Raw genomic sequence first — 55,182 nt, forward strand, 5'->3', positions numbered from 1 at the left:
CGGCTAGACGGAAAGACCCCATGAACCTTTACTGTAGCTTTGCATTGGACTGTGAACAGATCTGTGTAGGATAGGTGGGAGGCTTTGAAGCGGCGCCGCTAGGTGTCGTGGAGCCAACGTTGAAATACCACCCTGGTGTGTTTGAGGTTCTAACCTTGGCCCGTGATCCGGGTTGGGGACAGTGTATGGTGGGCAGTTTGACTGGGGCGGTCTCCTCCCAAAGCGTAACGGAGGAGTTCGAAGGTACGCTAGGCACGGTCGGAAATCGTGCTGATAGTGCATTGGCATAAGCGTGCTTGACTGCGAGACTGACAAGTCGAGCAGGTACGAAAGTAGGACAAAGTGATCCGGTGGTTCTGTATGGAAGGGCCATCGCTCAACGGATAAAAGGTACTCTGGGGATAACAGGCTGATACCGCCCAAGAGTTCATATCGACGGCGGTGTTTGGCACCTCGATGTCGGCTCATCTCATCCTGGGGCTGTAGCCGGTCCCAAGGGTATGGCTGTTCGCCATTTAAAGAGGTACGTGAGCTGGGTTTAAAACGTCGTGAGACAGTTTGGTCCCTATCTTCCGTGGGCGCTGCAAGATTGAGAGAGCCTGCTCCTAGTACGAGAGGACCGGAGTGGACGCACCTCTGGTGTATCGGTTGTCACGCCAGTGGCATTGCCGAGTAGCTATGTGCGGAAGAGATAACCGCTGAAAGCATCTAAGCGGGAAACTCGTCTCAAGATGAGTCTTGCCGGGGCCTTGAGCCCCCTGAAGAGTCGTTCGAGACCAGGACGTTGATAGGCCGGGTGTGGAAGCTGGGTAACCAGTTAAGCTAACCGGTACTAATTGCTCGTGAGGCTTGACCCTATAACTTTGACCGGAGCGTCAAAGTTTGAGTGAGGCCGTTGTGCCGATCTTCAAGGAAGCTTCGGTGTGCAATCAAACTGATTCAGACTCTGCGAATTGGCTGTCTTGCTGAAAATGCAAGTTGGCAACAAGTTAAGCCTGATGACCATAGCGAGGTGGTCCCACTCCTTCCCATCCCGAACAGGACAGTGAAACGCCTCAGCGCCGATGATAGTGCGGATTCCCGTGTGAAAGTAGGACATTGTCAGGCTAATACAAGCAAAGAAGCCCTCGTCATTTGACGGGGGCTTTTTTCATTGATCTTTCGCGGCTCTCAATCCCTTGTCGGTATGCCGATGAGCGACGAAAGGACGTAGATGGACCAAGAGCAAATTAGCCCGAGCGACAATCTACCCCTACCCGCGCAATTCGCGGCGCAAGATCTTCCCCACGTTCGACTTCGGCAGGTCGTCGCGAAACTCGACATGCCGCGGACGCTTGTACGCCGTGAAGTTCTCCCTGCAGTAATCCATCACGTCGGTCTCGGACAGGGCAGGGTCACGTCGCACCACGTACAACTTGACGGCCTCACCCGATTTCTCATCGGGCACGCCCACCGCGGCACACTCCAGCACGCCTGGATGCAGGCTCACCTGCTGCTCAATCTCGTTCGGGTAGACGTTGAAGCCGGACACGAGAATCATGTCCTTCTTGCGGTCGACGATACGAATCGAACCGTCCGGATCCATCACGCCCACATCGCCGGATTTGAAAAAGCCGTCTTCGGTCATGACCTTCGCGGTCTCATCGGGCCGATTCCAGTAGCCTGCCATCACCTGCGGGCCCTTGATGCAGATCTCGCCTGGTAGGCCGACGGCTACATCCCTTCCGTCGTCGTCGCGTATCGCCACCAAGGTCGAAGGCACAGGCAGGCCGATGCTGCCGCTGAACTCGTCGATGTCAAACCGATTGATCGTTGCCACCGGCGAGGTTTCGGACAAGCCATAGCCCTCGACGATCGGACACCCCGTGACCTTCTTCCACTTCACCGCAGTGGCCCGTTGCACCGCCATGCCGCCCCCGTTGGAGATGACCAGGTCCGAGAAGTCCAACCGGGCAAAGTCGGGGTCGTTGGCCAGGGCGTTGAACAAGGTGTTCACAGCCGGGAACATGCTCACGCGGTGGCGCGCCAGGGTCTTCACGAAGCCAGGAATGTCGCGAGGATTGGGGATCAGCAGGCACTTCATGCCGAAGCGCGCACCGAGCATGAAGCAGGCCGTCAGGGCAAAGATGTGATACAGGGGCAGAGCGCAAACCACCGTCAACTGTCGATTCACAGGCAACGTGTCGAGCTTGGGCTGAAACCACGCTTCCGACTGCAGCACGTTCGCCACCACGTTGCGATGGAGCAAAGTCGCCCCCTTCGAAATACCAGTCGTCCCGCCCGTGTACTGCAGAAAGGCGATGTCGTCCGGGCCGATCTCAACACGACGAAGGCTCATCCGCGTCCCTTCAGCCAACGCCATGTTGAAGCGTGTCACCGTGCGCCCTCCATCTAGCGGGAGGTCGAATTCCGGCACCATCTTGCGCACATGGCGCACGGCCAGGTTGACCAACTGACCCTTCCAGAAGCCGAGCAGGTCGCCCATCGCCGCCAGCACGACATGCTTCACCGGTGTCCGGTCGATCACCTCCGCAAGCGTGTGCGCAAAGTTCTCCAACACGACGATGGCCTCGGCCCCGGAGTCCTTCAACTGGTGCCCGAGTTCGCGCGCGGTGTACAGCGGATTGACGTTGACCACCACATAGCCGGCGCGCAACACCGCCGCAATGGCGACCGGGTACTGCAACACGTTGGGCATCATGAGCGCCACGCGCGCGCCACGCGCCAATTGCCTGCTCTGCAACCAGGCACCCAGCGAAGCCGAGAGCTCGTCGAGCTGCGCGAAGCTCAGTTCGCTGTCCATGCACACCGCCGCGCAAGAGCGCGCGTGGTTACGGAAAGCCTCCTCGAGCAGCTGGGTCAGCGAGTTGTAGCGGGTGGGATCAATCTCGGCGGGGACGCCGGGCGGATAGCTCGCGAGCCAGGGGTGGGCGAGGTTGGTCACTGAGCGCTCTCGTGAGTAGGAGTCAAACTAGCGATGCTCGCGGCCGCGGCAAACGGCCGCTATGGTAATTGTCCTAACGGATCGAGCGCGGAGGGCGAGCGCGGAAGTGGCATCTGCGGCCTCGCCTCGAACAGGACCCTGGCCAATCGCCGCTCGCGCTCGCCCACCGTCGACAGGAAAGTGTCGGCTCCGCCCATGTCCTTGAAGGTGTCGAACCCCGTTTCCAAGAACTGCTGGAGAGCGGGCAGACCTGCGGCACGCGCAGGCCCGCGCATGAGGTGGAGCGTCCTGCGCAGGAGCGGCTTGCGCGTGAGCCGGTCGAGCTCGCGACCGATGGTGAGCGTCAGGGCGATCTGTCGCTCGCGAGACGCTTCATCGCCCGTGGCTTGCCAAGCCAGCAGGTAGGACCTGCGATCCACGGGGCGGTCGATCAGCTGCCTCGCCATCGTCGTATCCAGCGTTTCCGACAGCGCATGCAAGCGGGCAAGCACATCCACGGTCTCGACGATCTCCCGAGGAAAGAGTCGGACCAGGGCTGGCACCACGCGCGCAAACTGAGCGTCTCGCTCACTGAAATCCTTGGGCCCGTAGAGTTCGTCGAGGAAGAAGCGCGATGCCGCCGCGTAGCGGGGGCTGGCCAGCAGGTCCGCATAGGTCAGACAGAAGCGTCGCTGCTGATACTCCTTCAGCTTCACCACGGCCAGCGCCAGCAACGGATCAGCGGCCCGCAATTCGCGTTCGCGCGAGACGATGTCGAGTTGCGCAAGGATGGATCGGGCGTCTGCGGGCATCGTTGGCAAGGACTCCACGGTCGAATGTAGCGCCGCGGCCAAGGACTCCATCCACCCCGGTTAGTCGGGCCGCTCTAGCCCCGCCGTGCCGAATGATGCAACACTGCGCGCGGCCGAGAGACGCGTGCGGCCACACCAACCAGGACGATGCAACGACGAACCCTGCTCAAGTTCGGTCTCGGCGCGACAGTGGTTCTTGTCGTCGCCGGCGGCGGAATTGCCTTGCTCCAGCCCGGGGTGTCGAACGGCCGACTCGGCGAAGGAGCCCGTGCCGTCATGCGCGCCATCGCGATCACCGTGCTCGATGGCGCCTTGCCAGCACCCGGGACGGATCGGGAACGTGCACTCGACGAGCACCTCATCCGGCTCGAGGCCACGATCACCGCCTTCCCCGAGTCGACGCGGGGCGAGATCTCGCGATTGCTCGCGCTGCTCGCCAGCGCACCGGGACGAGTTGCGCTGGTCGGCCTGGGAACGCAATGGCCCGACGCCAGCGTCACTCAGGTACACACCGCCCTGCAGGGGTTGCGCCTCTCTTCGCTCGCTCTCAAGCAGCAGGCCTACCACGCGCTGCGTGACCTGACCAACGCGGCCTACTTCTCCGACCCATCAGCCTGGGCGCACATGGGCTACCCCGGCCCGATGGACATCTGAGCGAGGTAAGACACGTGAGCCGATTGCCCGATCCCGTGCGTGAAGGGCTGGCCCGAGGCTGGCGGGTGTTCGGCGGCCGCCAGGCTACGCTGCCCGAGAACATTGGCTGCGATGTCGTCATCGTCGGCAGCGGTGCCGGCGCGGGCATCACCGCCGAGTTGTTGACCCAGGCCGGCTTGTCGGTGGTGCTCGTCGAGGAAGGGCCGCTGCGCAGCAGCACCGACTTCCATCAGCGCGAAAGCGAAGCCTATCCGGCCTTGTATCAGGAGAGCGCGGCACGCAAGACGGCCGACAAGGCGATCAATATCTTGCAGGGCCGCTGTGTCGGAGGCTCGACGACAGTCAACTGGACCAGCTCCTTCCGCACACCGGCGCCGACGCTGGAACATTGGCGGACACACTTCGGCCTCACCGACTTCGGCGCCGAGGCGATGGCACCGTGGTTCCGGCAGGCCGAGCGCCGGCTGAACATCGGGCCCTGGCTGATGGCGCCCAACGACAACAACGAACTGCTGCGCCGGGGCGCCACCGCGCTGGGGATGACTGCGCCGATGATCCAGCGCAATGTCAAGGGCTGCTGGAACCTCGGCTCCTGCGGCATGGGCTGCCCGACCAACGCCAAGCAGTCGATGCTGGTGACGACGATTCCCGCCGCGCTGGAGCGTGGTGCGACATTGCTTGTGCAGACTCGCGCCGAAGCGCTGGAACTGAAGGGCGGCCGTGTCGAGGCGCTGCGCTGCGTGCCGGTGGACTTGGCCGGGCGTCCAGCAGGCGCAGGCGTCGTGCGCATCACGGCCAAGCACTACGTGGTCGCCGGCGGCGCGATCAACTCGCCGGCCCTGCTGCTGCGTTCGGGCGTGCCCGACCCGCATGGTCGGCTTGGACGACGCACCTTCCTGCATCCAGTGGTGATCTCGGCGGCTTTGTTCGACCGTGAGATCGCGGGTTGGGACGGCGCTCCGCAGACCATCTATTCCGACCACTTCCTCGAGACCCAGCCGCTCGACGGCCCGATCGGCTACAAGCTCGAGGCGCCACCCATCCACCCGGTGATCTTTGCCTCCACGCTGCCGGGCTTCGGCCGCGATCAGGCAGACCTGCTGGCTCAGTTTCCGAACACGCATGCCCTCCTCGCACTGATGCGCGATGGCTTTCACGAGCAGTCGCCGGGCGGTCGCGTGGCGCTGCGCTCCGACGGTTCGCCAGTGCTCGACTACCCGTTGAACGAGTTCGTGATGGACGGCGCCCGCCGTGCCTACCTGAGCATGGCCGAGATCCAGTTCGCCGCCGGCGCGCAGGTCGTGCTGCCGGTGCACGAGATGGCACAACGCTACACCTCCTGGAGCCAGGCCCGGCAGGCGATCGCCGAGCTGCCGATGAAGCCGCTGCTTGCCCGAGTGGTCAGCGCGCACGTGATGGGCGGTTGCGGCATGGCAGCCGACGAGCAGCGCGGCGTGGTCCGCTCCGACGGCACGCACTGGCAGGTCGCCAACCTGTCGGTGCACGATGGTTCGATCTTCCCGACCAGCATCGGCGCCAACCCGCAGCTCTCGATCTACGGCATCGTCAATCGCCTTGCCACCGACCTGGCGAAGCGCCTCGCCGGGCGCGACGTGGCGCTCGCGTAGCATCGTCGCATGCTCGCACGCCTGCAGCAGGCCATCACCCTCTCGCTGCTCGCGCTGGCTGCCGCCTGGGCACTGTGGTTTGCGCGCCAGCAGCGCTGGGGTTGGGCGCTGGTCGGTGCCATGCTCGTGCTGTTCGGCTATGCGCTCTTCCTCGGCCTCGAGTTCGTGCTGCTCGCCTGGACGCGCGACGACGACCCTGCGCCCCGCGCCAGCGCCGCCCAACTGCTGCGCGCTTGGTGGGGGGAGGCGCGGTCGGCGCCGCGTGTCTTCTGCTGGCGCCAGCCGTTCCGCTCGCAGGCCCAACCGGACTTCCTCGATGCCGGACATCGCGGCCGCCTCGGCGTGGTGCTGGTGCACGGCTTCGTCTGCAACCGCGGTTTCTGGAACCCGTGGCTCGCGCGCTTTCGCGCGGCCGGCGTGCCCTTCGTCGCCGTGAATCTCGAGCCGGTGTTCGGACGCATCGACGACTACGTGGGCACCGTGGACGATGCGGTTCGGCGCGTGCGCGAAGCCACGGGGCGCGCGCCCCTGGTCGTCGCGCACAGCATGGGCGGACTGGCCGTGCGCGCCTGGCTGTCACGCTGTGTGCAGCGTGACGCGGTCGAGCATGTGGTCACCATCGGGTCGCCGCATGCCGGCACCTGGCTGGCCCGCTTCGGCGTCACGCCCAACAGTTTGCAGATGAGAAGGCGCAACGCCTGGCTCGACGGGCTGCGCGCGGCCGAGCGTGCGCGGGCGGGCCAGTCCCCCTACGCGCAGTTCACCTGCTTCTACAGCCACTGCGACAACATCGTCTTTCCGCCGTCGACCGCAACCCTGCCAGGCGCTGACAACCGGCACGTCCCGGGCAGCGCGCATGTGCACCTGGCCGATCAGCCGGAAGTATTCGCCGAGGTCTGGGCGCGGCTGTCGGCATCGAACTCCGGCTCGCCGGCCACGCGCTTGTAGATCGGTGCGAAGTCCGGTGCGGTCGCCGCGAACAACTGCTCGAAGCTGTCGATGACGAAGTAGCTGGCCTGGTAGCTGTCGATCCTGTAGCGCGTGCGCATGATGCGCTCCAGTTCGAACGGCAGGCGCTGCGGCACGGGGCTGGTGACGCTGTAGCGCAGTTCGCCGGCGGACGACAGGATGCCGGCGCCGTAGGCGCGCAGGCCTGCCGGCGTGGCGATCAGGCCGAACTCCACCGTGTACCAGTACAGCCGCGCCAGGTACTCGCAGGCCTCGAGCCGGCTCGCCTTCAGGCCGCCGGCGCCGTAGGCCTGCATGTAGTCGGCGAACATCGGGTTGAACAGCAGCGGCACGTGGCCAAACAGGTCGTGGAACACGTCGGGTTCGACGACGTAGTCGAACTCCTCCGGCCGGCGGATCCAGCCGGTCACCGGGAAGCGCCGCTGGGCGAGCAGCGCGAAGAATGCCTCCTCGGGAATCAGTCCCGGCACGGCGACCACTTCCCAGCCGGTGGCGCGATGCAGCTTCTCGCTCAGTGCGTCGAAGCGCGGGATGCGATCGGGTGCGCCCAGGTGCCGCACGGCCTCGATGAACTCCTCGCAGGCCAGCCCCGGCAACTGCCTGGCCTGGCGCTCGTAGAGTCGGCGGTAGAGGTCGTGCTCGGTCGCGCTGTAGCGCTCCCAGTGCTGCTCGGAGGTGTAGTCGGCGCGGGCCTGGGCGTAGTCCCCGCGCGGCGGGCGGTCGCCCTGCCCGTAGGTGACCGGCGCGACGCCGAGGTTGACGCCCGAGTGGAAGTCCGGCTGCGTGTTCATGGCGGACCTCAGGCTGCCGTCTGGTCCTGCAACACGCCGCGGCGGATCTGGTCGAGTTCGATGCTCTCGAACAGGGCGCGGAAGTTGCCCTCGCCAAAACCCTCGTCGCCCTTGCGCTGGATGAGCTCGAAGAAGATCGGGCCGATCACCGTCTGCGTGAAGATCTGCAGCAGCAGCTCGTTCGGCGCCCCTTGGTGCGTCGCGCCGTCGATGAGGATGCGCAGGCGTTTAAGCTCGGCGAGGTTCTCGCCGTGATTCGGCAGCCGTTTGTCGACCAGGTCGTAGTAGGTCTCGATGGTGTCCTGGAACTGCACGCCGGCCTGCTTCATGCCGTCCACCGTGCGGTAGATGTCGTTCGTGCCCAGGGCGATGTGCTGGATGCCTTCGCCGTGGTAGAGGTCGAGGTACTCGGCGATCTGGCTCTTGTCGTCGCTGCTCTCGTTGATCGGAATGCGGATCTTGCCGCAGGGGCTGGTCATCGCCTTGCTCTTCAGGCCGGTCAGCTTGCCCTCGATGTCGAAATAGCGCACTTCCTTGAAGTTGAACAGCCGCTCGTAGAACTCTGCCCACTCCTTCATGCGACCACGGTGCACGTTGTGGGTGAGGTGGTCGATGTAGGTGAGGCCGTGGCCCAAGACGGCGGCCTGCGCGTCGCCCAGCGGCACGAAGTCGACGTCCCAGATGCTGATGTTGCCGATCGCGCCGGGCTTGGCGCCATCCTTGCCGTGCCAGCGGTCGACGAAGTAGATCAGGCTGTCGCCGATGCCCTTGATCGCCGGGATGTTCAGTTCCATCGGGCCGGTGCGGTTGTCGAAACCCCAGGCTCCGAGAGACAGCGCGCGTTCGTAGGCCTGCTTCGCGTCCTTGACGCGGAAGGCCATGGCGCAGACGCAGGGGCCGTGCAGACGCGCGAACCGCTGCGCGAACGAATCCGGCTCTGCGTTGACGACGAAATTCACCTCGCCCTGTCGGTACAGCAGCACGTTCTTCGTGCGGTGCCGGGCGATGGCGCGAAAGCCCAGCGTCTCGAACAGCCGACCCAGCGCCGCGGGGTCCGGCGCCGCGTACTCGATGAATTCGAAACCGTCGGTGCCCATCGGGTTGTCCCAGGGGGTGAATTGCATGCGGCGCTCCTGTGTTCGCGGCGTTTTGACCTGCCTCAACGCTGGATCGCACTGTAGAAGCGCCAGGGCGCAGGATTCTTGCAAGTTCACGCGTCGATCTGGCAGTTTGAGCATGAAAACTGCAAAATCTGGCGAATGGAAACCGCCATCCCGCTCGATGCCATCGATCGGCGCATTCTTCGCGCGCTGCAGACCGATGGCCGCGTCACCTACGACGTCTTGGCCGCGCAGGTGAGCCTGTCGCCCTCGGCCACGCTGCGCCGTGTCAAGCGCCTTGAGGAATCCGGCGTGATCGCCAGCTATGTGGCGCTGGTGTCGCCGGAGCGCGTCGGCCTCGGCCTCACCGCCTACCTGAACGTTCGGCTGGAAAAGCACGCCGAGGTGCACAAGCGCAACCCGATGGACCTGTTCCGCGCGGCGGTGCAGACCTGGCCGGAAGTGGTGGAATGCGCCGCGCTGACCGGCGAGATGGACTACCTGCTGCGCGTGGTCGTCGAGGACATGGCGCACTACTCGCGTTTCGTGATGGACACGCTGCTGCGCCACCCCAGCGTGGAGGACTGCAAGACAAGCTTCGTGCTCGACCGCGTGAAGAATACGACCGCGCTGCCGTTGTGAGCGCAGCGCCACACGATCGAGAAGCTTCAGGCCTCGACGCTGCGCACGAGCTGCGGCGCGGCGCCCTGCGACAGGTTGAGCAGCGCAGCAATGTCGGCCACGTCGTCGGGCAGGGCGGCGTTGTCCCACCCCTGCGCGGTGTGGCGTGCCAGGCGCACGGCAAGCAGTACGTTGCGTACCTTGGCCTGCTCGGCGTGGCGATCGTCGGTGATGCGGGCCAGCATCTCGGGCAGCCGCCATGCCCTCATGAGGGCCTGCTGCAGGTCGGCCAGTTCGACATTGAGCAACTGCTTCTGGATCGCCGCAGAGCGCAACGTCGGGTCGGCGCGCTGCGCCGAACGGATCTGCAGCGCCAGCGTCGGCGCGTGACACCACAACAGCATCTCCGCGAAGTCGTGCAGCAGCGCGGCCTCGTGCAGCAGCGGTGCGTCGGGATCCATGCGATGGACCGCGAAGGCCAGCGCGAAGGTGGCGCCGCGGTGGGCGCGTTCGATCACCTCGGCGAGCCCATGAAGGGCCTCGGGCTGTGCCGCCAACGCCTGGTCGACGGTGGGCTGCGGTCCGAAAGCGCGGAAGAACGGCGAGATGCCCATCATCACCAGCGTGGCGGTGACCGTCTCGATGTCGGTGACCATGCGCGCCGGACGGTGCGTCGCCGCGTAGGCCAGCACCTTCAGCGTCATCAGCGGGTCGTGGGACACCATCTCGCCGATGGCGTTGGCGTCGACCGCGTCTTCGTTCTCGCGCATCGCCTCGATGGCTTCGGCGGTCGGAGCGAGTACCGGGATCACGGCACCGCGGAAGTGTTCGGTCCAGGCGGCGAGATCGCGAAGCGGCTGTGTCAGTGAAGCGTTCAGGTCCGGCACGGCGAACCTCAGGGGCAGTGATCGTGCCTCGTTATCGGCTGCCTCCCGCGCGGCTTGAGGCCGGTCATCTGCCGCCGAGCTTCTCCTTCAGGTCCAGTCCGACCTTGCGATTGACGAACTGGAAGGTTGCCACTCTGGACAGATCCACCTCGCCGGTCCTGTACAGACCGGCCCTGACCATCTGCGCGTAGAAATCCCGGATGCGGCCTTCGTTCATGGCACCGATGCCATTCGCCAGCGACTCGCCCGAGTCGACGATGCCCTGCTGCTTCATCAGCGCGACCGAGGCCTCGAGCTCCGCCTCGGTCATCTCGGGGTTGTCCCTGATCATCAGCGCGTTGGCCGCTTCGCGCTTGCCGTACAGGTAGTTCACCCAGCCGAGAATCGACGCGTCCACGAAACGCTGCACCAGGTCGGGCTGGGTCTTCACCGTCTCCAGCCTCGCCTCGATCACCGTCGAATAGGTCGAGAAACCGTGGTCGGCGAGCAGGTGCACCACCGGCTTGAACCGGCCCTGGTTCTCGACGTAGATCGGTTCGGCCACCGAGTAGCCCTGCTGGATCGCCTTCTTGTTGGCCAGGAAGGGGCCGAGGTTGTAGTTGTAGGGCTTGAGCGCCTCGTCCTTGAAGCCGTGCGTCGCCTTCAGCCATTGCCACCAGCTGAACTGGCCGTCCTTGGCAATCAGCGCCACCGATGCGCTCTTCAGTGCCTCGAAGCGTTCGTAGCCCTGGCCGGGGTGCGCGATCAACGCCTGCGGGTCCTTCTGGAACATCGCCGCGACGACGACCGTCGGCACGCCGTTCTTCACGTTGTCGAAGTTGTGCAGCAGGTTGCCGGTCATCAGGAAATGGATGCGTCCGGCCGGCAGCAGTGGTCGGTTGTTGACCTGCGGGCCGCCGGGCCGGATGGTCACGTCCAGTCCGTACTTCCGGTAGGTGCCGTCCGCCAGCGCCTGGTAGAAGCCGCCGTGCGCGGCCTGCGCCTTCCAGTTGGTGGCGAAGATCACCTTGTCCTGCGCGAGGGCGGGGGCCGCGACGAGCGCGGCGGCGAGCAGCATCGAAGCGCGGAGCGGCATGCAGGACATCCTTCAGTCGGCTTGCTCGCTAGCATGCCACCGGCCGAGCAGTGCGCGCGACAGCGCTTCGAAAGACCAGAAGATCAGCACGCCGGTGAGCACGAGCAGCAGCAAGGCGGCGAACATCTTCGGCGTCTCGGTGCGGAAGCTCGCCTCGAGGATGCGCGAGGCCAGCCCGGTTTCGCGGCCGGCCGCGCCGGCGACCATCTCGGCCGTCACCGCGCCGATCAGGCTCAATCCGCCCGACACCTTCAGCCCGGCAACGAAGTAGGGCAGTGCGCTCGGCACCAGGAGCAGCCTCAGCCGCTGCCAGGGCGTGGCGCGATAGAGGCGGTAGAGGTCGCGCAGGTTGGCATCCGCTGAACGCAGGCCGATCACGGTGTTGGACAGGATGGGGAAGAAGGCCACGATCCATGCACACAGCAGCAGTGCGGCGGTGGTGCTCTCGACGTAGATCAGGATCAGCGGCGCGATGGCCACCACCGGCGTGACCTGCAGCACCACGGCGATCGGGAACAGGGCCAACTCGAGCGTGCGAGACAGCGCGAACACCGAGGCGATCAGCACGCCGCCGGCACAGGCCAGTGCGAGCGCGCCGACGGTGATCTTCAGCGTGAACCACCAGCTGCCGGCCAGCGAGCCGAAATTGGCAGAGAGGGTCTGCAGCACCAGCGAGGGCGCCGGCAGCGTGTAATGCGGGATCTGCGCCAGGCGCACCAGCGCCTCCCAGCCGATCAGCGCGGCGAGCAGCGTCAGCGCGGGCAGTGCTCGCTTCGTCATGCATGCGCCGCCTCGAGGGCGCCCGACAAAGCCGCACAGGCCTGCACGAAGGCCGGCGAGCTGCGGAACGCTGCATCGCGCGGGTAGGGCGCATCGATGGCGAGCTCGGCGATCACTCGGCCCGGCCTGGCGCTCATCACCAGCACGCGCTGGCTGAGGAACACCGCCTCGTAGACGCTGTGGGTGACGAACATCACCGCCATCGACTGCGCCAGCCAGGCGGCCAGCAGGTCGGCGTTGAGCTTCTGCCGCGTGATCTCGTCGAGGGCTGCGAACGGCTCGTCGAGCAGCAGCAGCCGCGGCCGCGTGACCAGGGCGCGGGCGATGGACACGCGCATCTTCATGCCGCCGGAGAGCTGGTTCGGGAAGGCCGTGGCGAAGTCCGACAGTCCCACGGTCGCGAGCGCCGATTCGACGCGCCCTCGCGCCGAGGCGCGGCCTTCGCCGACCAGCCGCAGCGGCAGCCAGACGTTGTCGAACACGCTGGCCCAAGGCATCAGCGTCGGCTCCTGGAACACGAAGGCGGTTTGTGCGGTGCCGCCGGCCAGCGCCGGTGCGGCGATGCGGCCGGCACTGACCGTGTCCAGCGCCGCCGCCAGGCGCAGCACCGTGCTCTTCCCGCAACCGGAGGGGCCGAGCAAGGTGACGAACTCGCCCGGTGACACCTGCAGGCCGAGCCCCGCGAGGGCCTGCACGCCGCTGGCGAAGCGCTTGTCGACGCCCTCCAGCACGACCAGCGGCTCGCTCATCGGGCGAGCGTCAACACATGTCCGTCCTGCGGCGCGGCCGTGCCGTCGAGCAGCGCGCGGTAGACCGCTTCCACCGCTTGCGTACCGGCGCCCTCGACGACCTTCAGCCAGGGTGGCTGCGCGCTCGTCACCGGCTTCATGAAAGCGTTCCAGGCCTCGGCCAGGCGCTGCTGCAGGCCGGCCGCGCCCCATTGTTCGATGCGCTTGCTCGCCTGCGCGGGGGCGAAGAACAGGGTCGGTCGCGGGCCGGGCAGGTCGCGGCCGGCGCCCTTGGCGCCGAGCTCGTCCCAGTGCGTGCCGCCCACCGAGCAACTGTAGGCGAGCCTGTCGCCGAAGCCCTCGTGCACGGTGCGGCGCACTCGCGCGCTGCCGCTGAAGTCGACGTAGACGGTCGGCACGGAGGTGTCCAGGCTGGCCATCTCGTCGTAGCTCAGCACGGCGTCGTAGCAGCCGAGCGAGCGCGTGAAGGCCAGGTTGTTCGACGAGGTGAGGCCGATGGTGCGCAGCGCGCCGGCGAGGCCGCGGCGCTGCGCGAGGCAGAAGGCGGTGCCGTAGGCGGTCTTGCTCGAGGCGCTGGACAGCAGCACCTGCTGCGCGCCGAAACCGCCGTTGTCGGCGAGGAAGTCGTCGATCAGGAACGAGGTGGTGAACAGCGGGCGCAGCAGCACCTGCTCCGCCTCGCGATCGGCGCGGTAGCCGGGGTCGGTGCTGCAGCGTGCGTAGTGGTTGTAGATGGTGTGCAGCGCGCGGCGATGCTCCGCGCCGTCGAGGAAGCCGGCCGCGTTGGCGCGCGCCGGCTGCACGATCAACTCGTCGGCGACCGGGAAGTAGCCGTAGAAGCGCTCGCCTTCCTGCACCGACGGATGGCGCGATTCCACCGCGGAGCCGAAGCCCCATACCGGCAGGCAGCCCGTCGACGCGTCACCGCTGGGGAAGAAGTCCCAGTAGCGCATCGCCTCGCCGAAGGCGGCATAGGTGATGTTGTTGGCGGTCAGTGCGAAGCGGTCGATGCGCAGACGCAGCTCGCCTTCGGCGAGAGCTCGCGAGGGGGTTTCGTCCCAGCGCGCCTCGTGAAGGTGCTGGCGGTCGATGAGCAAGCGCAAGGTCATGTCGGACTCCTTCGCGGCGGGCCCGGACGGGCGCCTACCATCGAGTATCGCGTCAGAGGACCGCGCCATGCAGCATGTCAGCTTTCCCGATGGAACCTCCTGCCCCGCGCTCGGGCTCGGCACCTGGCGCATGGGCGAGTCGGCCCGAGCGCGGGCGGCCGAGGTGGCCGCGGTGCGTCTCGCGCTGGAGATCGGATATCGCGTCATCGACACCGCCGAGATGTACGGCGAGGGCGGCGCGGAAGAGGTGGTCGGCGAAGCGCTCGCGCAGGCGCTTCGCGCCGGCACGGTGACGCGCGACGAGGTCTTCGTGGTCAGCAAGGTCTACCCGCACAACGCCAGCCGCGCGGGCGTGCGCGCGGCCTGCGAGCGCAGCCGCCGGCGGCTGGGGCTGGAGCGCATCGACCTCTACCTGCTGCACTGGCGCGGCCAGCACGCCCTTGGCGAGACGGTGGCCAGCTTCGAGGCGTTGCTCGCCGCGGGACACATCGCGCGCTGGGGCGTGAGCAACTTCGATGTCGACGACATGGCGGAGCTGATGCGCGTGCGCGGCGGGGCGGCCTGCGCGGCCAACCAGGTGTATTACTCGGTGGGCGAACGCGGCGCGGGCCACTCGCTGCTGCCCTGGCTGCAGCGGCACGGCATGCCGCTGATGGCCTACTGCCCGATCGACCAGGGCCGGCTGGCGGGCGACGGAGCGCTGGCCGATCTGGCGGCGCGCCACGGCGCCACTGCGTCGCAGCTGGCGCTGGCCTGGGCGATGCAGCAGCACGGCGTGATGGTGATCCCGAAGGCGGTGCGCGAGGCGCATCTGCGCGAGAACTTCGCAGCGGCCTCGCTGCGCCTCGGCGCGGAAGACCTGGGCGCGATAGACGCCCGATTCCCGCCGCCGCGGCACAAGACCTCGCTGGCCATGGTCTGAGAGGGAAGAGGGGCACGCCCCGCAGGACGAGATCTTGCGGGGCGTGCGTTCGGGCTCACAGGCGATTCACGCCGGACAGCCAGCCGACGAGCTGGCCGTCGAGGTAGAGCGCGCCTTCGGGTGCGCCGGCCTCGGCGTAGAACTCCAGCCGCGGGTCGGTGCGCTGCGGCGGCGCTGCCACCGACAGGCGCCGCGCCAGGCGGGCCAGCATGGCGCTGGTGCTGCGCAGGACGCCCGCTGCGGCGTGGCGGGCGAAGGTGGAGGCACTGGGGCGTTCGGCCAGCGGGCTCCAGCGGGTGACTTTCGGGCTCATGGTCGTCTCCAGGGCGCGGTGCGGGCCGCGCGTGATTCAGGGGCTGTGTTGCTGCATCTGCTTCAGTTCGCGCTGCACGGCGCGTTGTCCTTCCTGCCGCGCGAGGCGGCTGCCGGATCGGTGCATGCCGGCGCGGCGGAAGTGGGCGGGCACCACCAGCGGATTGCGGGGCTTGAGGGTCTTCACGGTGATCTTCATGATGGTCGTCTCCTGCGGTGGGCGGCCACGAAGGCCGGAAAGCGCGACGGCCCGGGTGCTTGCGCATCCCGGGCCGTCTGGGCTGGAGCTGGCAAAGGCTCTCAGCCCGGGGCGGTTCCGGTCGGCGCGATGCGCGCGGCGATGTTCCGAAGCAGCGTCGGCGAGGCGACGCGAAGGCGGCGCGTGCAGGCTGCGGCGAGGAACATCGAAGGGGTCATCGGGCGGTGCAACGGGTGCACGGACGGTGGATCGGAGGGTGTCGCCGCGGCCAGGTCCGGCCGCGACTTGCGCGCATGATAAACGATTGATTATCTTTGGCAAGATCCCTTGATCTAGGGATCAACGCTTGCGTTTCAGCGGCGCCACACCGGCCTGCGTGCGCGCCCACAGCTCGGCAGTCTCGTCGTGCGCACCGCCGGCCGGCTGGCCCGGTGCAGGGGTGCGCGGCGGCGCGGGTGGCGGCGACGGCGAAAGCACTTCGCCGAGCAGGTCGAGCAGCCGCGTGCGGGCACGCTGCGGGTGGCGGCGGTAGTAGGTGAGCACGAGACCGACGATGAAGCGCTCGTCGTCGTCCTGCGGCACGTTGTGCGGCGGCTCCTCGGGCGCAGCCGCCGATGCGGCGAGAGCGCCGTGCGGCTGCTCCATCCAGCCCGGCGGCTTGTGGCACAGCACCTCGAACTGGCGAGCCAGCCGCTCGCCGATCTGCCGCGAGCGGCCCTTGATTTGGCTCCAGTAGCTTGGCTGGATCTGCAGGCGCTCGGCGAAGCGGCGTTCGAGCCCGCGCAACGTGGCGGCGTCGGGATGCTTCACGGTCGCCTGCACGAACTCGTCGAAGAGCAGCAGGGTGTTGTCGAGGCGGATCTGGGCGACGTCGCGCGCAGCGGAGGTCATGCCCGAATGATAAAGGGCCGTTGAGCAGGGCCGCGCGAGACAATCCACGCCGACTCCGAAAGGCCCCACGATGACGACGCTCGGTACCCCGCTGTCTCCCACCGCCACCAAGGTCATGCTGCTCGGCAGCGGCGAACTCGGCAAGGAAGTGCTGATCGCGTTGCAGCGGCTCGGCGTCGAGACCATCGCCGTCGACCGCTACGAGAACGCGCCGGGCCAGCAGGTTGCCCATCACGCGCGCACCATCGCGATGAGCGACCCCGAGCAGCTCAGGACGCTGATCGAGGCCGAGCGGCCGATGCTCGTGGTACCCGAGATCGAGGCGATCGCCACGCCGATGCTCGAGCAACTCGAGGCTCAGGGGCGGGTGCGCGTGATCCCGACCGCCCGTGCCGCGCGGCTGACCATGGACCGCGAGGGCATCCGGCGCTTGGCCGCCGAGACGCTGCGCCTGCCGACCAGCCCCTACCGGTTCTGCGACTCGCTGGAGGAACTGCAAGCCGCCATCGACGGCGAGGGCGGTCAGGCCATCGGCTACCCGTGCATCGTCAAGCCGGTGATGAGCAGTTCGGGCAAGGGGCAGAGCAAGATCGACGGTCCGGCCGACGTGCGCAGGGCCTGGGATCACGCGATGGCCGGCGGCCGCGTCGCCAAGGGCCGCGTCATCGTCGAGGGTTTCATCGATTTCGACTACGAGATCACGCTGCTCACCGTGCGCGCGATGGACGAGCGAGGCGGCGTGCAGACGCACTTCTGCGATCCCATCGGGCATGTGCAGGTCAGCGGCGACTACGTCGAGAGCTGGCAACCGCACCCGATGAGCGAGGCCGCGCTGGACCGCGCACGCGGCATCGCCGAGGCGGTCACCGACGACCTCGGCGGCCTCGGCCTGTTCGGCGTGGAGCTGTTCGTGAAGGGCGACCGGGTCTGGTTCAGCGAGGTCTCGCCGCGCCCGCACGACACCGGCATGGTGACGATGGCCACGCAGTGGCAGAACGAGTTCGAACTGCACGCCCGCGCCATCCTCGGCCTGCCGGTGGACGCGTCGCTGAGGAGTCCGGGCGCGAGCGCGGTGATCTACGGCGGCGTCGATGCGAGAGGCATCGTCTTCGACGGTGTCGACGCCGCCCTGCGCATTCCTGGCACCGAGCTGCGCCTGTTCGGCAAGCCCGAGAGTTTCGCCAAGCGCCGCATGGGGGTGGCGCTGGCGCGCCACGAGGATGTGGAGATGGCACGGGTGCGCGCCAAGCAGGCGGCGGCCTGCGTGAAGCCGCGTGCAGCCTGAGGTTGCTCACGTGTCGTTTTCGCTGCAGCCGTGCGGCAATTCATCGCGCTGACGAAGATTGAGCTCGAATTCGCGCGACTGATTGGTTACGCTCCGGGGCACCGACAGAGGGGAGCTTTGATGGGCACGGCAGGTTCAGTGGGCGTCGCGGTGGTCGCACTGCTCGCCGGCGTGGTGATCGGCTGGCTGCTCGCGCGATCGCGCGGCCGGCCCGAACTGTCGGAGCGCCTGGAACGGGCAGAACGTGCCGTGAAGGAAGAATCGGCGCGCGCCCAGTCGGCCGCGGCGGCAGCGCAGGCGAACGCCAGACGGGATGTCGCTGCCCTGCAAGCCGAGATGGCCAGCCGCATCGAGCGGCTCAATGCCGAGCATCGCGCGGAGTCGGAGAAGTTGGCCCGCCATCTCACCGAGGCCTACGACGAGCTCGACAAGATGCGCGTGCGGGCCGATGCCGCGAAGGGCCGCAATCCTCCCGACACGGGCCAGGGCTTCCCGCCCACCATGCCCCTGGGCGACCTGTAGCCAGTCGCCCGCTGGCCCGGACGCGGCCGCTACTCGTCGTCCTTCAGCTTGAACTGGCTGGCGAGCTGCGTCTGCAGCGTCGGCGGCACCGCCTCGTAGTGGCTGAGCTCCAGCGTGTAGCGCCCCTGACCCCCCGTCAGGCCGTTCAGCCGCGCCTGGTAGGCGCTCAGCTCCGACAGCGGTGCCTGGCCATTCACCACCATCGTGCCGCCGGCCAGCGCGCGCGTGCCGCTGACCTGGCCGCGCCGGGCCGAGAGGTCGCCGGTGATGTCGCCCATGGCGCTCTCCGGCGCCGTGATCTCCACCTTGACGATCGGCTCGAGCACGATCGGCCTGGCCTTCAGCACCGCGTCGATGAAGGCCTTGCGGCCGGCCGTGGCGAAGGCGATGTCCTTCGAGTCCACGCTGTGCGACTTGCCGTCGTAGACGATGACGCGCACGTCCTTCACCGGGTAGCCGGCCACCACGCCGGCGTCGAGCGCCTGACGGATGCCCTTCTCCACCGCGGGGATGAACTGGGTCGGGATCGTCCCGCCCTTGACCTGGTCGACGAACTCGAAGCCGGCGCCGCGCGGCAGCGGCTCGATGCGCAGGTAGACCTCGCCGAACTGTCCGGCACCGCCGCTTTGCTTCTTGTGGCGGTGGTGGCCCTCGGCCGGTGTGGTGATGGTCTCGCGGTAGGCGATGCGCGGCGGCCGCGTCGTCACCTCGCACTTGTAGACCTCGGTCATGCGCTCGAGCAGCGTGCGAAGGTGCAGTTCGCCGAGGCCGTAGACGACGGTCTCGTTGGTCACCGCCACATGCTCGACCTTCAGGCAGGGATCCTCGTCCACCAGCTTGGTCAGGATCTCCCACATGCGCTGCTCGTCGCCGCGCCGCTTGGGCTCGATCGCCAGGCCGTGCACCGGCACCGGGAAGGGAAGCGGCTTGAGGTGCAGATGGTCGTCCTCGGCGGCGTCGTGCAGCACCGCATCGAAGTGCATCTCGTCGACCTTGGCCACCGCACAGATGTCGCCCGGCAGGCCGCAGGGCACCTCGACATGCTCCTTGCCCTGCAGCATGAACAGGTGACCCACCTTGAAGGGCTTGCGGCCATCGCCGATGTAGAGCTGGCTGTCCCGGGTCACGGTGCCCTGGTGGATGCGGAAGATGCCCATGCGGCCGACATACGGGTCCACCGTGACCTTGAAGACATGGGCGATGACGTGCCGTGCCGGGTCGGGGGCCGCATGAAGCTCTTTCGCGTCCGCGCCTTCGCCCTTGTAGAACTGCGGCGGGTTGCCCTCGCCCGGGTGCGGCAGCAGCAGCTCGATGACGTCGAGCAACTCGGCCACGCCTGCGCCGGTGCGTGCGGAGACGAAGCAGATCGGAATCAGGTGCCCTTCGCGAAGCGCCTGCTCCAGCGGCGCGTGCAGTTCGCGCGGATCGACGTCCCCGTCGTTGAGGTAGCGGTCGACGAAGGCGGCGTCCACCTCCACCACCTGCTCGACCAGCGCACGGTGCGCGTCGGCCACCGAGCCGAAGTCGCTCTCGCCCGCGGTGTTGAAGAAGCAGTCGACCACGCGGGTGCCGTCGGCCGCGGGAAGGTTCAGCGGCAGGCATTCCTTGCCGAAGGTGGCACGGATCGTCTCCACCAGCGCAGGCAGGTCGACGCCCTGCGCGTCGATCTTGTTGACGACGATGAGGCGATCCAGCCCGCGCTCCCGCGCCCACTCCATCATGCGCGCGCTCATCATCTCGATGCCGGTCGTGGCGTTGATCACCACGGCCGCAGTCTCCACCGCCTCCAGCGCGGTCATCGACTGGCCGACGAAGTCCGGATAGCCCGGCGTGTCGATCAGGTGGATGTGCGTACCATGGTGTTCGATGTGCATCACCGCCGAGTTCAGCGAGTGTTGCGCACGCCGCTCCATCGGATCGAAGTCGCTGACGGTGGTGCCGCGCTCCAGGCTGCCGGGCGCGCCGATGGCGCCGGCCTTGTGCAGCAACGCCTCGGCGAGGCTGGTCTTGCCCGCAGCCGACTGGCCGACCAGCGCCAGCGTGCGGATGCGCTCGATGGCGTGGGTATCGGCGGCGGCAGGGGAGTTGGTGCTGGGCATGACGCGCTCCTTGGTGAGGCGCGTCTCCTGCGCCCGTCCGGGTTGGCTGGAAGTTCGCGCCCAGCGTAAGGGATCGCCGCCCGTGCGGCAATACGGTGTGCCGCTTGGCCCACGGCCCGGGCCGGGCGGGATCAGCGACGTGCCGTCGTCGTCCGCAGCGCCGGAGCGGCCGCCTGCCAGGCGCGCCAGCCCAGCCAGGCCCAGCGCAGCCATGCGCGAGGGCGGCGGCGCGCCACGTAGCGCGCGACCAGCAGGCCGAGCAGCCCGGAGAGGAACAGCCCGGCAGGGTGGTGCAGCAGAGCCCGAGCCTGGGCCACGCGCCGCGCGACGGCGTCCGCGCGGCCGGCCAGCTGGTCGAAGGCGGTCACGGCCTCCCGACGCAGGGCGCGGGAGGCCAGCAAGAGATCCTGCTTGCGCTGCGCGCGCTGCTCGCCGGACGTTGCCGCGGAAGTCACGGCGGCTCGCGGCGGTGCAGGCCGGCCTCGTCGTCACGCAGTTCGCTCAGGCTGGCCGAAAAGGGCCCGTCCGGGTCCGACAGCAGCTGCCGCACGCGCAGCGCAGCGAACAAGCCGAGGCCGAGAAAGACGGCGCAACTCAACGCCAACGCCAGCAGGCGATGGGTATCCCAGAACGCCACCGTCATCCACAACGCCAGGAACACCAGCCCGAATCCGCTCAGCAGGGCCGCGAACACAGCCCAGAAGAGCAAGGCGGTGAGGCGCTCCTTCTCCTCGCGCAACTCGATCGAGAGCAGCTCCAGGCGGATGCGCCCGAGCGCAAACAACGATGCGCCGAGCCGCCGCAGCGAGCCGGTCACCGAATCCGCCGGCGCCATCGCCGCGCGGCGCTCAGCGCCGGCCGATCAGCACGCCGAGCGCCAGCCCCACGGCCGCGGCGGCGCCCACGGCCTGCCAGGGATGCGTGTGCACGTAGTCGTCGGTGGCGCGTGCGGCCTTGCTGGCGCGCTCCACGGCTTCGTGCTGCACGTCGCTGATGCGGTCCTTGGCGGAATCGAGCCGTTCACGAATGCGCGTGCGCAGGGCCTTGATCTCGCCTTCCGCCTTGTTCGTGGTGGCGTTCATCAGCGCGTCGATGTCGTCCATCACCATGCGGAAGTCGGCGTTCAGCTTTTCCTTCGAGACTGCGGTGTCGGTCATGAGCATGCTCCTAAGTGGCGGGAGCCACTTTAGGCTTCCCGCGCGTGGGACAAGGTTGACTTTGCTCAGTCAAGCCCGGATGGAGCCCGTCGCGCCGTCATAAGTTCCCGCCAATGTTCAGCGCTGCGGCACCACCTGCGGCGCGCCCGGCATCACCGGCAGCGTGCCGGCGGCGCGGCGGGCCTCCCATTCGGTCTGCAGTTCCTTGTCGGTCTTATAGTGCGGCACGCGGAAGATCAGACGCTTGATGCGCGTGTACAAGGCCCAGGAGCCGGCCACTTCCTCGTTCCAGTAGCGATGGGCACGCTGCAGATTGAGTTCGGTGTCCATCTCGAACTGGTCGCGCGAGGCCTGGCCGCCGAACACATAGAGCTTGCCGCGATAGATGCGCCAGGTGTTCGGCCCGCCGCCGGCGCCCCAGGGCACGGCGTAATTGATGCCGTTGGCGCAGAAGCCGCCGAATTGCGGCATGTATTTCTCTGGCGACCTGAGGAACTCTGCCTTGTTTGCCTGGCTCGCGAAGCGCCAGGTGACGCCCTTGTGCACCGCCTTGATGGCGGGGTCGCCAGCCAGGGCGGCATTCTGCGTGAAGTAGGCCACCGCGTCGTGGCCGAGCAGCATGAGTTCCTTGTCGGCGCCGTCGCTCAGCGTCCGCCAGGGCCCGTCGTTGGGCGATTCGTTGGCCTGTGCGCCAGCCAGCGGCAGGGCCGGCAGCAGCATGACAACGACAGCGCAGCGGCGCAGCGCGGCAAGCAAGCGTGACAAGGGGCACTCCTGAGTGAGGGTCGTGAAGTATGGCGCGGGTTGTCGATGGCGAGCGCCTTCGTGCCTGCGGGATGCGTTCACGCGGCGCGACCCCGTACAGGGGGCGTCGGGAGCTTGTCCTGCAGATGCGAAGGATGCCCAAGCGTCGCAGGGGCCGAGCACGTGCCATGCTGCCACGGCTATGCATCCGCCCATGTGCCCCACCCACCAGGGCATCAAGGACGGCGTCATGGAATCCTTCCGCACCGAGGCACAACCGGACAATGCGCGTGGCCCGTGCCTGGATCGTCATCGGATTTGCCGTCGTCGCAATCGCTGCGGTGATGGCCAACGCAAGCGCCATCACGCGCACTGCCGAGCAGTCGTCGTCGGGCGCGGGGATCGCGCTGCCGGCGCAACTCGCCGAACCCTCCGATCAGGCCGGCCGAGTCGGTCGGCGCCTGCGATCGATGATGTCCGTGCCGCGCGGCTGCGTCACTCGTGGCGCAGCGCGTCGATCGGATCGAGCCGCGCGGCTCGGCGTGCCGGGAAGTAGCCGAACACCACGCCGATCACCGCCGAGAAGGCGAAAGCGAGCAGGTTGATCGGCGCGTCGAAGGCGTAGGGGATCTGCATCAGGCGCGCCAGCACGATCGACGCGCCGGTGGCCAGCACGATGCCGATCAGGCCGCCCAGCGCGGCCAGTACCACCGCCTCGACGAGGAACTGCAGCAGCACCTCGCGCTCCAGCGCGCCGATGGCCAGCCGCACGCCGATCTCGCGCGTGCGTTCGGTGACGCTGACGAGCATGATGTTCATGATGCCGATGCCGCCGACGACGAGGCTGACCGCGGCCACGGCGCCGAGCAGCATGGTCATGATCTGCGTGGTGCCCGACATCGTGTCGGCGATCTGCCGCGTGTCGAGCACGCTGAAGTTGTCGTCCTCGTTGTCGGCCAGCTTGCGCCGCTCGCGCATCAGCTGGGCGAGGCTGGCCTTCGTGCGCGCGGCGTCGCTGCCCTCGCGCATCGACACCAGGATGGTGTTGACGCGCGTGTGACCGACGACGCGCCGCTGCATCGTCGCCAGCGGCAGCACCAGGAGGTTGTCCTGGTCGTTGCCCATCGCGCCCTGTCCCTTGGAGGCGAGCAGGCCGACGACGGTGCAGGAGAACTTCTTCACGCGGATCTGCTCGCCGAGCGGGTTGGCGCTGCCGAACAACTCGCGCCTCACGGTGGCGCCGATCACGCACACCGCGGCACCGACGCGTTCCTCGTCGGGCTCGAAACCGCGCCCGCCGGCCAGCGTCCAGCTGGCGACGCCGAACCAGTCCTGCGTCGAGCCGGTCAGGCTGGCGGACCAGTTGCGCCCGTTCGCCACCAGCGTCGCGCTGCTGCGCACCTCCGGCGCCACCGCGCGCACCCCGCCGATCTGCGCCGCGACGGCCTCCACGTCGGACACGCTGAACGCCGGGCCGCCGGGGCTGCCCGGGCCCATGCGCTGACCGGGCAGCACCATCAGCAGGTTGCTGCCCAGGCTGGCGATCTGCGCCTGCACGGCGCGCGTTGCACCGTTGCCGAGGGTGACCATGGTGATCACCGCGCCCACGCCGATGACAATGCCCAGCATGGTGAGGAACGAGCGCAGCAGGTTGCGGCGGATCTCCCGCAGCGCCAGCAGCAGCGTGTTGAACCACATCACGCGACTCCTTCGGTCGCGGCGCGCGTCTGACGGCTGTCGATCTCGACGCGGCCGTCGATGAAGCGCACCACGCGCTTCGCGTACGCTGCCATGTCGGGCTCGTGCGTGACCATGATCACCGTGATGCCCTGCTGATTCAGGCGCGTCAGCAGTTCCATGATTTCCCGGCCGCGCTGCGTGTCGAGGTTGCCGGTCGGCTCGTCGGCGAGCAGCACCTCGGGATTGGTCACGATCGCGCGCGCGATCGCCACGCGCTGCTGCTGGCCTCCGGAGAGCTCGGCCGGCGTGTGGTGTTCCCACCCCGTCAGTCCGACCGAGGCCAGCGCGGCGCGCGCCTGCGCGTGGCGTACCGCCGCCGCTTCGCCGCGGTAGAGCAGCGGCAGCTCGACGTTCTCCTGCGCCGAGGTGCGCGCCAGCAGGTTGAAGCCCTGGAAGACGAAGCCGAAGTACTTTCGGCGCAGCCGCGCGCGCTGATCGCGCGAGAGCTTCTGCACCGCCATGCCGCGGAACAAGTAGTCGCCCGAGGTCGGCACGTCGAGGCAGCCCAGCGTGTTCATCGCGGTGGACTTGCCCGATCCGCTCGGTCCCATGATGGCGACGAAGTCGCCGCGCGCGATGTCCAGGTCCACGCCCTTGAGCGCCTGGAAGGCGGCCTGGCCCTGGCCGTAGGTCTTGGTGATGCCGCGCAGCCGAATCAGCGGCGACGTGTCTTCCGTCACTTCGCGGCTCCGCTGCGCTGGTCGACGATCACCGCGTCGCCCTCGGCGAGTCCGGTACCGGACACTTCGGTGCGCCGCCCGTCGCTGGCGCCCACGGTCACCCTCACGGCCACCGGCCGGCCGTCGCGCAGCACCCACAGCTGCCGGCTGCCGCCGTTGCCGGCGACGGTGGCGCTGCGCCTTGTAAAGCTGCTCGGAGGCCGCGGCATCAGCTTCGCGACGATGCTGGTGCTGCCGGTCGCCGCCGGCGCTGAGGCCGTCGCGGCGGCGTCAGCGGGCGTGAAGCGCAGCGCCGTGTTCGGCACCAGCAGCGCGGGCTGGCGATCGCTGGTCTGGATCGTCGCGGTGGCGGTCATGCCCGGGCGCAGCGTGAGGTCCTGGTTGTCGACGTCCAGCCGCGTCGTGTAGGTGACCACGTTGTCGGTCTTCGTCGAGCCGTAGGCCACGCGCGTCACCGTGGCCGGGTAGCGGCGATTCAGGTAGGCGCCGACGGTGAAGCTCGCCTTCTGCCCGTTGGCGACCATGCCGACGTCGGTCTCGTCGACGTTGACTTCGAGCTGCAGCTTGCTCAGATCCTCGGCGAGGGTGAACAGCGTGACGGCCTGCAGAGAGGCGGCCACCGCGTTGCCGGGTTCGACGGTGCGCGTCAGCACGACGCCGTCGATCGGCGAGCGGATCGAGGCCTTCGACAGGTTGGTCTCGTCCGTCGAGAGCTGTGCCTGCGCGCTGGCCACGCTGGCGCGGGCGCTGGCCTGCTCGGCCTGCGCGCGTTCGACCGCGGCGCGCGCGGTGTCCAGCTCGCTCTGCGCCGGCACCTTGCCGCCGGAGAGCCTGGACACTTCCTGCAGCCGCGCGAGATTGCCCTGCGCTTCCTTCAGCGTCGCCGCGGATTGAGCGACTTGCGCCTGGGCCGAGGCCAGCGAAGCGCGCGAGCGCACGATCTGGTCGCGCAGCTTGGCGGTGTCGAGCTCGACCAGCACCTGGCCCTTCTTCACGCGATCGTTGACGTCGACGAGCACGCGCGACACCGTGCCGGAGAGCTCGCTGCCGATGTTCACCGAGCGCGTCGGCTGCAGCGTGCCGTCAGCGCTGACGGTCACGCTCAGCATGCCGCGCACGACCGCCTCGGTCACATAGCCCGGCGCGGCGCCAGCGCGCTGGCCCGACTGCCACCAGACCAGCGCGGCAATGGCGGCGAGCACCACGAGCACGCCGCCCCACAGCAGCGGACGCTTCCACATCGGGCGGGCGGAAGGCTCGTCGAGCAGGGTGGCGATCTCGGTGGCGCTCGGACCGGCGGCAGTGGTGGTGGCGTTCATGGGCGTTGCTCTTGGGAAGGGAGCGCGGGCTGCGGCTCGGCCGTGGGTGACCAGCCGCCGCCCAGCGCCTTGTACAGGCGCACGTGGTCGCTGGCCCAGTCGGCGTCGCTGCTGGCCACGCTGTCCTGCGCGGCGAGCTGCGAGCGCTGCGTCTCCAGCACGGTCTGGAAGTCGACCAGGCCGCTGGCATAACGCTGCCGTGCCAGCAGCGCGGCGTTGTCCGCCGCCTCGGCGGCGCTGCGCAGCCGTGCCCGCCGTTCGCGGTCGCCTTGAAGCGCAACGAGCGCGTCCTCCACCTCCTTCAGCGCCGCGAGCACGGCGCCACGGTGGGAGGCGCTCGCCTGGTCGAGGGCGGCCTGCTGGGCACTCACCTGCGCCTTCGCCGCGCCGCCGTCGAACAGGGGCACCGACACGCTGGCCAGCAGAGAGCTCGCCACCGCGCCGCCGGCGCTCAGACCGGACAGCGTCAGCGCCGACAGGCCCAGCGAGCCGCTCAGGCCGAAGCTCGGGTAGCGCGCCGCGTCGGCCTGCACCACGCGTTGCGCGGCGGCACTCACTTGCAGTTCGGCCGCGCGCACGTCGGGGCGCTGGCGCAGCGTTTCGGCGGGGAAGGCCAGCGCGAGATCGGCCGGCGGCTGCGGCAGGGCCCCACCGGCGTTCAGCTCGAGCTGCGCTGCGGTGCGGCCGGTGAGCAGCGCGAGCTGGTGGCGCGACTGGGCGATGGTCGTCTGCAGCACGGGCAACTGCGCGCGCGTCTGCTCGACCGCGGCGCGGGCCTGCTCGGCCTCCAGCGACGTGGCCAGGCCGGCCTGCACGCGCCACTGCGTGATCTGCAGCGTCTCCTGCTGGCTAGCGAGGTTGTCCTGCGCGATGGCCAGGCGCTGCTCCGCGCTGCGCAGCGTGATGTAGGCCTGTGCCACTTCGGCGGCCACCGAGACCTGCACGTCGCCCAGGCTCGCGGCGCTGGCCTGCGCATCGAATTCGGCGGCGTCGTTCGCACTGCGATTGGCGCCGAAGAGGTCGAGCTCCCAGCTGGCGTCGATGCCGGCGCGGAAGCTGTTGCCCGCCGGACTGGAACCCGAGCGGCTGCGCTGCGCGGCGGCCGAGGCATCGACGGCAGGGCCGAGCCGCGCCGATTGCACCCGCGCCAGCGCTCGCGACCGGCGCAGTGTGGCCTGTGCGGAGGCCACGCTGGTGTTGGCAGCGAGCGCCTGTTCGATCAGCGCGGTCAGCGCCGGGTCGTCGAAGCGCAGCCACCAGGCAGCCAGGGACGCGGCGTCACGCGCGGCGCTCGCGTTCGACCACGAGGCCGGCAACGCCACGCCGGCACTCTCGTCGGTGGGCGCGGCGGTCAGCGTCGCGCAACCGGCCAGGGCCAGCGCGGCGAGCAGGGTAGTCGTTCGGGGCAGGGCGCGGACAGCGGGCATGGGGGCAGTCTGGCGCGCTGCGATTGCCCGCGTGCTTGCGTGGCGTCAAATTGTGTAAAGCGCCCGTGGCGCTGCCGCCGTCTACTGGAACGCCACCTCGGCGAAGCTGCGCAGCTTGCGGCTGTGCAACTGGTCGACGCCCTGTTCGCGCAGCCTCTCGATGGCACGGATGCCAATGCGCAGATGCTGGTCGACGCGCTCGCGGTAGAAGGTGTTGGCCATGCCGGGCAGCTTGATCTCGCCGTGCAGCGGCTTGTCGCTGACGCACAGCAAGGTTCCGTAGGGCACGCGAAAGCGGAAGCCATTCGCCGCGATGGTGGCGCTCTCCATGTCCAGCGCGATGGCGCGGCTCTGGCTGAAGCGCCGCTCCGGCGTGGTCGACACATTGCGCGACGGCAGCAGCTCCCAGTTGCGGTTGTCGGTGCTGGCCACCGTGCCGGTGCGCATCAGCCGCTTCAGCTCGTAGCCCTTGAGCTGGGTGATCTCGGCCACCGCGGACTCGATCGCCACCTGCACCTCGGCCAGCGGTGGGATCGGCACCCACAGCGGCAGTTCCTCGTCCAGCACGTGGTCCTCGCGCACGTAGCCGTGGGCGAGCACGTAGTCGCCGAGCTGCTGCGTGTTGCGCAGGCCCGCGCAGTGGCCGAGCATGATCCAGGCGTGCGGACGCAGCACCGCGATGTGGTCGGTGATGGTCTTCGCGTTGGCCGGACCGACGCCGATGTTGACCATCGTGATGCCGGCGTTGTCCGGCCGCACCAGGTGGTAGGCCGGCATCTGCGGCAGGCGCGGCGGTGCGATGCCGAGTTCGTCGCCCGGTTGTGCACTCAGGCCGGCGCGGCGCGTCACCACGTTGCCCGGCTCGACGAAGGCCACGTAGTCCTGCGCGCGCGCGGCACTTGCCATGGTCTCGTGACCGAGGCGGACGAACTCGTCGATGTAGAACTGGTAGTTCGTGAACAGCACGAAGTTCTGGAAATGCTCGGGTGCGGTACCCGTGTAGTGGCGCAGGCGGTGCAGCGAGTAATCCACCCGCGGCGCGGTGAACAGCGACAGCGGATGCGGCTCGCCGCGGCGCGGCTCGTGCGTGCCGTTGGCGATGCCGTCGTCCATCGCGCCGAGGTCGGGCAGGTCGAACACGTCGCGCATCAGCTGCCGCCGCTCCGCGCTCAGCGTGCCTTCGACATGGTCGCCCTCGGCGAACGAGAAGTGCACGGGGATCGGCTGCGTGCCGGTGCCGACCTCCAGTGCCACGCCATGGTTGCGCAACAACAGGCGGAACTGCTCGAGGTAGTAGTTGGCGAACAGGTCGGGCCGCGTCAACGAGGTTTCGTAGGTGCCGGGGCCCGCGACGAAGCCGTAGGACAGGCGCGAGTCGGCGCGCGCCACCGTGTCGGTGTGCACGCGCACGAAGGGGTAGCAGGCCCGCACCTTCGCGCCCACGTCCTCGCCGGCGACGAAGCGATGCAGGGCCTCGCGCAGGTGGGCAATGCCGGCGTCGTAGATGGACTTCACCTGCGCGAGCGCACGATCCGGATCGTCGAAGCGGGCGGGAGCGACGAAGGCGGGCTGGAAGCTCATGGTCGGATTGTGGCGGCGATTGAGGGTGGCGGCGGCGATCTGGATGAACTGCGGTACGACCCATGTTTTGGGAACGAAAATTCCGAGATCCTGGCAATTACCTTCAATCTGCAGCGAAATACTCCAAGTCTGCCTCGATAAGCTCACGCATCGAATCAATTGCGGAGTGCGCTGTCATGAAGGTCATCGTTCTGGGCAGCGGCGTCATTGGCGTGACCAGCGCCTGGCATCTGGCGCTGGCCGGTCACGAGGTCACCGTGGTCGACCGCCAGGACAGCGCTGGCAAGGAGACCAGCTACGCCAATGCCGGCGAAGTGTCGCCCGGCTACTCGGCGCCCTGGGCCGGCCCGGGCGTGCCGGTGAAGGCGATCAAGTGGCTGCTGATGCAGCACCGGCCGCTGGTCATCCGCCCCCATCTCGACATGGGCCTGGTGCGCTGGGGCCTTTCGATGCTGCGCAACTGCACCTCCGCGCGCTACGAGCTGAACAAGAGCCGCATGGTGCGCCTGGCCGAGTACAGCCGCGACGTGCTGCGCGAGATGCGCAGCAGCATCGGCATCGGCTACGACGAGCGCTCTCAGGGCACGCTGCAACTGTTCCGCACGCAGAAGCAGTTCGACGGCACCGGCGCCGACATCGAGGTGCTCAAGCGCTACGGCGTGCGCTACGAACTGCTCGACCGCGCCGGCTGCATCCACCACGAGCCGGCGCTGGCGCGCGTGAAGGACAAGTTCGTCGGCGGCCTGCTGCTGCCCGGCGACGAGACCGGCGACTGCTTCAAGTTCACGCAGAACCTCGCCGCGCGTGCTGCGCAGCGCGGCGTGCAGTTCCGCTACGGCACCTCCATCGAGCGCCTCGACACCAGTGGCGGCCGCATCAGCGGCGTGGTCACCGGCGCGGGCACGCTGCAGGCCGACGCCTACCTCGTCGCCTTGGGCAGCTACTCGCCGATGCTGCTGTCGCCGCTGGGCATCCGCATCCCGGTCTATCCGGTGAAGGGCTACTCGATCACCGTGCCCATCACCGATGCGAGCGGCGCACCCGAGTCGACCGTGATGGACGAGACACACAAGGTCGCGGTGACTCGCCTGGGCGAGCGCATCCGCGTCGGCGGCACCGCCGAACTGGCCGGCTACACGTTGCAGTTGCACGAGCCGCGTCGGCGCACGCTGGAGCATGTCGTCACCGACCTGTTCCCGGCCGGCGGCGACGTCGCGCAAGCCGAATTCTGGTGCGGGCTGCGGCCGATGACGCCAGACGGCACGCCGGTGGTCGGCGGCACGCGGCTGCCCAACCTCTACCTTGCCACCGGCCACGGCACGCTGGGCTGGACCATGGCGGCGGGCACGGGGCGCGTGATGGCCGACCTGATCTCCGGCCGCGAACCGGCCATCGACATGGCCGGCCTGACGATCGACCGCTACGCGAACGCCTACGCCTGAGCGGCCTCGCTGATGGCGGCCGATTCGACGGCCGGCCGGCGCGGCAGCTTGGTGCTCACCACGCTGACGGCCGCGGCGCGAATGCGCACCTCGAAGCGGCGCAGCGGCGCCAGCGGCTCGCCGTCGGCGGCCAGCGGCAGTTCGTCGTCGCTCTCGATCTGCATGGCCTGGAAGGTCCAGGTGTGCACCTTGGGGTTCGCGAGGTGGGTGCCGTTGAGCAAGCGCGGCAGCATGGCCAGCGTGCCGAGCCGGCTGAAGCGGCCGGCCACCAGCAGGTCGAGCTTGCCGTCGCCGACGCGCGCGCTGGGCACCGCGGGCATGCCGCTGCCGTAGCTGCGCGTGTTCAGCACGGAGGCGAAGATCGCCTCGCCTTCGTGGCACGGCGCGCCATCCAGCGCGATGCGGATGCGGTGCGTGCGCAGCGAGGCCAGCTCGCCCAGCGTCGCCCACAGGTAGCGTGGCAGGCCGTCGATCCAGCGCGGTCCTGCCAACGCACGGCGCGCCACGGCGGCGTCGAAGCCGGCGGCGAGGCTGGAGAAGAAGGGCACGCGAAGCCGCGGCGTGATCAGCTCACCCACGTCCATGCGCCGCGTCGGCCCGCGCAGTGCCAGGTCCAGTGCCTTCTGCCAGGGCAGGCCGGCGACGCCGAGCGCGCGCGCGGTGTCGTTGCCGCCGCCCAGCGGCACCACGCCGAGCGCGAGGCGGTGCGTCAGCAGCACGGGCAGCATGTGGTGCAGCGTGCCGTCGCCGCCGACGAGCACGACACGGCTGCTGCGCGGCAGGCATTGCAGCGTGGCTCGCGAACGCTCGATGCTGTCGGACTCGACCAGCGCCACGCCCGGCGCGTGCGACGCGAGCCAGGCGCGCACCGGCTCGGCCAGCGCCGCTGCCTGTCCGCTGGCAGCGCGAGGGTTGAGCAGCACCATCGTCGGCCGCTCGGGGCGGTAGACGATGCGCTCCTCCTCGTCGTCGGGCTGGGTCGATGGTGGCGCGAGCATCGACCGAAGAGCCTAGCGCAATTTCCCGGGCCTGCCGCCGGCATGCCGGCGTGCCGCGCAAAATCGCACGCTTGCCCGAGTCCGAAGCCACCATGCTGATCGTCCACAACCCCGACCATGCCCGCCACGCCGGACGCCAGGAGATGTTCCGCGGTCGGCTGGTGCCCTGCCACGAGGTGCCGCAGCGGCTGGACCACGTGCTCGCCGAGCTGGCGCGCCGCGGCTTCGGGCCGCGGTTCACGCCCGCCGAACTGCACAATGGCACGGACGCCGCCTGCGACGACGTGCTGCAGCGCATCCACGCGCCGCGCTATCTGCGCTTCCTGGCACAGGCCTGGGACGAATGGCTCGCGCTCGACCCGGCGAACGCCGACCTCGACGCGCTGCCCTCGGTGTGGCCGGTGCGCGGCTTCCGCGCCGACATCGAGCCGGACAACTTCGCTGCGCGCCTGGGCCTGTACTCGTTCGACGCCGGCACGCCGCTGACCGCCGGCAGCTGGGTGGCCGCGCGCACCGGTGCGCATGGCGCCGTGCTCGCCGCGCGGGCCGTGGCGCAAGGTCGCGAGCGGGTCGCGTTCGCGCTGAGCCGCCCGCCGGGGCACCACGCGGGCGCCGACTTCTTCGGCGGCTACTGCTTCCTCAACAACGCGGCGCTGGCGGCGCAGACCTTGCGCGACCAGGGCGCCGCTCGCGTGGCGGTGCTCGACATCGACTACCACCACGGCAATGGCACGCAGAGCATCTTCTACGAGCGTGCCGACGTGCTGACGATCTCGATCCACGGTGACCCGCGCACCGAATATCCCTTCTACCTCGGCCACGCCGACGAGCGTGGCGTGCTCGCCGGCGAGGGCTTCAACCTCAACCTGCCGCTGCCGCGAGGCACCGGCTTCGCGCGCTGGCACGAGGCGCTGCGACAGGCGACTGCCGCGGTGCGGGCCTTCGGCGCGCAGGCGCTGGTGGTGCCGCTGGGCGTCGACACCTTCGAGGGCGACCCGATCTCCGGCTTCACGCTGAGAAGCGAGGATTACCTGCGTATTGGCGCGGGCCTGGCGGCACTGAATCTGCCCACCGTGTTCGTGTTCGAGGGCGGCTATGCCGTGGCCGAAGTCGGCATCAACGTGGTCAACGTGCTGCAGGGTTTCGAAGTATGACCCCCATGCCGACCCCGGCCGTCGCGCCCGGTGAGGACGGCAGACCTCACGCCGGAGCGGTGCGGGCGCTGCACCTGATCTGCCTCGTGCTCGTCACGCACGGCTCACTCTATCCCTGGGAGTTCGGCTGGCCAGTGGGCGGCTTCGCGTCCGCTTGGCGCAGCTTGTGGACGCCGGGGCCCTTGTGGAGCGGCCTGGGGGACGTGGTGGGCAACGTCGCGTTGTTTGTCCCGATAGGTGCATTGATGTTGCTCGATCTCAGGCAGTCGCGCGTCATGCCGCGCTGGCTCGTGCCGATCATGTTGCTCCTGGGCACGCTGTTCGCGATCCTGCTGCAGGTCCTCCAGATCGCTGTGCCGGCGCGCGACCCCCAGCTCTCGGATGTGGCCTGGAACGTACTCGGCCTGCTGATCGGTGCCGCGCTGTCGGGTGCGCTTCGGCGCCTTCGGCTCGCGACGACATCGGTCGACGGCCGCCGAGCCGTTCAACTCTGGCTCATCGGCGTCTGGCTGGTGACTGAGTGGTGGCCGCTGATTCCCACCATCGACTGGCAACACGTCAAGGATGCGCTCAAGCCGTTGTTGCTGGCGCCGCGCTGGAGTGTGCACAGCGTCGCCGAGTCGGCTTTGATGGTCGTCGTTGTGGCGCGCTTGTTGCGCGGGTTGCCGGCTGCCGGCTGGCTGCTGCTCGGTGTCGTGGGGTTCGCGCTGGGTGGGAAGCTGTTCATCGCGGAGCAGGCGATCTCGCTGGGCCGCGCCTGCGGCATGGCGGCCGGCCTGTTGCTCGGCGCAGCCAGCTTGCGCCTCGATGCGACACTCAGCGCGCGCTGGCTGGTCGCCTCTACGTGGGTATGGCTGAGCCTCGACGAACTGCGGCCGTTCGAGTTGGCTGGATCGGTTGGCGTCTTCCAGGCGATCCCCTTCGTCGCTTTGTTGCAGGGGTCGCTCAGCGCCAACACGCTCGGATTGCTGCTGCTGACGTTCTGGGTCGGCGTGATCCTGGTGTTCACGCTCGAGGTGGGCGCGCGGCCCGGTGTGATGGCAACAGGTCTCTGCATCTGGTTGCTGACGCTCGAAGTGGCGCAGATGTTCTTGCCTGGGCGCGTGGCCGACATCACGCCGATGCTTGTTCCCGCGCTGTGGGTTCTCGCTCTCCATGCGGCGGGAGCGGTGCCGCCAAGCGCATCTCGCGCGCCTCGCAAGCGACAGCACCGTCGAACCGACGCCTGAGCACGCAACCCTCGCCGGACGTCAGTCCACCACCTCGGCGCCACTCATGAGGGCCACGAAGCGGTCGATGCCGATGTTGCCGCCCGACAGCGTGACGCCGACCCGCCGTCCGCGAAAGCGCTCGCGGTGATGCATCAGCGCCGCCAGCGCACAGGCGCCCGAGGGCTCCAGCACCAGCTTCAGGCGCTCGAAGGCGAAGCGCATCGCCTCCACCACCACCGGGTCGGGCACGGCGAGCACGTCGGTCACCTGCGTGCGGATGACCTCCCAGGGGTGGCGGCCCACTGCCTGCGTCTGCTGGCCGTCGCAGATGGTGCGCGGCACGTCGATGTGCACGATCTCGCCGCGGCGCAGCGACTGCTGCATGTCGTTGCCGCGCTCGGGCTCGGCACCGAACACCTCGATCGCGGGCAGCAGGTGTTTCGCCGCGACCGTGCAGCCGGAGAGCAGGCCACCGCCGCCGGCGCAGACGATCAGCGCGTCGAGCGCGCCGGCATCCTCGATCAGTTCCAGCGCCGCCGTGCCCTGGCCGGCCATCACCGGCAGGTGATCGAAAGGCGGGATGAGCGCGGCGCCGCGCTCGCGCGTCAGGCGCGCGGCGATCTCGGCGCGGTCCTGCGTGTAGCGGTCGTAGACGATCACCTCCGCGCCGTAGCCGCGTGTGGCGGCGAGCTTGAGTGCCGGTGCGTCGTGCGGCATCACGATGGTGGCGGCGCAGCCGTGCAGCCGCGCGGCCAGCGCCACCGCCTGCGCGTGGTTGCCGGAGGAGAACGCGACCACGCCGCGCGCCCGTTCGGCCTCGCTGAGCACGTTCACTGCGTTGTAGCCGCCGCGGAACTTGAAGGCACCCATGCGTTGCAGGTTCTCGGCCTTCATCAGCACCTGCATGCCGAGCAGGCCGTCGAGCGTGCGCGAGGTGACCACGGGGGTGCGGTGCGCCACCCCCTTCAGGCGGGCGGCGGCGGATTCGATCGCGGCGAACTGGAGCATGGTGCGGGCTGGCGGTTGTCCCGGGCGCGACCACTGTAGCGCGCGGCCCGGCGCTACAGTGGTCGGACCGGGAGTGACGCGCATGACGCAAGAGATCCGTTCGCCGATGGCCGCCACGGTGGTCGAGTTCGCGGTGGCCGCGGGCCAGGCGGTTCGCGCCGGCGACTTGCTGGCCATCGTCGAGGCGATGAAGATGGAGCACGAGCTGCACGCGCCGCACGACGCGCGCGTGCTGGCGCTTCTGGCGCAGCCGGGTGAGCTGGTCGGCGAGGGCGACGGGCTGCTGCGCCTCGGGCCCGCCGAGCCGCGGGAGGCGGCCGAGGCGGTGGTGTCCCTGCCGCACGAGAGGCCGGAGTTGCGCGCCGACCTGAAGGAACTCTTCGAACGCGAGGCGCTGTTGCACGACGCGGCGCGGCCCGACGCGGTCGCGCGCCGCCACGGCAGCGGCCTGCGCACCGCGCGCGAGAACGTCGCCGACCTCTGCGACGACGACAGCTTCGTCGAGTACGGCGCCTTCGCCTACGCCGCGCAGACGAAGCGCCGCAGCGTCGACGAGCTGATCCGCCAGACGCCCGCCGACGGCATGGTCACCGGCATCGGCCGCGTCGACGGCATGCGTTGTGCCGTGCTCGCCTACGACGCCACCGTGCTCGCCGGCACGCAAGGCCTGCGCAACCATCAGAAGACCGACCGGCTGCTCGGCCTCGCGCTGGAGCACAGGCTGCCCGTGATCCTGTTCGCCGAAGGGGGCGGCGGTCGCCCGGGCGACACCGACATGCCGGTCGTCGCCGGCCTGCACGTGGGCACCTTCGCCAGCTTCGCGAAGCTTTCCGGACGGGTGCCGCTGATCGGCGTCGCCGCGGGGCGCTGCTTCGCCGGCAATGCCGCGCTGCTCGGCTGCTGCGACCTCATCGTCGCCACGCGCGGCAGCAACATCGGCATGGGCGGGCCGGCGATGGTCGAGGGTGGGGGCCTCGGCCTCTTCGCGCCCGAGGACATCGGGCCGGCCGCCACGCAGTCGGCCAACGGCGTGATCGACCTGCTGGTCGACGACGAAGCGGCGGCGGTGGCGGCGACCAAGCGGCTGCTCGGCCTGCTCACCGGCCGGCATGTCGCGGGCGAGGCGCCTGACGCGCTGGCGCTGCGCGATCTGCTGCCCGAGCAGCGCGTGCGCAGCCACGACATGCGCCGCGTCGTCGACGGCCTGTTCGACCGCGGCAGCACGATCGCGCTGCGCGGTGACTTCGGTGTCGGCATCCACACGCTGCTCGCGCACCTAGGCGGCCGGCCCGTGGGCGTGATGGCCAGCAACCCGCTGCACCTGGGCGGCGCCATCGACCCCGACGCCGCGGACAAGGCTGAGCGCTTCATGCAGCTGTGCAATGCGCATGGCCTGCCGATGATCTCGCTGATCGACACGCCGGGCTTCATGGTCGGACCGGAGGTCGAGGCGAGGGCGCAGGTGCGGCATGTCAGCCGCATGTTCGTCGCCGCGGCGCAGCTGCGCGTGCCTTTCCTCGCCGTCGTGCTGCGCAAGGCCTATGGCCTGGGGGCGATGGCCATGGCCGGCGGCGGCTTCCACGTGCCGCTGGCCACCGCCGCGTGGCCGAGCGGCGAGTTCGGTGCGATGGGCCTGGAGGGGGCGGTGCGCCTGGGATACCGCAAGGAGCTCGAGGCTCTGCCCGAGGGAGCGCCGCGCGAGGCGCGTTTTCGCGAGCTGCTCGATCGACAGGTTGGCGACGGGCGTGCGCTGAACATGGCGGCGACGCTCGAGATCGACACCGTCATCGACCCGGCGCGCACGCGCGACTGGCTGCTGCGCCAGCTCGATGGCACGGAGCTGCGCGAGCGCGGGTTGCCGGGCATCGACCCCTGGTAGGTGCGGCTACACAGCGCCTTGCCTGCGGCGTAGCATGCGCCGCTCTGCCCCCTCACCACGACAGGAGACACGCCATGGCATCGAACGACACCTGCTGCACCCTGGTCCCGTACTTCAAGGTCGCGACTGGCAAGATGGACGAGTTCCGCGCGCTGTGCGACACCTTCGTCGCCAAGACGCGCACCGAGCCCGGCTGCGTGCACTACGCGTTCTCGTTCAGCGGTGACGAGGCGCATTGCCGCGAGGGCTACGACGACGCAGCCGCCCTGTTGGCGCACCTCGACAACGTCGGCCCGACCCTGCAGGAGGCGCTGAAGATCGCCCAGATCACGCGCCTCGAGGTACACGCGCCGGCCGGCGAGATCGAGAAGCTGAAGGGCCCGCTGGCCGCGCTGAATCCGCAGTGGTTCAGCGTCGAAGTGGGATTCCGCCGCTGATGAGTTCGGACGAGAAGCCGCCGCGCCCTGCCGCCACCGTGGTGGTGGTGCGCGACGCAGCGCTGGGCATCGAGGTGCTGCTGCTGCGCCGCGCCGAGCGTGGCGACCTCAACAGCGGCGCCTGGGTGTTCCCCGGCGGTCTGGTCGATGCAGCAGACCGCGCCGCGCTGCCGCATTGCCGCGGGCTGGACGCCGCCGTGGCCGACGCGCGCCTCGGCGTCGGCGCGCATGCGCTCGACTACTGGGCGGCTGCCGTGCGCGAGTGCTTCGAGGAAGCCGGGCTGCTCTTTGCGCGCGAGCGCGACGGCCGGCCGCTCGTGCTCGATGCCCAGCGTGCCGCGCGGCTCGATGCCTGGCGCGGCCCATTGCAGCGCGGCGAGCAGTCGCTGGCGGCGCTGTGCCACGAGGAAAGGCTCACGCTGGCCATTGACGAGCTCGTCTACTTCAGCCACTGGGTCACGCCGATCGGGCGGCCCAAGCGCTTCGACACGCGCTTCTTCATCGCCCGTGCGCCCGCCGGGCAGGAATCCGCGCACGACGACGGCGAGCTCGTCGAGCAGCTCTGGCTGAGCCCGACCGCGGCGCTGACGCGCACCGAGCCGCTCAAGCTGATGACGCCAACGCAGAAGACGCTGGAGGCGATCGCGAGGTTCGACGATGTCGACGCGCTGCTTGCCTGGGCGCGGCAGCCGCGCGAGGTGCCGCTGATCCAGCCGCAGATCGGCACCGGCCGCCAGGGCACGCGGCCGGTCACGCCCGACGAGCCAGCCTTCGCCGAACTGCGTCGCATCGACCCCGAATGCCGTGGCGACGTCTCCTACGACATCAACCCCGGGGTGGCGGTGCGGCTGTCGGCGCGGGTGCTCCGCGTCACCGCGCACAACGGCAGCGTGATGACCGGGCCGGGGACGAACAGCTACCTGGTCGGCGGCGGCCCGCGCAACGAATGGGCCGTCGTCGATCCCGGACCGGCCGAGGCGTCGCATGTCGGCGCCATCCTGGCTGCGGCGCCGGGGCCGATCCGCTGGATCTTCGCCACGCACACCCACCTCGACCACTCGCCCGGCTGCGCGCTGTTGAAGGCGCACACCGGCGCGGCGGTGCACGGCCGCAAGGCCGACCACCCGGAGTGGCAGGATGCGAGCTTCGCGCCCGACCGCGAGCTCTGCGGAGGCGAGCGCTTCGCGATCGACGAGGGCGTCACGCTGACGGCGGTCCACACGCCTGGCCACGCCTCCAACCACCTCTGCTACCGGCTCGAGGAAGAGAGGACTCTCTTCACCGGTGACCACGTCATGCAGCTCAGCACGGTGGTCATCAACCCGCCGGACGGCGACATGGCGGCCTACCTCGCCTCGCTGCGCGCACTGTGCGCCGAGGAGCTGGACTGGCTGGCGCCTGGCCACGGCTTCCTCATGGCACAGCCGCGCGCCGCCTTCGAGCGGATCATCGCCCACCGGCTGCAACGCGAGGCCAAGGTGCTGGCGGGACTGCGCGAACTGGGCCAGCCCGACGAGTCCGCCCTCTTGGCGCATGTCTATGCCGACGTGCCGGAGCGCATGCACCCGATGGCACTGCGCTCGCTGCGGGCGCACCTGTACAAGCTGCGTTCAGAGCAAAGAGTTCACGAGCAGGCGGGTTCGTGGCGGCTGCTTTGACCGTCGCGCCCTTCCTGCGGTCAGAGCTGCAGGAAGGGCGGGGTCGGATCAGGCGCGTTCGAAGATCGCGGCAATGCCCTGGCCGCCGCCGATGCACATCGTCACCAGCGCGTAGCGGCCGTTCACGCGCTGCAGTTCGTAGAGCGCCTTGGTGGTGATGATCGCGCCGGTGGCGCCGATCGGGTGCCCGAGCGAGATGCCCGAGCCGTTCGGGTTCACCTTGGCCGGGTCGAGGGCCAGTTCCTTGACCACCGCGCAGGCCTGCGCGGCGAAGGCCTCGTTGGACTCGATCACGTCGAGATCCCCGACCTTCAGGCCGGCCCGGGCCAGCGCCAGCTTGGTCGCCGGCACCGGGCCGATGCCCATGATGGTCGGCTCCACCCCGGCGTGCGCATAGCTGACCAGGCGCGCGATCGGCTTGAGGCTGCCGGCCTTCACCGCCTCGGCGCTGGCCAGCACCACCGCGCCGGCACCGTCGTTGATGCCGCTGGCGTTGCCGGCGGTGACCGCGCCATCCTTCTTGAAGGCGGCGCGCATCTTCGCCAGCGCTTCCATCGTCGTGCCCGGCTTGACGTGCTCGTCGGTGTCGAAGGTGATGTCGCCCTTCTTGCTCGGGATGACGACCGGGACGATCTGGCTCTTGAAGCGACCTTCGGCAATGGCGGCAGCGGCACGCCGGTGGCTCTCCACCGCGAGCTCGTCCATCATCGAGCGGCTGATGCCGTACTGCTCGCCGACGTTCTCGGCGGTGATGCCCATGTGGATCTTGTGGAAGGGGTCATGCAGCGCCCCGACGACGAAGTCCAGCATCGGGCTGTCGCCCATGCGCGCGCCCCACCGCGCCTGCGGCAGCAGGTAGGCGCCGCGGCTCATCGATTCCGCGCCGGCGCCCACTGCGAGCTCGCAGTCGCCCAGGGTGATGGCCTGCGCGGCCGACACGATGGCCTGCAGTCCCGAGCCGCACAGACGGTTCACGTTGAAGGCCGGCGTCTCCTTGGGGCAGCCGGCACCGATGGCGGCGACGCGGCTGAGGTAGGCGTCGCGCGGCTCGGTGGGGATCACCGTGCCCATCGCGAGGTGGCCGACGCTGGCCGCGGCGGCGCCGCTGCGCTCCAGCGCGGTCTTCACCGCCAGCGTGGCCAGTTCGGCCAGGGGAACGTCCTTCAGCGAACCGCCGAAGGTGCCAATGGCGGTGCGGGCTGCGCCGACCACGTAGACGTCGCGGGGAAGGGCCATGTGGGGTCTCCTCGAGTTGGAATGCGTGGAAGTTACGCCCGAAGCGATACAAGCGGCTTACAGGACTCACCCACCCGACAAGGCCAGAGGGTTGTCCGACGGCCCGCCACCGAGGTGGGCCGTGCAGTCGACCCGCGTCGCACGCGGCGGCACGCCGTCCTCGATCACCGTCACCGAAGTGTTGGCGATGCGGGACGGAAGCGTGTTTCCCGCCGGCAAGGCCAGGCGCCGCGCCAGCAGGCTGTGGATGACGAGCCCGTGCGTGACGACGACGACGGTGCCGCTGCTGCCCCGCGCAGCCGCCAGCGCCTGAGCGAGGGCCTCGTCCACCCGCGCCTCGAAGGCGGCCACCGACTCGCCCTGCGGCGGTGCCGAAGCCAGGGCCAGTGGATCGAAGCCGAGGGCATCGTAGGGTTGGCCGCGCAGCACGCCGAAGTTGCGCTCCCGCAGCAGCGGCTGTGGCACGAGGGGGAGGCGGCAGGCGAGGGCGACGGACTCGGCCGTCTGCCATGCCCGCGACAGGTCGCTGGACCAGAGCAGGGAAACCGGTTCGTCGCTCAGCCGCTGCGCCAGCGCGGCGGCCTGTGCGCGGCCGCGCTCGCTCAGTGGCGTGTCCGGCGGTTGCAGGACGCGCGCCGCATTCAGCGCGGTTTCGCCATGGCGAACCAGCAGCAGCCGCATCGGCCGCGGCTGATCAGCGCGGATACCGGATGGGGGCGGGGCGGGGCTGCTTGCCGGCGAGCTGGCGGATCTGGTCGATGCCCACGAGTGCCAGCATCACCGGAACGACCAGCAAGGCCGCGATTCCGGCGGCGAGAAGCACCGGCACCACAAGCACCAGCAACAGCGCAGTGGCGACATGTCGCCAAGTCACCCCAGCCTGCGGGCGGCCTGCGCCGAGCCCCTGAGGGCGGGCGGACTGGCCACTGGCGACGACATCTTGGCGCATGGGCAGGCTTTCGATGATTGGCGTGAGGTGCACCTTAGCGGCTGAAGCCCCCCCTGAACAAGGGGTGCCATTCACTTCAAATGTTACGAAATGTCAGATGATGTCATTCGTGTCATACACCGCGCACCCGCCAGAAGCGTCGAACTGGGGCGGCGTGTCCGTGCTGTTGTGCCGATCGAGGATCCGCGTGCTTGGCGAGAATCCCTTCTCCGGACCGTGGCGGTGCTCGCGGCGGTCACGCACACACCACTGACTGCCCATCGACCTGCGCACCTTGCTGGTGGCCTTGATGATCAACCTGGTCACCATGGCCGTCGTGCTGCCGGCCGTGATGGGGCGTGTCAACGCGCTGGCGCGGCGCGCGCAGTGGTCGGCCGCGCTTCAGGCGATGGGCTGGGTGCTGATCCTGCTATCGGGGCTGGTCGAACGTGGCGCCTGGGCCGACCGGCTGCTGTCCTCCGCGGCGATGGCCGCCATGGCGTCCAGCCTTGCCCTGCTGGGCGAGGCATTCGACCGCTGGTGCGGCCGATCCACGACCGACCGCCTGCAGTGGCTGATCGCCGGACTCATGCCGATCGTCTATGCCATCGGCTTCCCGCACGACGCCTTCCGCGTCGGCTGGGCGAACGCCCTGCTCGCGCTGCAGATGGTGCTCGTCGCTGTTTGCGTCGGCCGTCCGGCGCGGTTCCCGGTCGGACGCTGGCGCTGGCTGGTGATGGCCAGCCTGCTCGCTCAGGCCACGGTGACGCTGTGGCGTGGCGTGGCGTGCTCGGCGCCTTCTTCACCGATGCCTACCCGCGCTTCCTCGCGCCGCACCCGGTCAACTACGCCTCGGCCATCGTCGCGCTGGCCGCCTCGCTGCTGACCCTCGTGGGCGTCCTGCTCGCGCACCGCGACGAAGCCGCCCGCGAACTCGAGCGGCTCGCCAGCGTGGACGGTCTGACCGGCGTGCTCAACCGCCGTGCCTGGATGGTTCTCGCACGCGCCCGGCTCGCCGACGCGGCGCGCCGTGCTCGGCCGATGGTCGTGCTGATGATCGACATCGACCGCTTCAAGCAGATCAACGACGGACAGGGTCACGATGCCGGCGATCGGGCTCTGCGTCTGGTGGCGCGCAACCTGGGCGCGTCGGCGCGCCCCGGCGACTTGGTGGGGCGCTACGGGGGCGAGGAGTTCTGCGTGCTGATGGAGGATGCCGACGAAGAGGCAGCGCAGCGCTTCGATCGAAAGCTGCGCGAGCGCCTGGCGCAGACCTCGCGCGAGGAACTGGGCCTGGCGGTCGATTTCAGCGCCGGCGTCTCGCGCTGCCACGGGCCGGCGGACACGCTGGAGGGCATGCTCAGGCGGGCCGACGCGGCGCTCTACCGGGCCAAGGACAGCGGCCGCGCCCGCACGCTGGACACCTCCTTCGGGCTGCTGCAAGCCGCGTGAGCGGCCGGCCCGCGCTCACATGCTGCGCCGGTACTGCCCGCCGACCTCGAACAGGGCATTGGTGATCTGGCCCAGCGAACAGCAGCGCACTGCGTCCATCAACACCTCGAAGACGTTGCCGTTGTCGATGACGGCCTGCTGAAGCCGCTGCAGCATCGGGGGCGCATCGTCGGCATGGCGCGCCTGGAAGTCCTGCAGCCGCGCGAGCTGACTCTGTTTCTCTTCCTCGGTGGAGCGCGCCAGCTCCAGGCTTTGCGGGACGGGGTCGCCGTGCGGATTGCGGAAGGTGTTCACGCCGATGATGGGGTACTCGCCGGTGTGCTTGAGCATCTCGTAGTGCATGCTCTCTTCCTGGATCTTGCTGCGCTGGTAGCCGGTCTCCATCGCTCCGAGCACGCCGCCGCGCTCGGCGATCTTCTCGAACTCGGCGAGCACTGCTTCCTCCACCAGCTCGGTCAGCTCGTCGATCACGAACGCGCCCTGGTTCGGGTTCTCGTTCTTCGCCAGGCCCCACTCGCGGTTGATGATCAGCTGGATGGCCATCGCTCGGCGCACGCTCTCCTCCGTCGGCGTGGTGATCGCCTCGTCGTAGGCGTTGGTGTGCAGCGAGTTGCAGTTGTCGTAGATGGCGATCAGCGCCTGCAGCGTGGTGCGGATGTCGTTGAAGGCGATCTCCTGCGCGTGCAGGCTGCGGCCGCTGGTCTGCACGTGGTACTTCAGCTTCTGGCTGCGCTCGTTGGCGCCGTAGCGTTCGCGCATCGCCACCGCCCAGATGCGCCGCGCCACCCGGCCCAGCACGGTGTACTCCGGGTCCATGCCGTTGCTGAAGAAGAAGCTCAGGTTGGGTGCGAAGTCGTCGATGTGCATGCCGCGCGCCAGGTAGGCCTCGACGAAGGTGAAGCCGTTGGACAACGTGAAGGCCAACTGCGAGATCGGGTTCGCGCCGGCCTCGGCGATGTGGTAGCCGGAGATCGAGACCGAGTAGAAATTGCGCACCTGGTGGTGCACGAAGTACTCGGCGATGTCGCCCATCACCTTCAGGCTGAACTCGGTCGAGAAGATGCAGGTGTTCTGGCCCTGGTCTTCCTTGAGGATGTCGGCCTGCACCGTGCCACGCACGTTCGCCAGCGTCCACGCGCGGATCTTCGCGGCCTCGTCGTCGGTGGGCTCGCGCCGGTTGTCGGCGCGGAACTTGTCGAGCTGCTGGTCGATCGCCGCGTTCATGAACATCGCCAGGATGCTCGGCGCCGGGCCGTTGATCGTCATGCTCACCGAGGTGGCCGGGTCACACAGGTCGAAACCCGAGTAGAGCACCTTCAGGTCGTCCAGCGTGGCGATGGACACGCCGGAGTTGCCCACCTTGCCGTAGATGTCCGGGCGCAGGTCGGGGTCGTTGCCGTACAGCGTGACCGAGTCGAAGGCGGTGGACAGGCGCTTGGCCGGCATGCCTTCGCTGACCAGCTTGAAGCGCCGGTTGGTGCGGAAGGCGTCGCCCTCTCCGGCGAACATGCGCGTGGGATCCTCGTTCTCGCGCTTGAAGGCGAAAGTGCCGGCCGTGTAGGGAAAGCTGCCGGGCACGTTGTCGAGCATCAGCCACTTGAGGATCTCGCCGTGGTCCTCGTAGGCTGGCAGGGCCACCTTGCGGATCTTGTTGCCCGACAGCGTGGTGTGCGTCAGCGCCGTGCGGATTTCCTTGTCGCGGATCTTCACCACGTACTCGTCGCCCGCGTACGCGCGCTGCATGTCGGGCCACATCGCGAGCAGCTTCTTCGCGCGCGGATCCAGCTTCGCCTCGCGCAGTCCGGCCTGCTCGGTGAGCGCGTCGCGTGCGCGGTGCTTCTCGGGGATGGCGTCGTACAGCATGCGCGCGCTCTCGCGCAGCTGCTGGATCTCGCGTGCCAGTCTGGCCTGCTCGCGCGCATGGCGCTTGTAGCCGCGCACGGTGTCGGCGATGTCGGCCAGGTAGCGCACGCGCGCGCCCGGGACGATGGGCACCTGGTGGGTGCTGTGGCGCGTCGCGGCCGGCGGCAGCCGGCCCGGCCGGACCGCCATGCCCAGCGACTTCAGCCGCGGCAGCAGCGCCTGGTAGAGCGCCGTCACGCCGTCGTCGTTGAAGCGGCTGGCCATGGTGCCGAACACCGGCATTGATTCCGGCTTCTGCTTCCACGCCTCCTTGTTGCGCTGCACCTGCTTGGCGACGTCGCGCAGCGCGTCCATCGCGCCCTTGCGGTCGAACTTGTTGATGGCCACGAACTCGGCGAAGTCGAGCATGTCGATCTTCTCGAGCTGGCTGGCGGCCCCGAACTCCGGCGTCATCACGTACATCGGCACATCGACGAGGGGCACGATGGCCGCGTCGCCCTGGCCGATGCCGGACGTCTCGACGACGATCAGATCGAAGCCGGCCACCTTGCAGGCGGCGATGACGTCGGGCAGCGCCTGGCTGATCTCGCTGCCGAAATCGCGTGTCGCCAGGCTGCGCATGAACACGCGCGGGCCCCGCTGCCAGGGGCCGATGGCGTTCATGCGGATGCGGTCGCCGAGCAGTGCGCCGCCGCTCTTGCGCCGGCTCGGGTCGATCGAGACCACCGCGACGCGCAGGTCATCCTCCTGGTCCAGCCGCAGGCGGCGGATCAGTTCGTCGGTGAGGCTGGACTTGCCCGCGCCGCCGGTGCCGGTGATGCCGAGCACGGGGACCTTCACGTCCTGCGCTGCCGCCTGCAACGATTGCCTGAGCGCGTCGCCCGCCTTGCCGTTGTCCAGCGCCGTGATGAGTTGCGCCAGCGCTCGCCAGGCCGACTCGGTGTGCCCGCGCACGGCAGCGACGTCGCTCGGCGCGTGTGGCGACAGGTCGAGGTCGCAGCGCATCACCATCTCGCCGATCATTCCCGCGAGGCCCATGCGCTGCCCGTCCTCCGGGCTGTAGATGCGCGCGACGCCGTAGGCCTGCAGCTCGGCGATCTCGCTGGGCACGATCACGCCGCCGCCGCCGCCGAACACCTGGATGTGCGCGCCGCCGCGCGCGCGCAGCAGGTCGACCATGTACTTGAAGTACTCCACGTGGCCGCCCTGATAGCTGCTCATGGCGATGCCTTGCGCGTCCTCCTGCAGCGCGGCGGTGACGACCTCGTCGACCGAGCGGTTGTGGCCGAGGTGAATCACCTCCGCGCCCATGCCCTGGAGGATGCGGCGCATGATGTTGATCGCCGCGTCGTGGCCGTCGAAGAGGCTCGCCGCGGTGACGAATCGCACCTTGTTCGTCGGGCGGTAGGCCGCCAGTGCCTGGTATTCGGCGGAAAGATCGGTCACGGGGTGTCTCCGTTGATGGTCATTCGACGCGCAGATTCGCGAGTTCGGCGCTGCCCGGCGGGTAGCGCAGCTTCAGGCCCTTCAGCGTCTCGACGACGGCGCGGGCGATCATCAGATTGCGGTGCGTCTTCGAGTCGGCCGGCACGATGGTCCAGGGTGCCCATGGCGTGCCGGTGGCGGTGATGGCGTTCTCGTAAGCCTGCTGGTAGGCGTCCCACTGCTTGCGCACGTCGAGGTCGCCGGCAGCGAATTTCCAGTGCTTGGTCGGGTCGTCGAGCCGCTCCTGCAGCCGGGCGCGCTGTTCGTCCTTCGAGAGGTGCAGCATGAACTTGCAGATCACCGTACCGGTCTCGACGAGCAGCTTCTCGAAGGCGTTGATCTGCGCGTAGCGCTGCTGCGTCTGCTCGGGCGTGATCCAGCCGTTGACCACGGGCACCAGCACGTCCTCGTAGTGGCTGCGGTTGAAAATGACGATCTCGCCGTCGGCCGGCACCTTCTGGTGAATGCGCCACAGGTAGTCGTGCGCGCGCTCGTCGGAGGTCGGCGCCTTCCATCCCACCGCGTGCACGCCGAGCGCACTGGTCTGGCCGAACACGCCGCGGATGGTGCCGTCCTTGCCGCTGGTGTCGGTGCCCTGGAGCACCACCAGCAGCTTGAAGCGCCGGTCGGCGTAGAAGAGATCCTGCAGGCGGTCGACCTCGAGCGCGAGTTCCGCCACGCGCAGCTTGTCGCGCGCCTTGCTGCCACTGGAGAACGGCTTCGCGCCTGCATCGAATCGACCCAGGTCGAAGCGTCGTCCGCCAGCCTTGCCGTTGCCGGCGCTGCGGTGCTGGAAGTCGGCGAGCTGGGGTGAACTGCGGGCCATGCGGCCTCCCGGGCTGGTGCGGCGTAATTGACGTATACGTCAATTGGCAGTGTAGCGCCTGCGACGCCGCGCCGGCCTGACGCCGGCCCTGTCGCGCCCCGGGGTTTACACGGTGCGCCCAACTTGATCGAAGCGGTCGGCACGCGTGGCGTTTGGCGGCACAATCGCGCCCGTTGGGAGATGGGGCGCACGACGCCGCCGCTGGAGAAGTCCTTGGGCACAGGCAACGCACCGATCAAGACGCCGGACGGCCTGGCCGAACTGGCGACTCGAGCGCGCCAGTTGAGCCAGCGCCACCGCACCTTGCTGCTGCTGGTCGACGGCCGTCGAACCGAAGAGCAGCTGAAGCGCCTGGCCGAACGGGCCGGCGTGCCGCCGAGCTGCTATGACGACCTGCTCGAGATGGGCCTCATCACGGTGCCCCAGCCGATGATGCCGCTGGAAGCCGCGCCCCACCCGACGCTGCCGCCGATGAACGTGGATCTGCCGCTGCCGGACCTCGATAAAGAGCCGCCGCTGCCGCCTTCGGGCGCACTGGCGCCGGCCTCGACGCTGAACGGCGACCTCGGCGCCTACGAACCCTGGGCGATGGTCGAGACCGACTACTCCGATCTCGGGGACCTCGACGGCGCGCTCGAGCAGGCGCGCGACATGCTGATCCGTGCCGTGCGCGCCGAAGCGCCGGTGGCCGGCTCGCTCACGCTGATGCGCCTGCGCCGCGCGCGCAACCGCGACGACCTGGAGGGCCTGCTCGACGAGGTCGAGCAGCGCCTCGCGCGACCACACCGCCAGTTGGAGACGTCACAATTGATCCGCCGGGTGCGCCGTTTGATCGACGTGCCGGCCGATTCCTCCCTGTCTGACTTCTGACGCCCGACGCCGCATGACCTTCCTCGCCATCGACGTGGGCAACACGCGCCTGAAGTGGGCGCAGTACGTCTCCCCGCAACCCGGCGCCGTGCTGATTGCGCACGGCGCGGTGTTCCTGGAGACCATCGACAACCTCGCCGACGCAGACTGGAAGTCGCTGAGCGCACCGTCCAGCATGCTCGGCTGCATCGTCGCCGGAGAGGCGGTGAAGCGCCGCGTCGAAGAACAGCTCGAGCTGTGGGACGTCGAGCCGCGCTGGGTCGTGTCGGCCCGCGAGGCCTGCGGCGTGAGCAACGGCTACGACCATCCGAACCGTCTCGGCGTCGACCGCTGGGTGGCGATGATCGGCGCCCGGCACCGCGTGCTGGCCCGGGGACGGCCGCGGCCGGTGCTGGTGGTGATGGTTGGTACGGCGGTGACGGTCGACGCGGTCGACACCGGCGGCAGGTTTCTCGGCGGGCTGATCCTGCCCGGATTCGGCCTGATGCTGCGTGCGTTGGAGATGGGCACGGCGGGGCTGAAGGCGCCGACCGGCGAAGCGGTTGACTTCCCCACCAACACGAGCGATGCGCTGATGAGCGGCGGGGCCGACGCGCTGGCCGGCGCGGTGGAGCGCATGTACCGCAAGCTGCGCGAGCGCACCGGCGAGGAGCCGGCGCTGATCATGAGCGGCGGTGCGGCGGTGAAGCTGGCGCCGATCACCGAGCTGCCCTTCGAGACGGTGGACACGCTGATCTTCGACGGCTTGCTGCAGTTGCAGTCGCACCGCCTGGCGCTCTGATCCCGGGGCGCGAGGCGTCGTGCGCCGTGCCGCCTGAAACCCGCTGGCGCCCCCGGGTCCGCGAGAACGGGCCTCTTCGTGGCCCGCGGCGCAGGAGCGCGGCGTCCGGGGGCCCGGGTCAGAGGATGTAGCGCGACAGGTCCTCGTTCTTGACGAGTTCGCCGAGCTTGGCATCGACCGTCGCCGCGTCGATCGTGACCGTCTGGCCGGCGCGGTTGGGCGCCTCGAAGCTGATCTCGTCGAGCAGGCGCTCCATCACCGTGGCCAGGCGCCGTGCGCCGATGTTCTCGGTGCGGTCGTTCACGTCGTAGGCGATCTGCGCGATGCGCCGGATCGCGTCGGGTGCAAGCTCCAGCGTCACGCCTTCCGTGGCCAGCAGCAACTGGTACTGCTTGACTAGGCTGGCGTGCGTCTGCGTCAGGATGGCCTCGAAGTCGTCGACGGTCAGTGCACCCAGTTCGACACGGATCGGGAAGCGGCCCTGCAGTTCCGGGATCAGGTCGCTGGGCTTACTGAGGTGGAAGGCGCCGGAAGCGATGAACAGGATGTGGTCGGTGCGCAGCATGCCGTACTTGGTGTTCACCGTCGTGCCCTCGACCAGCGGCAGCAGGTCTCGCTGCACGCCCTGGCGCGACACGTCCGTGCCCTGCGCGCTGCCGCGCGAGGCCACCTTGTCGATCTCGTCGATGAAGACGATGCCGTTCTGCTCGGCATTGGCCAGTGCCGCGGTCTTCACCTCCTCGTCGTTGACCAGCTTCGCCGCCTCTTCGTCGGCCAGCAACTTCATCGCCTCGGCGATCCTCAGCCGGCGTGTCTTGCGCGGCGGCGCGCCGAGGTTGGCGAACATGCCCTTGAGCTGCTCGGCCATCTCCTCCATGCCGGCCGGACCCATGATCTCCAGTGCCGGGCGTGCCTCGGCGAGTTCGACCTCGATCTCCTTGTCGTCGAGCGCGCCCTCGCGCAGCCGCTTGCGCATCACCTGGCGCGCGGTGTTGTCGGCGGCGGAGCCCGGCACCAGGATGTCGAGCACGCGTTCCTCGGCGGCGTCCTCGGCCCGCGTGCGCTGGCGCTTCATCGCCGACTCGCGCTCCTGCTTGACCGCCATGTCGGCCAGGTCGCGCACGATCGAATCGACGTCCTTGCCGACGTAGCCCACCTCGGTGAACTTGGTCGCCTCGACCTTGATGAAGGGCGCGTCGGCCAGCCTCGCCAGGCGCCGCGCGATCTCGGTCTTGCCCACGCCGGTCGGGCCGATCATGAGGATGTTCTTCGGCGTGATCTCGCCGCGCATCTTCTCGTCGACCTGCTGGCGGCGCCAGCGGTTGCGCAGCGCGATCGCCACCGAGCGCTTGGCGTCGCGCTGGCCGACGATGTGGCGGTCGAGCTCGGAGACGATCTCCTGCGGTGTCATGCTCGATTTCATGCGGATCCGCTCAGGCGAGCGTCTCGATGGTGTGGTGCTGGTTGGTGTAGATGCACAGGTCGCCGGCGATCTCGAGCGACTTCTTGACGATCTCCTGCGGTGCCATCTCGGTGTGTTCCAGCAGCGCGCGGGCCGCGGCGTTGGCGTAGGCGCCGCCCGAGCCGATGGCGATGATGCCCTGCTCGGGCTCGAGCACGTCGCCGTTGCCGGTGATGATCAGCGAGGCTTCGCGGTCGGCCACCGCGAGCATCGCCTCCAGACGGCGCAGCACGCGGTCGGTCCGCCAGTCCTTGGTCAGCTCGATCGCCGCGCGCACCAGGTGACCCTGGTGCTTGTCGAGCTGCGCCTCGAAGCGTTCGAACAGCGTGAAGGCGTCGGCGGTCGCGCCGGCGAAGCCGGCCAGCACCTTGTCGTGGTGCAGTTTGCGCACCTTGCGCGCCGAGGCCTTGACGACGATGTTGCCCAGCGTCACCTGGCCGTCGCCGCCGAGCGCGACGACGTGGCCGCGGCGCACGCTGACGATGGTCGTGCCGTGGTAGTTTTCCATGCGGATGAGATGGCGCCAGGCGGCACCGGTTCAAGTCTGAAGCTCAGACGCTGCGGACCTTGACGCGGGCATGCTCGTTGATGCCCATGGCGCCGAAGAACAGCGCCACCAGTCGGTGCGCCTCGACGAACACCACCGTGCGGTTCTCGTTGCGGCGCGTCAGCACCCAGTTCAGCAGATCGCCGGCGGCGATGAAATCGACGCGGATCAGCTTCGCGCAGGTGACATTCACGATGGTCGCCGAGCCGAGCTCGCCCTCGAGCTTCTTCAGTGTCGCACCGATGTCGCCGACCAGCTGACCGGACAGTTCGACACTGGCCACCTGCACGGTTGCGCTCGGGTCCTCGGTGAAGCGGGACTCGATGAAGCTGGTCGACACCTCGCTGACCATCGACAGCGGCGGCGAGGTCGTGCTGGAATGCGATCCGCTCACGCGAACCTCGCACTGCGCCGGTTCCCAGGACGGCGGCGACACCTCGTAGGTGACGCAGTAGTCGATCGCCGCCTCGTCGAACTGGTCGGGTCGGTTGGTCATGCGCAGCGCGTCCAGGCGCAGCAGCCAGTAGGCCGGATCGGCGTCGCGCACCCCGGTCGGCGCGGCCTCAGCCAGCACACCAAACAGACGCTCACCACCGAGCCAGCGCATGTCCAGCCTCTGGCGAATCCAGTTGCGGAACAGATCCGACATGCGCGAGGCGGCCTCCGGGTCGATGCCCTTGAGGGCACTCCAGTCGAACACCCAGGGCAGCGGCATCTGCAGACTCTGCGACGACAGGTGCGCCACCGCGTCCGCGTCGACGAACTCGGGGCAGACCCAGCCCACCTGGCCGTCGATGCGGCTGTTGCTCGGCGCGCGCTCCTCGCTGGCGGCTTCGGCCACCAGGCGGGGCAGCGAGAACCACTGTGGCGCCGACCAGCCGAACTGCCGCGCATAGTCGAGTGCCAGGCTCTCGAACTTGTGCTGCTGGCCGATGGCGCGGTAGAGGTCGAACAGCACCAGCCAGGTCTCGGCATGGGCATGGCGCTGGCCGCCCATGCTGGTGAGCGAGGCGAGCGACTGCTCGCACTGCTCGAAGTCGGCGTTGGCGAAGGCGATCACCGCCTCGTCGAGTTCGGGGTCGTGCGCGACCTCGCTGACCTCGACGGCGAAGGCGTTGCCGAAATCGCCGGCACTCGCTTCCAGCGACAGCGGCGACAACGGCGAGAGGCCGTTGCCCATCACCGCGGCCGCAGGGGCCGCGACCGGCGCGGCAGCCGCTGCGGGCCGGTCGACGGTAGCGCCGTTGAGCGGCGCGGGCCGGCTCGACGCGTTGCTGCCCATCGGCGCCGGCTGGGTCGGTGCGTTGTAGAACTCCGGCCCGCGCCGCGACGGGGTGCCGAAGCCGTCGCCGACCATCTGCTGCTCGATCTCGTCGATCTTCTCCTTGACACTGGCGTCCTGCTTGGCGCCGCTTTCGGCCACCGAGAGCTTGCCTTCGGAGTCGTCGATGCGCGAGGAGCCGCCCAGCGCTGCCAGCTGCTCGGGCGTCAGGCCCTCGCGGCGCACCTTGCGCAACATGTCGAACTCGCGCTTGCGGACGAAGTCATTGCGCCGCTTGCGCTCGATCATCGCCTTCAGCTCGGACTTGGCGAACTCCGTCTCGCGCGCCTCGTCCTGCGGCAGGCCGATCTCTGCCCATTCCGTGGTCGGATTGGCCACGAACTTGACGACCTTGCGAAAGAAGCTCGTGGTGTCTTTGGGTTCCGACATGACGGGTGAGGAGATTCGCGTCCGAGCCGGGCTCAGTCGCCGAACATCTTCTGCTTGAGCTCTCGCCGCTGCTGGGCTTCAAGGGACAGTGTAGCGGTCGGTCGCGCGATCAGGCGCCCGAGCCCGATCGGCTCGCCGGTTTCGTCACAGAAACCGTAGTCGCCGGCGTCGATGCGGGCAAGCGACTGTGAAATCTTCTTCAACAGCTTGCGCTCACGGTCACGCGTGCGCAGCTCCAGCGCATGCTCTTCCTCGATGGTGGCGCGGTCGGCCGGGTCCGGCACGATCGACGTGTCCTCGCGCAGGTGCTCGGTGGTCTCGCCGGCATTGGACAGCAGGTCGTCCTTGAGGGTCTGCAGCTTGTGGCGGAAGAACTCCAGCTGCTTGTCGTTCATGTACTCCGATTCCGGCATGGCCAGCAGCTCGGCCTCGGTCAGCTCGCGGCCGGCCTTGGCCTTCCAGGCGTTGGCCAGCCGGGGATCGGATTTCTGCGTCGGTTTCGGGATGTCGAGTCCGAGGTTGTTCATCTGTCGGGTGGGGGGCCGGGGCGGCGCGAACCGGTCGGCAAAACGGGACGTGGCCGGCGGCAGGGGCGCGCTCACCGGCGGGGGAGGGGCTGCTCTGGACGATCTGGACGTGGCCATCGGCTTGGTGGGTGCGGGCACCGCGGGTGGCGGTGTCACCGGTTTGGGGGCGGGCGCGGCAGCGGCCTTGGCGGCAGGTGCCGGCGCCTGGGGTGGCGCTTTCAGGGGCGCGGCCTTCGCCGAAGCGCTCTTCGCGGGCGCCTTGGCAGGGGCAGTCTTCTTGGCGGGTGTCGCCGCCTTGGCGTCCAGCTTGGCCTTCGCGGCCGGGGCGGCAGGCTTCTTCGTGCTTGCTTTGGTAGCCGGTGTCTTGCTCACGGGTGTCTCCTCGCATCGACGGTTATACCCCGTCCGCAAGGCGCGGGCGACGGCTGGGCCCGGTTTCAGGCGCGGCGGATTGTAGCCATGTGGATTCCGTCGGAAATTGACGATTCAGGCCAGGCACTGCTCAAGGCCCTGCACGAATACGTCGCGGGGTAGATCCAGGCCGATGAACACCATCTTGCTGGTCTTCTTCTCGCCCGGGGCCCATTTGGGCCCCAGGTCGCTGCCCATCAGCTGGTGCACGCCCTGAAAGATCACCTTGCGGTCGCTGCCCTTCATGTGGAGCACGCCCTTGTAGCGCAGCATCTTGGGCCCGTAGACCTGCACGATGGCGCCGAGGAAGTCTTCCAGCTTGGCTGGGTTGAAGGGCCGGTCGGAGCGGAACACGAAGGACTTCACGTCGTCGTCGTGATGATGGTGGTGCGGGTGGTCGCAATGCTCGCCGTGCTCATGGTCATGGTCGTGGTGCTCGTGAGCATGGCCGTCGCCGGAGAGGAACTCCGGGTCGATGTCGAGCTTGGCGTTCAGGTTGAAGCCGCGCAGGTCGAACACCTCCGCGATCGGCACCTCGCCGAAGTTCACCTTGCGCTGGGGGGCGCGCGGGTTCATGTGCTTGACGCGGTGGATCAGCGCGTCGACGGTGGCGTCGTCGACCAGGTCGGTCTTGCTGATGAAGATCTGGTCGGCGAAGCCGATCTGGCGCCGCGCCTCCTGACGGCTGTCGAGCTGGCCGTCGCCGTGCTTGGCGTCGACCAGCGTGAGGATGGAGTCGAGCAGGTAGCTCTCGGCGATCTCGTCATCCATGAAGAAGGTCTGCGCCACCGGACCAGGGTCGGCCAGGCCGGTGGTCTCGATGACCACGCGCTCGAAGTCGATCTCGCCCTTGCGCTTTCGGGTGGCCAGGTCGGACAGCGTGGTGCGCAGGTCCTCGCGGATGGTGCAGCAGACGCAGCCGTTGTTGAGCTGGATGATCTGTTCTTGGGTGTCGTGGACGAGGATCTCGTTGTCGATGTTCTCGTCACCGAATTCGTTCTCGATCACCGCGATCTTCTGTCCGTGCGCCTCGGTGAGCACGCGCTTGAGCAGGGTGGTCTTGCCCGAGCCCAGGAAGCCGGTCAGGATGGTGGCAGGAATGAGAGCCATGGAGCGGAAACCTCGGAAGCGTTGCGAAAGCGCCCCAGTTGGGGGGCCGTGACTGTGGTTCAAGCCTTCGGGCCTGTCAAGCGAGGGGCATGCCAGCTGTCACACGCCTTCGGTTAAGCTTGACCTCCCGGAACTCCCTCCTCGCGCCCGCGCGATGTCCGATCCTCATCCCGCGCGCCCGTCACGCTTCGGCGAGCGGTCAGCGCCCCCAGCCGCCGAGCGGCGGACGCTGTTTCGAAAGCTGGTCGAGTTCGTCTCGCCCGGCCCCGACTCGCGCGACGAGTTGATCTCCACCCTGGCCGACGCCGAGAACCGCGAGCTGATCTCGCCCGAATCGCGCGTGATGCTGGAGGGCGTGCTGCGCATGGCCGAGCTCACTGCCGGCGACGTGATGGTGGCTGCGCCGCGCATGGACCTGCTGGACATCGACGCGCCCTACGAGGCACTGCTGCACACCGTCATCGCCACCGCGCATTCGCGCTTCCCGGTCTACGAGGGGAAGCGCGAGAACGTCATCGGCATCCTGATGGCCAAGGACCTGCTGAAGCTGCAGCGTGCACCCGAGCTGAACCTGCGCACCCTGCTGCGCCCGGCGGTGTTCGTGCCGGAGTCCAAGGGGCTGAACGACCTGCTGCGCGACTTCCGCTCCAACCGCAACCACCTGGCCATCGTGATCGACGAGTTCGGCGCGACGGCCGGGCTCATCACCATTGAGGACGTGCTGGAGGAAATCGTCGGCGAGATCGAGGACGAGTTCGACGAGAAGGACGGCGAGTCGGGCGTCTACACCCTCGCCGACGGCAGCCAGCGCGTCGCCGGCGACGCCTCCATCGACGCGGTCAATGAGGTCTTCGGCACGCAACTCCCCGCCGAGGAGTTCGACACCATCGGCGGCCTGGTCGCCCACGAACTGGGGCGCGTGCCGCGGCGCGGCGAGTCGACGCAGGTCGGCCCGCTGGTGTTCACCGTGATGCTCACGCGCGGCGGCGCCGTACGCTGGTTCAAGGTGACGCGCGCGCCGGCAGAGGCGCCCGGCTCCGACGGCGCCTGATGCCCGCCCGCGCCTGGCCCTGGCCGCTGGAATTGCTGGCCGCGCTGGCGCTGGGCGCGCTGCAGACGCTGGCCTTTGTCCGCACCGAGATGTGGTGGCTGCAGATCGCCTGCATCGGTCTGCTGGCCTGGCGTGCCCGGCATGCATCGCCGGGACGGG

The 55,182-nt window shown here is 68.9% G+C and carries 54 protein-coding genes and 2 rRNA genes (1 of these 56 only partly in view); 21 read left to right on the plus strand and 35 right to left on the minus strand.

All coding sequences use genetic code 11. The annotated features are described in order from the left end of the window. A 23S ribosomal RNA gene (locus Q0599_RS23980) occupies positions 1–857 on the plus strand; the annotation flags it as partial. A gap of 137 nt (positions 858–994) precedes the next feature. Further along, positions 995–1,107, plus strand: a 5S ribosomal RNA gene (rrf, locus tag Q0599_RS23985). A 145-nt stretch (positions 1,108–1,252) separates the two neighbouring features. Here rrf and Q0599_RS23990 read toward each other — a convergent pair. Both Q0599_RS23990 and Q0599_RS23995 read right to left on the minus strand, forming a co-directional pair. Continuing rightward, positions 1,253–2,944 carry a long-chain-fatty-acid--CoA ligase gene (locus Q0599_RS23990; RefSeq protein ID WP_298835220.1) on the minus strand — a complete coding sequence of 564 codons (1,692 nt, stop codon included), beginning with the start codon at positions 2,942–2,944 and terminating at the stop codon, positions 1,253–1,255. Positions 2,945–3,003: 59 nt separating this feature from the next. Continuing rightward, positions 3,004–3,735: a hypothetical protein gene (locus tag Q0599_RS23995; protein ID WP_298835221.1), complete on the minus strand. Its 732-nt coding sequence runs from the start codon at positions 3,733–3,735 to the stop codon at positions 3,004–3,006. Between the two features lie 147 nt (positions 3,736–3,882). Between Q0599_RS23995 and Q0599_RS24000 the strand changes: the two genes are divergently transcribed. From Q0599_RS24000 to Q0599_RS24010, 3 genes are read left to right on the plus strand one after another with little or no spacing between them, the layout of a single operon-like run. Continuing rightward, positions 3,883–4,389 carry a hypothetical protein gene (locus Q0599_RS24000; RefSeq protein WP_298835222.1) on the plus strand — a complete coding sequence of 169 codons (507 nt, stop codon included), beginning with the start codon at positions 3,883–3,885 and terminating at the stop codon, positions 4,387–4,389. Positions 4,390–4,403: 14 nt separating this feature from the next. Beyond that, the gene (locus Q0599_RS24005; RefSeq protein WP_298835223.1) at positions 4,404–6,017 is read left to right on the plus strand and encodes a GMC family oxidoreductase; all 1,614 of its coding nucleotides are present in this window, start codon (positions 4,404–4,406) and stop codon (positions 6,015–6,017) included. Between the two features lie 9 nt (positions 6,018–6,026). Next, complete coding sequence (locus Q0599_RS24010; protein WP_298835224.1) at positions 6,027–6,965, plus strand: alpha/beta fold hydrolase; 939 nt, start codon at positions 6,027–6,029, stop codon at positions 6,963–6,965. On the opposite strand, the gene phhA is transcribed toward Q0599_RS24010, so the two are convergent. Together phhA and hppD are read right to left on the minus strand one after the other, a co-directional pair. Next, positions 6,890–7,777, minus strand: coding sequence for a phenylalanine 4-monooxygenase (gene phhA, locus Q0599_RS24015; protein WP_298835225.1), 888 nt, complete (start codon positions 7,775–7,777; stop codon positions 6,890–6,892). The genes Q0599_RS24010 and phhA overlap by 76 nt on opposite strands. Before the next feature lie 8 nt (positions 7,778–7,785). Further along, positions 7,786–8,901, minus strand: a complete 1,116-nt coding sequence (hppD, locus tag Q0599_RS24020; RefSeq protein WP_298835226.1) for a 4-hydroxyphenylpyruvate dioxygenase — start codon at positions 8,899–8,901, stop codon at positions 7,786–7,788. Positions 8,902–9,036: 135 nt separating this feature from the next. On the opposite strand from hppD, the gene Q0599_RS24025 reads away from it, so the two are divergent. Beyond that, positions 9,037–9,519 (plus strand): Lrp/AsnC family transcriptional regulator, encoded by a 483-nt coding sequence (locus tag Q0599_RS24025; RefSeq protein WP_298835227.1) that lies wholly within the window; start codon positions 9,037–9,039, stop codon positions 9,517–9,519. Between the two features lie 26 nt (positions 9,520–9,545). Here Q0599_RS24025 and Q0599_RS24030 read toward each other — a convergent pair whose 3' ends face one another. The 5 genes from Q0599_RS24030 to Q0599_RS24050 all read right to left on the minus strand — a co-directional run bounded on the left by Q0599_RS24030 (position 9,546) and on the right by Q0599_RS24050 (position 14,098). Next, on the minus strand, positions 9,546–10,385 hold the full coding sequence (locus tag Q0599_RS24030; protein ID WP_298835228.1) for an HDOD domain-containing protein: 840 nt from the start codon (positions 10,383–10,385) through the stop codon (positions 9,546–9,548). 64 nt (positions 10,386–10,449) lie between these two features. Continuing rightward, complete coding sequence (locus tag Q0599_RS24035; RefSeq protein WP_298835229.1) at positions 10,450–11,460, minus strand: ABC transporter substrate-binding protein; 1,011 nt, start codon at positions 11,458–11,460, stop codon at positions 10,450–10,452. A 12-nt stretch (positions 11,461–11,472) separates the two neighbouring features. After that, positions 11,473–12,240, minus strand: a complete 768-nt coding sequence (locus tag Q0599_RS24040) for an ABC transporter permease (protein WP_298835230.1) — start codon at positions 12,238–12,240, stop codon at positions 11,473–11,475. Beyond that, entirely contained in the window at positions 12,237–12,989 is a 753-nt protein-coding gene (locus Q0599_RS24045; protein ID WP_298835231.1) for an ABC transporter ATP-binding protein, read from the minus strand. Before Q0599_RS24045 ends, Q0599_RS24040 begins: the two co-directional genes overlap by 4 nt. Further along, the gene (locus tag Q0599_RS24050) at positions 12,986–14,098 is read right to left on the minus strand and encodes a DUF2855 family protein (protein WP_298835232.1); all 1,113 of its coding nucleotides are present in this window, start codon (positions 14,096–14,098) and stop codon (positions 12,986–12,988) included. Before Q0599_RS24050 ends, Q0599_RS24045 begins: the two co-directional genes overlap by 4 nt. A 67-nt stretch (positions 14,099–14,165) precedes the next feature. Here Q0599_RS24050 and Q0599_RS24055 point away from each other — a divergent pair, with 67 nt between their 5' ends. Next, the gene (locus tag Q0599_RS24055) at positions 14,166–15,020 is read left to right on the plus strand and encodes an aldo/keto reductase (RefSeq protein WP_298835233.1); all 855 of its coding nucleotides are present in this window, start codon (positions 14,166–14,168) and stop codon (positions 15,018–15,020) included. Positions 15,021–15,075: 55 nt separating this feature from the next. Here Q0599_RS24055 and Q0599_RS24060 read toward each other — a convergent pair whose 3' ends face one another. The 3 genes from Q0599_RS24060 to Q0599_RS24070 form a co-directional block, all read right to left on the minus strand. Then, positions 15,076–15,333, minus strand: coding sequence for a hypothetical protein (locus Q0599_RS24060; RefSeq protein ID WP_298835234.1), 258 nt, complete (start codon positions 15,331–15,333; stop codon positions 15,076–15,078). Positions 15,334–15,369: 36 nt separating this feature from the next. Then, positions 15,370–15,531: a hypothetical protein gene (locus tag Q0599_RS24065; RefSeq protein WP_298835235.1), complete on the minus strand. Its 162-nt coding sequence runs from the start codon at positions 15,529–15,531 to the stop codon at positions 15,370–15,372. A gap of 339 nt (positions 15,532–15,870) precedes the next feature. Beyond that, positions 15,871–16,422, minus strand: a complete 552-nt coding sequence (locus Q0599_RS24070; protein ID WP_298835236.1) for a hypothetical protein — start codon at positions 16,420–16,422, stop codon at positions 15,871–15,873. Between the two features lie 70 nt (positions 16,423–16,492). Between Q0599_RS24070 and purT the strand changes: the two genes are divergently transcribed. Both purT and Q0599_RS24080 read left to right on the plus strand, forming a co-directional pair. Continuing rightward, positions 16,493–17,707, plus strand: coding sequence for a formate-dependent phosphoribosylglycinamide formyltransferase (purT, locus tag Q0599_RS24075; protein WP_298835237.1), 1,215 nt, complete (start codon positions 16,493–16,495; stop codon positions 17,705–17,707). 30 nt (positions 17,708–17,737) lie between these two features. Continuing rightward, positions 17,738–18,229, plus strand: a complete 492-nt coding sequence (locus tag Q0599_RS24080; protein ID WP_298835238.1) for a hypothetical protein — start codon at positions 17,738–17,740, stop codon at positions 18,227–18,229. A 29-nt stretch (positions 18,230–18,258) separates the two neighbouring features. On the opposite strand, the gene fusA is transcribed toward Q0599_RS24080, so the two are convergent. The 10 genes from fusA to Q0599_RS24130 all read right to left on the minus strand — a co-directional run bounded on the left by fusA (position 18,259) and on the right by Q0599_RS24130 (position 28,976). Next, positions 18,259–20,328 (minus strand): elongation factor G, encoded by a 2,070-nt coding sequence (gene fusA, locus Q0599_RS24085; RefSeq protein WP_298835239.1) that lies wholly within the window; start codon positions 20,326–20,328, stop codon positions 18,259–18,261. 131 nt (positions 20,329–20,459) lie between these two features. After that, positions 20,460–20,783: a hypothetical protein gene (locus Q0599_RS24090; protein ID WP_298835240.1), complete on the minus strand. Its 324-nt coding sequence runs from the start codon at positions 20,781–20,783 to the stop codon at positions 20,460–20,462. Beyond that, positions 20,780–21,163 carry a phage holin family protein gene (locus Q0599_RS24095; RefSeq protein WP_298835241.1) on the minus strand — a complete coding sequence of 128 codons (384 nt, stop codon included), beginning with the start codon at positions 21,161–21,163 and terminating at the stop codon, positions 20,780–20,782. The genes Q0599_RS24090 and Q0599_RS24095 overlap by 4 nt, the downstream gene beginning before the upstream one ends. 13 nt (positions 21,164–21,176) lie before the next feature. Continuing rightward, entirely contained in the window at positions 21,177–21,485 is a 309-nt protein-coding gene (locus Q0599_RS24100) for a YqjD family protein (RefSeq protein ID WP_298835242.1), read from the minus strand. Between the two features lie 117 nt (positions 21,486–21,602). Further along, a complete protein-coding gene (locus tag Q0599_RS24105) occupies positions 21,603–22,250 on the minus strand; it encodes a YHS domain-containing (seleno)protein (protein WP_298835243.1) in 648 nt (215 codons plus the stop codon). A gap of 474 nt (positions 22,251–22,724) precedes the next feature. Beyond that, a complete protein-coding gene (locus tag Q0599_RS24110) occupies positions 22,725–23,927 on the minus strand; it encodes an ABC transporter permease (protein WP_298835244.1) in 1,203 nt (400 codons plus the stop codon). Next, positions 23,927–24,649: an ABC transporter ATP-binding protein gene (locus Q0599_RS24115; protein ID WP_298835245.1), complete on the minus strand. Its 723-nt coding sequence runs from the start codon at positions 24,647–24,649 to the stop codon at positions 23,927–23,929. The genes Q0599_RS24110 and Q0599_RS24115 overlap by 1 nt, the downstream gene beginning before the upstream one ends. Beyond that, positions 24,646–25,968 carry an efflux RND transporter periplasmic adaptor subunit gene (locus tag Q0599_RS24120; protein ID WP_298835246.1) on the minus strand — a complete coding sequence of 441 codons (1,323 nt, stop codon included), beginning with the start codon at positions 25,966–25,968 and terminating at the stop codon, positions 24,646–24,648. Before Q0599_RS24120 ends, Q0599_RS24115 begins: the two co-directional genes overlap by 4 nt. After that, on the minus strand, positions 25,965–27,395 hold the full coding sequence (locus Q0599_RS24125; protein WP_298835247.1) for an efflux transporter outer membrane subunit: 1,431 nt from the start codon (positions 27,393–27,395) through the stop codon (positions 25,965–25,967). Before Q0599_RS24125 ends, Q0599_RS24120 begins: the two co-directional genes overlap by 4 nt. Positions 27,396–27,476: 81 nt before the next feature. Then, complete coding sequence (locus Q0599_RS24130) at positions 27,477–28,976, minus strand: AMP nucleosidase (RefSeq protein WP_298835248.1); 1,500 nt, start codon at positions 28,974–28,976, stop codon at positions 27,477–27,479. Positions 28,977–29,152: 176 nt separating this feature from the next. Here Q0599_RS24130 and Q0599_RS24135 point away from each other — a divergent pair, with 176 nt between their 5' ends. Next, positions 29,153–30,418, plus strand: a complete 1,266-nt coding sequence (locus tag Q0599_RS24135; protein WP_298835249.1) for a D-amino acid dehydrogenase — start codon at positions 29,153–29,155, stop codon at positions 30,416–30,418. Here Q0599_RS24135 and Q0599_RS24140 read toward each other — a convergent pair. Beyond that, positions 30,409–31,416 (minus strand): diacylglycerol kinase family protein, encoded by a 1,008-nt coding sequence (locus tag Q0599_RS24140; RefSeq protein WP_298835250.1) that lies wholly within the window; start codon positions 31,414–31,416, stop codon positions 30,409–30,411. The genes Q0599_RS24135 and Q0599_RS24140 overlap by 10 nt on opposite strands. A gap of 92 nt (positions 31,417–31,508) precedes the next feature. Between Q0599_RS24140 and Q0599_RS24145 the strand changes: the two genes are divergently transcribed. Together Q0599_RS24145 and Q0599_RS24150 are read left to right on the plus strand one after the other, a co-directional pair. Continuing rightward, entirely contained in the window at positions 31,509–32,570 is a 1,062-nt protein-coding gene (locus Q0599_RS24145; protein ID WP_298835498.1) for a histone deacetylase family protein, read from the plus strand. 5 nt (positions 32,571–32,575) lie between these two features. Continuing rightward, positions 32,576–33,799, plus strand: a complete 1,224-nt coding sequence (locus Q0599_RS24150) for a VanZ family protein (RefSeq protein WP_298835251.1) — start codon at positions 32,576–32,578, stop codon at positions 33,797–33,799. 21 nt (positions 33,800–33,820) lie between these two features. Here the strand turns inward: Q0599_RS24150 and Q0599_RS24155 are convergent, their stop codons facing one another. Beyond that, a complete protein-coding gene (locus Q0599_RS24155; protein WP_298835252.1) occupies positions 33,821–34,789 on the minus strand; it encodes a threo-3-hydroxy-L-aspartate ammonia-lyase in 969 nt (322 codons plus the stop codon). 73 nt (positions 34,790–34,862) lie between these two features. Between Q0599_RS24155 and Q0599_RS24160 the strand changes: the two genes are divergently transcribed. The 3 genes from Q0599_RS24160 (at position 34,863) to Q0599_RS24170 (ending at position 38,763) form a co-directional block, all read left to right on the plus strand. Further along, positions 34,863–36,668 carry a carboxyl transferase domain-containing protein gene (locus tag Q0599_RS24160; RefSeq protein WP_367180989.1) on the plus strand — a complete coding sequence of 602 codons (1,806 nt, stop codon included), beginning with the start codon at positions 34,863–34,865 and terminating at the stop codon, positions 36,666–36,668. Between the two features lie 74 nt (positions 36,669–36,742). Next, on the plus strand, positions 36,743–37,105 hold the full coding sequence (locus tag Q0599_RS24165) for an antibiotic biosynthesis monooxygenase (RefSeq protein ID WP_298835254.1): 363 nt from the start codon (positions 36,743–36,745) through the stop codon (positions 37,103–37,105). Beyond that, positions 37,105–38,763, plus strand: coding sequence for an MBL fold metallo-hydrolase (locus Q0599_RS24170; RefSeq protein ID WP_298835255.1), 1,659 nt, complete (start codon positions 37,105–37,107; stop codon positions 38,761–38,763). Before Q0599_RS24165 ends, Q0599_RS24170 begins: the two co-directional genes overlap by 1 nt. A 48-nt stretch (positions 38,764–38,811) precedes the next feature. Here Q0599_RS24170 and Q0599_RS24175 read toward each other — a convergent pair whose 3' ends face one another. From Q0599_RS24175 to Q0599_RS24190, 4 genes are all read right to left on the minus strand, one after another. Beyond that, entirely contained in the window at positions 38,812–39,999 is a 1,188-nt protein-coding gene (locus Q0599_RS24175) for an acetyl-CoA C-acyltransferase family protein (protein ID WP_298835256.1), read from the minus strand. 66 nt (positions 40,000–40,065) lie between these two features. Beyond that, the gene (locus Q0599_RS24180; RefSeq protein WP_298835257.1) at positions 40,066–40,680 is read right to left on the minus strand and encodes a histidine phosphatase family protein; all 615 of its coding nucleotides are present in this window, start codon (positions 40,678–40,680) and stop codon (positions 40,066–40,068) included. A 13-nt stretch (positions 40,681–40,693) separates the two neighbouring features. Beyond that, positions 40,694–40,948 carry a hypothetical protein gene (locus Q0599_RS24185; RefSeq protein ID WP_298835258.1) on the minus strand — a complete coding sequence of 85 codons (255 nt, stop codon included), beginning with the start codon at positions 40,946–40,948 and terminating at the stop codon, positions 40,694–40,696. Positions 40,949–41,041: 93 nt separating this feature from the next. Next, on the minus strand, positions 41,042–41,245 hold the full coding sequence (locus Q0599_RS24190) for a hypothetical protein (protein WP_298835259.1): 204 nt from the start codon (positions 41,243–41,245) through the stop codon (positions 41,042–41,044). Here Q0599_RS24190 and Q0599_RS24195 point away from each other — a divergent pair. Together Q0599_RS24195 and Q0599_RS24200 are read left to right on the plus strand one after the other, a co-directional pair. Beyond that, positions 41,238–41,813: a hypothetical protein gene (locus Q0599_RS24195; RefSeq protein WP_298835260.1), complete on the plus strand. Its 576-nt coding sequence runs from the start codon at positions 41,238–41,240 to the stop codon at positions 41,811–41,813. The two genes, Q0599_RS24190 and Q0599_RS24195, sit on opposite strands and share 8 nt — an antisense overlap. Beyond that, positions 41,714–42,379 (plus strand): GGDEF domain-containing protein, encoded by a 666-nt coding sequence (locus Q0599_RS24200; RefSeq protein ID WP_298835261.1) that lies wholly within the window; start codon positions 41,714–41,716, stop codon positions 42,377–42,379. The genes Q0599_RS24195 and Q0599_RS24200 overlap by 100 nt, the downstream gene beginning before the upstream one ends. Positions 42,380–42,394: 15 nt before the next feature. On the opposite strand, the gene icmF is transcribed toward Q0599_RS24200, so the two are convergent. Next, positions 42,395–45,688, minus strand: coding sequence for a fused isobutyryl-CoA mutase/GTPase IcmF (gene icmF, locus Q0599_RS24205; protein ID WP_298835262.1), 3,294 nt, complete (start codon positions 45,686–45,688; stop codon positions 42,395–42,397). A 19-nt stretch (positions 45,689–45,707) separates the two neighbouring features. After that, positions 45,708–46,553, minus strand: coding sequence for a PPK2 family polyphosphate kinase (locus Q0599_RS24210; RefSeq protein WP_298835263.1), 846 nt, complete (start codon positions 46,551–46,553; stop codon positions 45,708–45,710). Positions 46,554–46,856: 303 nt separating this feature from the next. On the opposite strand from Q0599_RS24210, the gene Q0599_RS24215 reads away from it, so the two are divergent. Both Q0599_RS24215 and Q0599_RS24220 read left to right on the plus strand, forming a co-directional pair. Further along, positions 46,857–47,423: a hypothetical protein gene (locus tag Q0599_RS24215; protein ID WP_298835264.1), complete on the plus strand. Its 567-nt coding sequence runs from the start codon at positions 46,857–46,859 to the stop codon at positions 47,421–47,423. 13 nt (positions 47,424–47,436) lie between these two features. Continuing rightward, positions 47,437–48,204 (plus strand): type III pantothenate kinase, encoded by a 768-nt coding sequence (locus tag Q0599_RS24220; protein WP_298835265.1) that lies wholly within the window; start codon positions 47,437–47,439, stop codon positions 48,202–48,204. 118 nt (positions 48,205–48,322) lie between these two features. Here the strand turns inward: Q0599_RS24220 and hslU are convergent, their stop codons facing one another. From hslU to Q0599_RS24245, 5 genes are all read right to left on the minus strand, one after another. Continuing rightward, positions 48,323–49,627: an ATP-dependent protease ATPase subunit HslU gene (gene hslU / locus Q0599_RS24225; protein ID WP_298835266.1), complete on the minus strand. Its 1,305-nt coding sequence runs from the start codon at positions 49,625–49,627 to the stop codon at positions 48,323–48,325. Between the two features lie 10 nt (positions 49,628–49,637). Next, positions 49,638–50,174: an ATP-dependent protease subunit HslV gene (gene hslV, locus Q0599_RS24230; RefSeq protein WP_298835267.1), complete on the minus strand. Its 537-nt coding sequence runs from the start codon at positions 50,172–50,174 to the stop codon at positions 49,638–49,640. 43 nt (positions 50,175–50,217) lie between these two features. Next, on the minus strand, positions 50,218–51,924 hold the full coding sequence (locus Q0599_RS24235) for an STAS domain-containing protein (RefSeq protein WP_298835268.1): 1,707 nt from the start codon (positions 51,922–51,924) through the stop codon (positions 50,218–50,220). 32 nt (positions 51,925–51,956) lie between these two features. After that, positions 51,957–52,823 carry an RNA polymerase-binding protein DksA gene (gene dksA / locus Q0599_RS24240; protein ID WP_367180990.1) on the minus strand — a complete coding sequence of 289 codons (867 nt, stop codon included), beginning with the start codon at positions 52,821–52,823 and terminating at the stop codon, positions 51,957–51,959. Between the two features lie 114 nt (positions 52,824–52,937). Beyond that, positions 52,938–53,972 (minus strand): GTP-binding protein, encoded by a 1,035-nt coding sequence (locus Q0599_RS24245; protein WP_298835269.1) that lies wholly within the window; start codon positions 53,970–53,972, stop codon positions 52,938–52,940. Between the two features lie 154 nt (positions 53,973–54,126). Here Q0599_RS24245 and Q0599_RS24250 point away from each other — a divergent pair, with 154 nt between their 5' ends. Continuing rightward, on the plus strand, positions 54,127–55,023 hold the full coding sequence (locus Q0599_RS24250) for an HlyC/CorC family transporter (protein WP_298835270.1): 897 nt from the start codon (positions 54,127–54,129) through the stop codon (positions 55,021–55,023). Continuing rightward, positions 55,023–55,182: the beginning of an apolipoprotein N-acyltransferase gene (lnt, locus tag Q0599_RS24255; RefSeq protein WP_298835271.1), read on the plus strand. 1,349 nt of this gene lie beyond the right edge of the window; 160 of the gene's 1,509 nt are visible here — the first part of the coding sequence; the start codon lies at positions 55,023–55,025; the stop codon falls past the right edge of the window. Before Q0599_RS24250 ends, lnt begins: the two co-directional genes overlap by 1 nt.

The sequence above is a fragment of the uncultured Piscinibacter sp. genome (assembly GCF_937952055.1).
Taxonomy (GTDB): Bacteria; Pseudomonadota; Gammaproteobacteria; order Burkholderiales; family Burkholderiaceae_C; genus Piscinibacter.

What these genes read in the sequence shown, in the direction of transcription:
- Q0599_RS23995 (WP_298835221.1), bottom strand. Translation starts at nt 3,735, where the DNA reads ATGCCCGCAGACGCCCGATCCATCCTTGCGCAACTCGACATCGTCTCG.
- Q0599_RS24000 (WP_298835222.1), top strand. Translation starts at nt 3,883, where the DNA reads ATGCAACGACGAACCCTGCTCAAGTTCGGTCTCGGCGCGACAGTGGTT.
- Q0599_RS24010 (WP_298835224.1), top strand. Translation starts at nt 6,027, where the DNA reads ATGCTCGCACGCCTGCAGCAGGCCATCACCCTCTCGCTGCTCGCGCTG.
- phhA (WP_298835225.1), bottom strand. Translation starts at nt 7,777, where the DNA reads ATGAACACGCAGCCGGACTTCCACTCGGGCGTCAACCTCGGCGTCGCG.
- hppD (WP_298835226.1), bottom strand. Translation starts at nt 8,901, where the DNA reads ATGCAATTCACCCCCTGGGACAACCCGATGGGCACCGACGGTTTCGAA.
- Q0599_RS24025 (WP_298835227.1), top strand. Translation starts at nt 9,037, where the DNA reads ATGGAAACCGCCATCCCGCTCGATGCCATCGATCGGCGCATTCTTCGC.
- Q0599_RS24035 (WP_298835229.1), bottom strand. Translation starts at nt 11,460, where the DNA reads ATGCCGCTCCGCGCTTCGATGCTGCTCGCCGCCGCGCTCGTCGCGGCC.
- Q0599_RS24040 (WP_298835230.1), bottom strand. Translation starts at nt 12,240, where the DNA reads ATGACGAAGCGAGCACTGCCCGCGCTGACGCTGCTCGCCGCGCTGATC.
- Q0599_RS24045 (WP_298835231.1), bottom strand. Translation starts at nt 12,989, where the DNA reads ATGAGCGAGCCGCTGGTCGTGCTGGAGGGCGTCGACAAGCGCTTCGCC.
- Q0599_RS24050 (WP_298835232.1), bottom strand. Translation starts at nt 14,098, where the DNA reads ATGACCTTGCGCTTGCTCATCGACCGCCAGCACCTTCACGAGGCGCGC.
- Q0599_RS24055 (WP_298835233.1), top strand. Translation starts at nt 14,166, where the DNA reads ATGCAGCATGTCAGCTTTCCCGATGGAACCTCCTGCCCCGCGCTCGGG.
- Q0599_RS24060 (WP_298835234.1), bottom strand. Translation starts at nt 15,333, where the DNA reads ATGAGCCCGAAAGTCACCCGCTGGAGCCCGCTGGCCGAACGCCCCAGT.
- Q0599_RS24065 (WP_298835235.1), bottom strand. Translation starts at nt 15,531, where the DNA reads ATGAAGATCACCGTGAAGACCCTCAAGCCCCGCAATCCGCTGGTGGTG.
- Q0599_RS24070 (WP_298835236.1), bottom strand. Translation starts at nt 16,422, where the DNA reads ATGACCTCCGCTGCGCGCGACGTCGCCCAGATCCGCCTCGACAACACC.
- purT (WP_298835237.1), top strand. Translation starts at nt 16,493, where the DNA reads ATGACGACGCTCGGTACCCCGCTGTCTCCCACCGCCACCAAGGTCATG.
- fusA (WP_298835239.1), bottom strand. Translation starts at nt 20,328, where the DNA reads ATGCCCAGCACCAACTCCCCTGCCGCCGCCGATACCCACGCCATCGAG.
- Q0599_RS24095 (WP_298835241.1), bottom strand. Translation starts at nt 21,163, where the DNA reads ATGGCGCCGGCGGATTCGGTGACCGGCTCGCTGCGGCGGCTCGGCGCA.
- Q0599_RS24100 (WP_298835242.1), bottom strand. Translation starts at nt 21,485, where the DNA reads ATGACCGACACCGCAGTCTCGAAGGAAAAGCTGAACGCCGACTTCCGC.
- Q0599_RS24110 (WP_298835244.1), bottom strand. Translation starts at nt 23,927, where the DNA reads ATGTGGTTCAACACGCTGCTGCTGGCGCTGCGGGAGATCCGCCGCAAC.
- Q0599_RS24120 (WP_298835246.1), bottom strand. Translation starts at nt 25,968, where the DNA reads ATGAACGCCACCACCACTGCCGCCGGTCCGAGCGCCACCGAGATCGCC.
- Q0599_RS24125 (WP_298835247.1), bottom strand. Translation starts at nt 27,395, where the DNA reads ATGCCCGCTGTCCGCGCCCTGCCCCGAACGACTACCCTGCTCGCCGCG.
- Q0599_RS24130 (WP_298835248.1), bottom strand. Translation starts at nt 28,976, where the DNA reads ATGAGCTTCCAGCCCGCCTTCGTCGCTCCCGCCCGCTTCGACGATCCG.
- Q0599_RS24135 (WP_298835249.1), top strand. Translation starts at nt 29,153, where the DNA reads ATGAAGGTCATCGTTCTGGGCAGCGGCGTCATTGGCGTGACCAGCGCC.
- Q0599_RS24140 (WP_298835250.1), bottom strand. Translation starts at nt 31,416, where the DNA reads ATGCTCGCGCCACCATCGACCCAGCCCGACGACGAGGAGGAGCGCATC.
- Q0599_RS24145 (WP_298835498.1), top strand. Translation starts at nt 31,509, where the DNA reads ATGCTGATCGTCCACAACCCCGACCATGCCCGCCACGCCGGACGCCAG.
- Q0599_RS24150 (WP_298835251.1), top strand. Translation starts at nt 32,576, where the DNA reads ATGCCGACCCCGGCCGTCGCGCCCGGTGAGGACGGCAGACCTCACGCC.
- Q0599_RS24155 (WP_298835252.1), bottom strand. Translation starts at nt 34,789, where the DNA reads ATGCTCCAGTTCGCCGCGATCGAATCCGCCGCCGCCCGCCTGAAGGGG.
- Q0599_RS24165 (WP_298835254.1), top strand. Translation starts at nt 36,743, where the DNA reads ATGGCATCGAACGACACCTGCTGCACCCTGGTCCCGTACTTCAAGGTC.
- Q0599_RS24170 (WP_298835255.1), top strand. Translation starts at nt 37,105, where the DNA reads ATGAGTTCGGACGAGAAGCCGCCGCGCCCTGCCGCCACCGTGGTGGTG.
- Q0599_RS24175 (WP_298835256.1), bottom strand. Translation starts at nt 39,999, where the DNA reads ATGGCCCTTCCCCGCGACGTCTACGTGGTCGGCGCAGCCCGCACCGCC.
- Q0599_RS24180 (WP_298835257.1), bottom strand. Translation starts at nt 40,680, where the DNA reads ATGCGGCTGCTGCTGGTTCGCCATGGCGAAACCGCGCTGAATGCGGCG.
- Q0599_RS24185 (WP_298835258.1), bottom strand. Translation starts at nt 40,948, where the DNA reads ATGCGCCAAGATGTCGTCGCCAGTGGCCAGTCCGCCCGCCCTCAGGGG.
- Q0599_RS24195 (WP_298835260.1), top strand. Translation starts at nt 41,238, where the DNA reads ATGATCAACCTGGTCACCATGGCCGTCGTGCTGCCGGCCGTGATGGGG.
- Q0599_RS24210 (WP_298835263.1), bottom strand. Translation starts at nt 46,553, where the DNA reads ATGGCCCGCAGTTCACCCCAGCTCGCCGACTTCCAGCACCGCAGCGCC.
- Q0599_RS24220 (WP_298835265.1), top strand. Translation starts at nt 47,437, where the DNA reads ATGACCTTCCTCGCCATCGACGTGGGCAACACGCGCCTGAAGTGGGCG.
- hslU (WP_298835266.1), bottom strand. Translation starts at nt 49,627, where the DNA reads ATGAAATCGAGCATGACACCGCAGGAGATCGTCTCCGAGCTCGACCGC.
- hslV (WP_298835267.1), bottom strand. Translation starts at nt 50,174, where the DNA reads ATGGAAAACTACCACGGCACGACCATCGTCAGCGTGCGCCGCGGCCAC.
- Q0599_RS24235 (WP_298835268.1), bottom strand. Translation starts at nt 51,924, where the DNA reads ATGTCGGAACCCAAAGACACCACGAGCTTCTTTCGCAAGGTCGTCAAG.
- Q0599_RS24245 (WP_298835269.1), bottom strand. Translation starts at nt 53,972, where the DNA reads ATGGCTCTCATTCCTGCCACCATCCTGACCGGCTTCCTGGGCTCGGGC.
- Q0599_RS24250 (WP_298835270.1), top strand. Translation starts at nt 54,127, where the DNA reads ATGTCCGATCCTCATCCCGCGCGCCCGTCACGCTTCGGCGAGCGGTCA.